Raw genomic sequence first — 40,589 nt, forward strand, 5'->3', positions numbered from 1 at the left:
CTTTGAGGCCGGGCTTGGGCCCGGCTTTTGAAATTCAAGACTGCGCCATTGCGGCTGAAATTGCAGCCGCGGGGCGGTCACATCCTCGGGAGCCGCAGCAGCAGTGTTCAGGATGCTGTCCCGGGACGCAACGTGCCGCCGCCCGGAAAGGTTCCGCCTGGCATTGATCTTGTTTCCGGAGTGTGCGGCAGGCGCGCAGAAGTTGTCCAGCCTTGAGAGCGGCGGGCGCCTGTGGCCCACTAATGTCTTGCCTTGGCGTGTTTTTGCAGCCTATCGACGGGAATGCGCCTGATCCCGTTCCTGATATCCCTCGTGGTGACGATTGCCGTCGCGGTCGGCGTGTTCAGGGTTTCGAGCGTTTACTTCCAGTCGGAAGAGGTTTCGCAGGCGGAAGGGCCGCTGTCGCTTTATCAAAGCTCCGTTGTCGCTGAGCTGGAGCGGTTTTCCCATCTGACGCATGTGCTGGCGCGGGATGCCTCTGTCATAGGTGCCGCCGGCGGTGATGACACCGGCACGCTGAACCTGCGGCTGGAAGACTTCGCTGCCAAGGCGGGGCTGGATGCGATTTACCTGATGGACACAAACGGAGTTGCCATCGCGGCCTCCAATTTCCGCCAGACCGGCAGTTTTGTCGGGCAGAACTACGCGTTCCGCCCCTATTTCCAGCAGGCGCTGCAAGGCGGGCAGGGGCGGTTTTATGCCATTGGCACCACAACCGGCCTGCCGGGGTATTTCATCGCCGATGCAGTGCGGGGTCCGGATGGAACGCTGGCGGGCGTGATTGCGATCAAGATCGGCTTTCAGCCGCTGGAGCAGAGCTGGAGCGGATCTGGCGAGCAGGTATTGATGGCCAATGAGGACGGGGTTGTGCTGCTGGCCTCAGACCCGGGCTGGCGGTACCGGGTACTGGCGCCGCTGTCGGAAGGGCAGCGGCAGCGTATCAAGGCGGCGCGGCAGTTTCCGGGCCAGGCGCTGGAACCGCTGGACTGGCAGGCGGGCGAGGGGCCGCGCGCGGTGATTTCCGGGCGGGAGCAGATACATCTGACGGCACCGGTCCCGCCGCACGGCTGGACCCTGCATTACTTTGCCAGCGGCGACCGGGCGGTGGCGCGCAGCTGGCTGGTCACCTCGCTGGTTGGATTTGCCGCGGGCCTTGCACTGATCCTGTTCCAGGTGCAGCGGGCGCGTCGGATCAGCGCCGCGCTGGCGCGGTCCGAACAGGAAGAGGCGCAGCTGCGCCGGGCCAACGAACTGCTGGCGGGCGAGATCGAGGACCGCCGCACCGCGGAACGGCGGCTGAAGCGCACCCAGGATGAACTGGAGCGCGCCAGCCGCCTGGCAGCTCTGGGCAGGCTGGCCGCATCGGTGACGCATGAGCTGGGCCAGCCGATTGCCGCCATGCGGAACCATCTGGTTGCCGCGGAGATCGCTCCGGGCAATTCCGCGGCGCTGCCAGCCAGGATCGGAGCGCTGGTAGACCGGATGGAGGGGATCACCCGGCAGCTAAAGTTCTTTGCGACTCCGGATGCCGAGAGCCAAACCGCGGTTGACCTGAACGCTGCGATGCGTGCCTCTGCCGCCCTGGTTGCCCCCAATCTTGAGGAGGCGGGGGCAGAGCTGCGGCTGGATCTGTGCCCCGGCCCGGTCAGCGTGCAGGGCAGCCGCCTGCGGATTGAGCAGGTGATGACCAACCTGCTGCGCAATGCCATTGATGCCAGCGATGACAGCGCGGCGCCGCTGATCGTGGCCCGCACCGGCGCCGAGGGGGGCGAGGCCTGGTTTGACATCAAGGACAATGGCCATGGCCTGGGCGAAGCCACGCTGGCTGATCTGCAGGAACCCTTTGTCACCACCCGCGAAAGCGGCCGGGGCATGGGCTTGGGCTTGGCGATCTCTGCCGGTATCGTGCAGGATCACGGCGGCACAATGACGGCCCGCAACAGGGACGCAGGCGGTGCGGTGTTCCGGGTCGCGTTTCCGGTCCGGCAAGCAGAGGAAGATCAGCCATGAGCAGTGCCCGGCCCTTCAGCATTCTGGTCATTGATGATGACAAGGCGATGCGCCAGTCGGTGGCGGAACTGCTGGAGGCTGCGGGCTGGCAGGTCACTGCGGCGGCACGGGCGGCGGCGGGGCAGGAGCGGCTGGCGGAGTTTCAGCCCGATGTCATCCTGTCCGATGTGCGGATGCCCGGCATGTCTGGGCTGGACCTGCTGGCCGCGCTGGATCCCGCCGCGCCGCCGCTGGTGCTGATTTCCGCCCATGGCGACATTCCGATGGCCGTGAAGGCGATGCAGGACGGCGCCTACAGCTTTGTCGAGAAGCCCTATGAGCCGCGCCGTCTGCTGGCGATCCTGCGCCACGCGGCCGAACAGCACCGGATGCAGCAAAGCAACGCGCGGCTGAAGGCGCGGCTGTTTGCACTGTCCGGGCTGGACCGGGTGCTGCTGGGGCAGTCGGCGCCGGTGGTGCAGCTGCGGCAGGATATCCTGGATCTTGCGGAGACCGGCACCACGGTTTTGATCGAGGGCGAGACCGGCACCGGCAAGGAGCTGGTTGCCCGCGCGCTGCATGATCTGGGGCCAAACGCCGATGCGCCGTTTCTGGCGCTGAACTGCGCCGCCCTGTCGCCCGCCACCTTTGAAGCGGAAATGTTCGGCACCGGGGATGGTTCCGGCGGGCGGCTGCTGGCGGCCTCGGGCGGCACGCTGTTTCTGGATGAGGTCTGTTCCTGTCCGCTGGAAGTGCAGGCCAAGCTGCTGCGGGTGATCGAGGATAAGCAGATCCTGCCCGCAGGCGGCCAGCTGCCGGTGCCGGTCAGCTTCCGCGTGGTATCTGCCACCAATGAGGACGTTGAATTGGCCGTGCAGGAGAACCGCCTGCGCAAGGATCTGCTGTTCCGCCTGAATACCATGGTGCTGACCCTGCCGCCGCTGCGCCAGCGCCGCGATGACCTGATGCTGCTGGCGGCGCATTTTCTGGCGCAGTTTGCGCAGCTTTACGAAACCGCCGTACCGGACATTTCCCAGGACGACTTGACGGCGCTGCTGGCACATGGCTGGCCGGGGAATGTGCGCGAGCTGCGCAGCGTGTGCGAGCGCCGGGTGCTGGCGGCGCGCCGCGGCGGCGGCACCATGGCTGAAGCCATCCGCATGGACCAGCCCCCGGACGATGTGCCGGACACCCTGCGCGAGGCGGTAGCCGCGTTTGAGCGCGAACTGATCGGCAAGGCGGTGAAAGCCCACGAGGGCCGCATGGATGCAGCGGCTGAGGCGCTGGGGATCGGCCGCCGCACGCTGAACGAAAAGATTGTCAAACTGGGCCTCGACAAGGACGCCCTTCTGTAGCCCGTGCACCTTGCGGAAATCCGCAGGGCGGCCCGCAAATGCCGCGCGGTTTCCTTCATAGGCAGGCGGCCCGCCGTCCCGGATACTCCCCCAATCATATCCGCATGTTTCTGGGAGGAGCACTGATGCGCACTTATCTCAAGGGGGCCGCACTGGCCGCCCTCACCGCCGCCTTTGGCACCGAAGCCCTGGCCACCGAATGGAACGTCTCCTTGTGGGGCAAGCGCCGGGCCTTTACCGAGCACGTCGAGAAACTGGCCGATCTGGTCAGCGAAAAGACCGGGGGCGAGTTCACCCTGAACATCAGCTATGGCGGGCTTTCGAAGAACAAGGAAAACCTCGATGGCATCTCCATCGGCGCCTTTGAAATGGCCCAGTTCTGCGCCGGCTACCACCGCGATAAGAACCCGACCATCACCGTGCTGGAGCTGCCGTTCCTGGGGGTGACATCGCTGGAGCAGGAAATCGCCGTCTCGCAAGCGGTCTACCAGCACCCCGCAGTGCAAAAGGATCTGGCCCGCTGGAACGCAACCCTGCTGATGCCTTCGCCGCTGCCGCAATACAATCTGGTCGGCACAGGCGATGTGCCCGGCACGCTGAAGGACTTTGAAGGGCTGACCGTGCGCGCAACCGGCGGTATCGGCAAGGCGATGGAAGCGGTCGGCGCGGTGCCCACCTCGATGTCGGCCACCGAGGTGCGCCAGGCAATGGACAGCGGCATCGTCAAGGCGGTGGCCTTTGCACCGCACGCGCATATGTCCTTTGGCACCATCGAAAACGGCACCTGGTGGACCACCAACCTGAACCCCGGCACGGTGAACTGCCCGGTGGTGGTGAATACCGATGCACTGGACAGCCTGTCCGATGAACATCGCGCGGCGCTGCTGGACTCAGTAGATGAGGCGCTGGCCCATTACGTTGATTTCTACAAGTTCAACTCTCTGGACACCTGGGAGCCCGCGCTAGATGCCGCCCGGATTGAGCTGGTGACCTTCCCGGATGCGGAAATCGCTGCATTCAAGGAGGCCGCCGCGGCACCGGCGGCCAAGGCGTGGATTGAGGAAAACGCCGCCCGCGGCCTGCCTGCGCAGGAACTTTACGATCTGGTGACAGGCCTGATCGCCGAAGGCAGCTGACCCTGCCGCGCCCCGCAGCCGCGTGCTGCGGGGCCACTGCCTTTTTTCCTGAAAAACTGATGGAGTCCCGCCATGGCCGGCTCATCCCTCGTGCTGACAGACGGCAGCCGTCTCAGCGCGCTTGACCAGAAACTCTACCGTTTGGAAAAGCCCCTTGCCCTGCTCAGCGGCCTGGCGGTGTTTTCCCTGATGCTGCTTGCCGTTGGCTCCGTCGGCGGGCGCAATTTGTTCAACAGCCCGCTGCCGGGTTACGTGGACTGGATCGAGCAGGCGATGCCGCTGATTGCCTTCATGGGCATTTCGTTCACCCAGCGCGACGGCGGCCATATCCGCATGGACATGCTGGTGGGCGCCCTCAAAGGCCGGGCGCTGTATCTGGCCGAGTTGCTGACCACCGCCGCCGTGCTGGTCCTGATGCTTCTGATGGTCTGGGGCAGCTGGGCGCATTTTCAGCGCAGTTTCGACTTTGCCGCGCCGTGGTGGAGCGCTGATAGCTCGATGGATATCTCGCTGCCGCTCTGGCCTGCGAAACTGCTGGCGCCGGTAGCGTTCAGCGTGCTGTGCCTGCGCCTTTCACTGCAGCTCTGGGCCTATGGCCGTGCTTTGCGCAGCGGCACGGACAGGCCCGTTGCCGTCCCGATGATTGCCGATGCCGCCACCCAGGCGGCGATGGAGGCGGATCACGTCTCCGGCCACGACAGCTGAGGAATTTCTGACATGGAACCGATTGAAATTGGGCTGATCGTTTCAGCCGGGCTGCTGGTGATGGTGATCCTGGGCATGCGGGTGGCCTTTGCCGCGGCTGCTGCCGGGATGATTGGCCTGATCTGGATTTTCTGGGCCAAGTTCGGCTATGATCCGGCGCGGTTCACCAAGGCGCTGACCATCGCGGTCAAGACCGCAGGCCAGGTGCCGCATTCCAAGGTGTCCAGCCAGGCGCTGAGCCTGATCCCGACCTTCATCCTGATTGGCTACCTCGCCTACTATGCGGGCCTGACCAAGGCATTGTTCGAGGCTGCCAAGCGCTGGATGGCCTGGGTGCCGGGCGGGCTGGCGGTCTCCACCGTCTTTGCCACCGCGGGGTTTGCCGCCGTGTCCGGCGCAAGCGTGGCGACCTCCGCCGTCTTTGCCCGCATCGCCATCCCGGAGATGCTCAAGATCGGTTATGACAAGCGCTTTGCCGCCGGTGTGGTGGCAGCGGGCGGCACCCTGGCATCGCTGATCCCGCCCTCGGCCATTCTGGTGATCTATGCGATCATCGTTGAACAGGATGTGGGCAAGCTGTTGCTGGCAGGCTTCATTCCCGGTGCGTTTTCGGCAGTGATCTATGGTCTCTTGATCGTTGGCATGGCGATGGTGATCAAGGACTTCGGGCCGCGCGTCACCGGTTTTACCTGGCGCCAGAGGTTTGCGGCTCTGCCGCCTGCGCTGCCGATCGTGTTTGTCGTCGTGACCATAATCTTCTTTGTCTACAACCCCTTTGGCGGCGACGCCTGGGGCACCCCGACAGAGGGCGGGGCAATCGGGGCGTTTGTGGTTTTCCTGATGGCCCTGCGCCACGGCATGCGCTGGCGGGAACTGAAGGATGCGCTCTTGGAGACCGCCAAGCTGAGCGTGATGATCTTCACCATCATCTGGGGGGTGCTGATCTATGTGCGGTTCCTGGGGTTCGCAGACCTGCCCGGTGCCTTTGCCGATTGGATCACCTCGCTGACCATGAGCCCGATGCTGATCCTGATCTGCATCCTCTTGGCCTATGCGGTGCTGGGGATGTTCATGGATGCAATCGGCATGCTCTTGCTGACGCTGCCGGTGGTCTACCCGGCGGTGATGGCGCTGAACGGCGGCGAGGCGGTTTCCGCCGCGGACAGCACCTTTGGCATGTCCGGCCCGATGTGCGCTATCTGGTTCGGCATCCTGGTGGTTAAAATGGCCGAGTTCTGCCTGATCACCCCGCCCATCGGCCTCAACTGCTTTGTGGTGGCGGGTGTGCGCGATGATCTGAGCGTGCAGGACGTGTTCAAGGGGGTGACGCCGTTCTTCATCGCCGATGCGGTGACCATCGCGCTGCTGGTGGCGTTCCCGGCGATTGTACTGTGGCTGCCGGGGCAGGTCTGACACGTCTTTGATGCGCTGAACCGGGCCGCCTGCTGCTGGGCGGCCCGGCTGATTTCAGCGGAAGGTCAGCCGGAAACAGGCGCCGCTGCTGGACGGGACAACACTCAGCGTGCCGCCGAGGGCCTCTGCCGTTGCCTTGACGATGTTGAGCCCCATGCCGGTGCCGCCGCTGTCCCGCCGGGTGGTGAAGAAGGGCTGCAGGATCTTGTCCGCGTTGCCTGCGCTGATGCCGGGGCCGTCGTCTGCGATCTGAAGACAGGTGGCGGTGCCGTCCTGACAGGCGGTCAGCACGGCCTGTTTGGCGCCGTTTTGCTGTGCGTTTTCCAGAAGATGGGTCAGGATGATCTGCAGGGTGCGCGCCGCGACCGGAAGCGGCAGGGTGCCGTTCTGCACCTTGACCGCAAGGGCCGGGAAGGCCTGCGAGATCTGCGCATGGATTTCGTTCAGGCAGCAGCTTCCTGCCATCGCGCTCTGATCCGCCAGGCTGAAGGCGCGCATGTTGGCCAGCAGGTCCTCCATCCGCTTGCCGCCCTTGTCCACGGTGTCGAGCAGCCGGTGTTTCTGGGCCGGTGGCAGATCGTCGTCGCGCAGCAGTTCTGCAGCGCCTTTCAAGGCGGTGAGCGGCGATTTCAACTCATGCGTCACATGGGCTGTATAGGTCTTCAGCGCGTCCTGCTTGCTTTGCAGGCGGCCGGTCAGAGACTGGAAGCTGCGGCTCAGGTCCTCGATCTCGCGGGTGCCAAGCTGGTCCGGCGGCTCCCACATCTGGCTGCCGTGGCCCGCCAGCTGGCTGCGCTGGATCAGCAGCTGGATCGGACGGGTGATGAAGCGCCAGAACACATAGCCGATGAGCATAGTGGACAGGGCAACAAATCCCGCGGCCTTGGCAAGGTTGAAGCGCTCGCCATAGAGAAAGCGGAAGATGTGGTTCGGGGTGCGGCTGAGGTAGACCACGCCGATCAGGGTCTGGTCCGCATAGACCGGCATCGCCACGAACACGCGCACGCGGGCGCCGCGGCTGAGAGTGTAAAGCGCGGGCGGCGCGTCCTCGCGCAGGCGGGTGCGCGCAACAGAGACGGTTTCGCCTGCCAGCGCGCCCTGCACCTCCTCCACATGGCCCAGAAAGGTGCCGGTTTCGGCGGTGCCTGCAAAGACGTTGCCGCGGGCGTCGAGAAACCGGTAGCCGGCCAGCGTCTGCGCCTGTGCGGCATTGGCAATGCGGGTCAGCGGGGTTGCGATCTTCCGGTAAGGGGCGCCCGCAGGACCAGAGAGCGGTTTTGCGTCGGGGCGGGGCGGCAGGACGGTTTCGCTGTTGACGGACAGCGACGGAAACACCGCGTGCTCGCCGGAGACGGCGCGCCCGCGGGGCGGTTCGGTGCCCGCCGCGCCTGCATAAAGCTCGGCATAGGCCGCCGACATCACCGCGGCCTGGGTCAGCAGGCTTTCCTCGGTCTGCTGCACCAGCTGGCTGTCGTAGAAGCGGAACAGGATCAGCCCGGCAAAGGGCAGGCAAAGGACCAGCGCCAACACCAGAAGCACCACCGCCCAGAGCCGTGGCCGCCATTTGCGGGTCAGCCCGTTTCGGGCCAGTGTGTTGCGATTCAGCCTGGCGTGCATGCGCCCATCCTGAGGCCGACGCCGTGCACGGTTACGATCCCCTCGGCGCAGCCCGCCTGCGCCAGCTTGGCGCGGATGTTGCGGATGTGGCTGTCGATGGTGCGGTCGGAGACATGGATGTTGTAGCCATACAGCGCATCCACCAGCTGCGCCCGCGACAGCACCCGGTCCGGGCGGGCCATCAGGGTTGCCAGCAGCCGGAACTCCGACCCGGTCAGGGACACTGGCACAGCGGCAAAACGGCAGAGGTGGCGCTCCGCATTCAACTCCAGGCTGCCCTGCGCCAGCACCGCTTCGGGCTGTGCCGGGGCGGCGGGGGCGCTGCGTTTCAGGATCGCCTTGATCCGGGCCACCAGTTCACGCGGTGAGAAGGGTTTGGTCAGATAGTCGTCGGCGCCCAACTCAAGCCCGACGATGCGGTCGATCTCGTCATCGCGGGCGGTGAGGAACAGGATCGGCACGTCGGAGGATTTGCGGATCTCGCGGCAGACTTCCAGCCCGTCCATTTCCGGCAGGCCGATGTCCAGCACGATCAGGTCGGGAGTCTCCTCCCGGCTGGCATTCAGCGCGGCGAGGCCGTCACTGGCAAAGAGCGTCTCAAAGCCTGCCTTTTCCACCGCGAAGCCGGTCACCTCAAGGATATCGGGATCGTCATCGACAACAAGAATGCGGGCTGGCATCAAATGGGGTCCTTCAATTCTGCCGCTGATAATAGGCTTGGATCCGCCACCTCCGAAAGCCCCATTCGCGCCAGTTGGTGATGGCGGTCTTGTAGAGGTCATAGTGCATTGCGCTGCCGCAGACCTGCTGTCCGGTTTCGGTTTCAAAGGCATGGACAGCGGGGTAGGCACCGGCACCGAGGCTGCAGATGTAGTATGTGTCCTGTTTCACCAGCGTACTGCCGTGGGTCAGGTTGTAGCGGGCGATGACCTCGGCGAAGTTCACGAAACCGCAGATGTAGAGGGTTCCTGCAAGGGCGGCAAAGCAGCGGCGCAGCAGCCAGGCATTGCCGTGGCCGCGGCGGATTTGCATCACGGTCAGAACCAGCCCTGCCAGCACCAGCGCCATCCAGATGAAGGCAGCAATCCGCAGGTAAGTCAGCGCATAGGCCCCGACATAATGATGCAGCCGGATGGCGGCGGTCAGCACCAGGAACATGTTCTGCGCCAGCCAGAGGTAGACCAGAGCGCGCAGGGTTCTGTCGGCGCCAGTCATGCTGCGCGTCACCAGCGTGAACACACCGGCCAGCAGTGCCGTCACCACCAGCGGATAGGATCCACGGTGGGCGTAAGAGGCATAGCTCATCCCCTCCGGCAGGGAGACGCCGCCGGTCAGAATGCCAAGATCCATCACCGTTTGGACCAGAAACAGCAGGTTGAACAGCACCAGCGAATTGCGCACCGAAACCGGGTTGATCAGAAAGGCGGCCCGGCTGGGGCCTGCCTTTTGCACGGAAACGGGCGGTGCTGCACTGCCCAGCCATGTCCCGCTGAGGTTGAGGCAGGGCCACAGCAGCGCTGCCATCACGGTCCAGAACAGGAGCCGCAGCCAGAATTCCAGCTCGAACAGGCGGCCCGGGTCCAGCTCTGCCAGAACCTCCTCCAGCACCGGGTTGGCGGCGGCCAGAAGCATCAGAAAAACCGCGCCCATGAGCAGCGGCAGCGCCATCGCTGCCGCCTGGCGGCGGGCGCCTGAGCTGAGGTCCGTGGCGGGCATGGCGCGGAATGCATCGCGCAGCAGCAGCGTGGCGCCGATGGTCGGCAGGCGCAGGGCGGTGCGCAGCGCCAGACGTTCGCTGGCGGCCTGGCCGTAGACCGCCCAGACCACAAGGCAGACCAGACCGCCGAGGCTGAACAGAACCGACAGGAACTGCAGCTCAATGGCGGCGGGCAGATTGCTGAGCACAGCAAAACCTGCCGCACCGGCCCATTCCCGGGCTGTTGGCCGCCGCGGTTTCATCGCCATGACGGCAGCAGAGAGGATCAGCGCAAAAACCGCAACCGAGATGCCTGCGGGCTGTTCCCAGAACAGCCAGTCGGCAACTGCAACCAGGGCCGCCAGAAGCGGTATCGCATGGCGGATCCGTAAAGCGGCGATGAGCGGCCCGCCGTCCCGCGGGCGGCGGTGCGGAGCCTGCGGCGGCCCGTCCGCCGTTTCCAGCCACCACCCATCCAGCCTGATGCTGTCGGGCACCCCGTGAATAACCAGTTCCTGCCTCATGTCCTGTCTCCTGCTCTCAAATCTCTTTGCCAGGCAGGATGAGGCCCGCGCTTGCAGCTTTGGCGTGCTGTCTCCGCAGGTTTCAGGGGGCTTTTGTGCAGATTTCGTGCAGGGATGAAGTGTCCGCTGCTTGCCTTTGAAGGGAGAGATTCCGCGGGCTTCCCCAGGGTATGCCTCTGCAGTTTTCGGCTGCGGGTGCAGCGGGCCGCCTTCTCGGCGCCGTCGCGGCAGGCCGAGACGTGCTGCAGTCAGCGGTCCATCTTTTGTTCCGCAAAGGCCCGGGCCGCGGCCACCGCCTGCTGGTCCGGGTCAACCCCGGTGAAACCCAGCAGGTAGCCTTCCAGCCGGGCGGTGCGGGCCTGCATCGGTTCGCGCACTTCCAGTGCATGATAGCCGCATTGCATGAAGTAAAGGATTCGGGCGCGGGCCTCAGCTTCATAGGCGGAGTAGTCGTGGCGTTCGAACATCGCCGTCACCGCAGCCAGCCGCTGCGCATCCGCCGCGTCGATCCGGTTGCGCACCTTGCCGTCGCGGCGCGACCATTCGCGGACCGCGAAGTCCAGGCTGGCGTCGAACAGGTCCGGGTCGACAAAACAGCGGAAGAAATTGCAGACCGCCCAGGAGATATTGGCGGCGGGCAGGTCGCAATGGTCGAGGATGGGCGCGGTGTTGCGCGCCTCCCAGTCGTCCAGCAGCGCCTCCAGAAGGTGTTTGCGGCTTTTGAAGTACCAGTAGAAGCTGGAGCGCGATACGCCGAGCCGTTCGCCGATCGCCAGCACCTTGACCCCGGCCACCCCTTCGCTGACCAGCAGGTCGCGGGCGACGTTCAGCCAGTCCTCCGGCGTGACCTTCACATGGCCGCTGAGGGGTTCCTTCTCGGGGTTGTCCCGGTGCAGCACAGGGGCGGCGCGTCTGGCCATGTCAGCTCTCCGGCGGGGCGCCGCCTTCTGCGGTGCGCTTGGCGATGAAGGCTTGCAGCGCTTCAGCGCGGGTTTCGTCCGTCACAGGCCGGGTATCATGGGCGAGGATCTCCTTCCAGACCCGGGTGGCACGCTGGCTGGCGTCCAGACTGCCGCGTTCGGTCCAGGTGCCGAAATTGGCATAATCATGCACCACGGGTTCGTAGAATTCCGTACTGTAGCGGTCCATGGTCTGGGGGGCGGCAAAGAAATGTCCCTGCGGCTCCACTTGTGTCAGCGCGCTGGCGTAGCCGATTTCCTCTGGTCCGGCCTGGGCGCCTGCGCAAAGTTCGGCAATCATGTTCAGGACTTCGGCGTCGGTGACCAGTTTTTCGTAGGAGACGGACAGCCCGCCCTCCAGCCAGCCGGCCGAGTGGATGATCACGGTGGCGCCGGCCATCAGGCAACCCCAGAGCCCCATCTGGTTTTCATTGGCCGCCTGCACGTCGTTGCAGTTTGACGCGGACCCGGCGGCAGAGCGCCAGGGCAGACCAAGGTGCCGCGCCAGCTGGCCTGCGGCCAGGGAGGCCTGGAAATGCGCGGGCGTGCCGAATGCAGGCGCGCCGGATTTCATGTCCACGTTGGAGGTGAAAGTGCCATAACAGACCGGCGCGCCGGGATTAGCCAGTTGGGTGAGAGTGAGCGCGGCCAGCACCTCCGCATGGCTGAGGGTGATGGCGCCTGCAACAGTGATCGGCGCCATTGCCCCCATCAGGGTGAAGGGCGTGATGATCGAGACCTGGCCGTGCCGTGCAAAGTCGATGAGGCCCTGCGCCATCGGAATGTCCAGCGTGCGCGGGCTGTTGGTGTTGATGATGGTGTAGCATCGCGGCTCGGCCTGGAACTCCGTGTCCGACAGCCCGCGGAAGTCGCGGATCATCTCGAAGCAGTCCATCACCTGCGGCGTCCCGCGCGAGAAGATGAAGGGGAACTTGTCGGTCCGGGTCATCTGCGCCTCAGTGGTGAAGTAATGGCGCAGATGGATGGGGACGTCCTGCGGTTCCACCTGGGGGGAGATCATGTGGAAGACGTCAAAATGGTGGGTGAGCTGCAGGTACTCAAGATAAGCTTGGGCGGAACCGGGGCGTCGGCCGCGTTCCAAGTCGGTGGCGTTTGGCGCACCGGCACCGGCCTGGAACACCAGGCTTCCCAGTTCCAGCGTGATGTCGCGGTCCCGTGCCCCGGCGCGGCAAGTGATCGAGCGGGGGGCGGTGGCCAGCGCCGCCTCCACCATGTCGCGGCCGATATAGACCATTTCGCTATCTTCATCGACGCGGGCACCGCCCTGGGCGTAGATCCGGCGCGCTTCGGGCAGCAGCACCTTCATGCCCAGCTCTTCCAGCATCTTCAGCGCGGTATCATGCATGTCCGCGATCTGATGCGCCGGGAAGACCTCCATTTGCGGGAAGGGGTTTTTCAGCTGGCGGTAGTTTGTGGTGCGCTGCGGGGCAGGGGCGGCGTCGCCCCCGCGTCCCCGCCGCCGGCGTCCGCGGGCGGCGCTGTCGTTTTCGATGGTCATGGCCTTAACCTCTCATCGCTGTGCCGGAGGGGTCGTAGGGGGAAGGTGCAATCACACGGGCGGCGCGTTCCTGACCCACGATGTGGACGGTCAGGTCTGTGCCTTCCGCAGCTGCCGCCCGGTCCACCATGGCCAGCGCCAGCGATTTACACGTGGTGTGGCCATAACCGCCGGAAGTGACAAAGCCGACGCGGGTTTCACCCTGCCAGACCGGCTCATAGCCGCTGGCGTCGGCGTCCGTGGCGTCCACTTCAAGGGTCACAACAACCTGACCCGGGCCGCCCGCGTCGCGTTCCTTCAGCGCGGCGCCGCGTCCGATGAAATCCTTGTCCCAGTCGATCCAGCGGTCCATGCCGGTCTGCGCCGCGGTGTAGCCTTGGGTGAATTCAGCGCTCCAGATGCCAAAGCTTTTTTCCAGCCGCAGGCTCAGGAGCGCGTTGAAGCCGACTTCGCGGAGGCCAAGGTCTGCACCGGCTTCCAGCAGGGTCTCGCGCAGGGTGATGTGCTCGGCAGCGGAGCAGTGGAGTTCGTAGCCCAGTTCCCCCGCGACCGACAGGCGGCCCACCTTGAGGTGCAGCATGCCGATGTCGAAGGTGCCGCAGCCCATGAAGGGCAGGTCTGCGATGGGGCCATCCGTCAGCTTTTCCAGCACCTTGCGGCTGTTCGGGCCGGAGAGGCTGAAGCCGGTGACGGCATCACTCACGTCGCGCACCTCTACACTTTCGCCCATGTGGTCCTGGAACCAGCGCATGTGCCATTCGCGCAGGTAGTAGCTGCCCATGATCCACCAGCTGCCGTCCCCCCAGTTGAACACGGTGAGGTCGCCCTTGAGGCGGCCCTCAGGCGACAGCATCGGCGCCAGTTTGGCGCGGCCCGGTTTTGGCAGTTTCGAGGCCATGAGGCGGTCGAGCCATGCCTCGGTGCCTGCGCCTGAGACCTCAAACCGGGAGAAGGCGGAGATGTCCAGAAGCCCCACGGCCTCGCGCACTGCCTTGCATTCCTCTGCGACGATGCCAAAGGCGTTGGAGCGTTTCAGGGTCGGGGTTTCGGTGAAGTCTAGCGACGGGGCGAAGTAAAGCGGGATCTCCAGCCCGTAACTGGCGCGCCAGCGGCAGCCAGCGGCGGTCATACCGTCATAGGCGGGTGCCTTTTTCAGCGGACGGCCTGCGGGCAGCTGCTCGTTCGGGTAGGTCATCACGAAGCGGCGGGTGTAGAACTGGCCGGTGGTTTCCTTGATGAAGCGCTTGTTCTGGGCGTAGTCGCCGAAACGCGCCACATCCATGCCGAACACATCCGCCTCCGGCTCGCCGTGGATCATCCACTCGGCCAGCGACTTGCCGACGCCGCCGCCCTGCAGGAAACCGGCCATCACGCCGCAGGCGCACCAGTAGCCGGGCTTGCCGCGCACCGGGCCCACCAGCGGGTTGCCGTCGGGGGCAAAGGTGAAGGCGCCGTTGACCCAGGTTTTGACCCCGGTGGTTTGCAGCGCCGGGTAGCGTTCGAAACCGAGGGTCAGCTCCCTTTCGATCCGATCGGGGTCTTCCTGCTGCAGCTCGAACCCGTATTCCCAGGGCGCGCCGTCCATCATCCAGTGCTGGTGGTCGATCTCGTAGATGCCCAGCAGAATACCCTTCTGATCCTGCCGCATATAGGTGAAGCCTTCGAGGTCCACGGTCATCGGCACCTCGAAGTCGAGCTGTTCCAGCGCGGGGATGGTGTCGGAGATCAGGTAGTGGTGGTTGAGCGGCGAGACTGGCAGTTCCACCCCCGCCATCCGGCCCACCTGCTTGGCCCAAAGACCTGCGGCATTGACCACATGCTCGGCATGGATGGTGCCCTTTTCGGTCACCACCTGCCAGCCGCCCTCCACCTGGTGCAGTTCCAGCACCCGGTTGTGCTCGATCACCTCGGCGCCGCGTTTCTTGGCAGCCCCTGCGTAGGCGTGCACGGTGCCGGTGGTGTCGACATAGCCCTCGCGGTCGGCCCACATGCCGCCGAGGATGCCCTCGGTGGACATGATCGGGCATAGCTCGCCAGCCTCCTGGGGGGTGATCAGGCGGCAGTCGTCGATGCCGATCGACTGGAAAGTGCGGTAGGCCGATTGCAGCCATTCCCAGCGGTCCGGGGTGCCTGCCAGCGTCATGCCGCCGGTCATATGCATGCCGACGGACTGGCCGGATTCCTGTTCGATCTCGGACAGGAGGTCGATGGTATAGGCCTGCAGCGAGGCGATGTTGGGATCTGCGTTCAGCGCGTGGAAGCCGCCCGCCGCGTGCCAGCTGGACCCTGCTGTCAGCACCGAGCGCTCGATCAGGCAGACATCACTCCAGCCGAATTTCGCCAGGTGGTAGAGGACAGAGGTGCCGACAACACCGCCCCCAATGACAACGGCACGATAGTGCGACTTCATGGCTTTGCTCCCTGTCTGCCGTCACCGGGCAGGCGGGGATCTCCCCCGAATCCGCCCTTTGGACATTTCTGTCCAATTCATCGGCGATCCTGGACAGTCTTGTCCAGAGAAAATTTCAGGGTCTCACGCGAGGATGCTATTTGGCGGGTGTGCCGCTACTGACCTGGTTTTCCGCCCAGGTGCCGGTGCGCAGGGTTTGAGCGGCAAACCTTCCCGGGCCGGTGCGCCAGGGCAGGGCGGATTCCAGCCACAGGGCCTTGCGCAGGCTGACCTGCCAGCCGCGCTGCGCGCCGTCAAAGCCTGCCAGCTCCGGGTGGTTCTCCTCCAGCAGCTCCACCGTGCCGGTCAGCAGCAGAAGGCTGCCGGTCTCGAAATCCGGGAAGGCCAGGCCTGCGCGCGGGTTCAGCAGGAAATTTCCCAGCGTGTTGAAGTGGTTGTTGCCGCGAAAATCCGGGATGGTGAGGGTCTTGCCCGCCACCCGGACAAAGCCGGGCCGCCCGCCGCGGTGGGAGACATCGACGCCTTCGCGTTCCGGGTCCGCGGCGGCGGGGATGTGGCTGGCGACAAAGAATGTGTCGGCCTTGTCGATCAGCGCGCTGTGCTCCGGCGGAAGGTCAGTAAAGGCCTGCGGGGTGGCGGGCACGTCATCAGCGGGGATCAGATCGCGCTCCTGGATATACTGCGGGCAATTGCCAAAGGACTGATCCACCCGCAGGGTGAAGCTTGCCGGGCTTGCCGAAACCACGCGCCCGTTGAGCCGGTTGCGGCGGCGGCTGTGCAGCTCAATCCCCAATAGCCCCAGCGGTGCGCCCTCGCGGATGGCGGCCTGGACCGGGTCCCCCGCAGTTCCATTCAGCGTTACTTGCAGGTGCTCCGGGTCGGGCGAGACGGCAAATCCGGGGGCACCGCTGAGCAGGCTGGCCCAGGGCCAGCCGTCCGCGTCCACTGCACCGGCGGCGAGGAACGGCAACTGGGCGAAGAACTCCCGGTGCTCCTCAGGCATGAAGGGGCGGATCATCCGGCGGCCCAGGGTTTCTGCCATGTCGCGCTTGCCCGCGCGGCGCTGCATTTCCTGTTCGCCTGCGTGGAAGGGCGAGGGGCTGTCTGCGTCATGGGGCATTGGAGCCTCCTTTAGCTGGAGCGGTGCGGCGGCGGCCCGGTGGACCGCCGCCGGCGGGATCAGGCAGCCAGCCCAACCTTGGTTGCGGGCATCGGCTTGAAGCCTTTCAAAGCTTCGATGTTTGCCAGCAGGGCGCGGACGTTGGGGTAAGGCTCCAGCGAGATGCCGCCCTCCGGCGCGTGGGCGATGTAGGAGTATGCTGCCACGTCAGCGATGGTGGGGGTGTCGCCGACCAGGAAGCTGCGGCCCTCCATATGGGCGTCGATCTTGCCCAGCACACGGGCCGCAACGGTTGCGCAGAAGTCTGCATCCAGCGGAGCATTGAAGACGTTGATCAGCCGCGCCGCCGCCGGGCCAAAGGCAATCTCGCCTGCCGCAAGGGTCAGAAACTTCTGCACCTCGGCCTCTTGGACCGGATCGGAGGGCAGCCAGGACGGCGCGTATTTGCGGGCGAGGTAGACCAGGATCGCGTTGGAATCGCTGATGACGGTCTCACCGTCCTCGATCACCGGCACCTGGCCTGCGGGGTTCAGCGCCAGGAAGGGCGGCTGTTTGTGCTCGCCGCCTGCGAGGTCGACGTTCACCACCTCATGGGCGAGGCCGGTGAGGCTGGCAAACAGCTCCACCCGGTGGGCGTGGCCGGAGAGGGGAAAGCTGTGGATGCGGATCTGATGTGCCATGTCTGGGGTCCTTTGCTGCGGCAGGGGCCGCTGGTTTCTGAAGACACCCGGTAGATACACCGTGCCTAGCACGGCGATAATATTCCAATTCATGGAATGATTATGTATATATCGTTCATAACTGATGCCGGAGGCCCTGGGATGGACAAGCTGGACTGCATGCGCGCCTTTGCCGCCGTGGCGGCGCAAAGCTCCTTTACTTCCGGCGCACGGCAGCTGGGGATCAGCACCAAGCTGGCCAGCAAGTATGTCGCCCGGCTGGAGGTGCAGCTGGGCGCGCAGCTGCTCAATCGCACCACCCGCAAGGTGACGCTGACAGATACGGGCCGCGCCTATCTGGAGCGCTGCCTGCCGCTGCTCGCGCAGTTCGACGAGCTGGAGGACGTGGTGCAGCTGCGCCAGCAGGAGCTGGCAGGCCCCATCCGCATCACCGCGCCTACTGGTTTCGGCAGCCGGGAACTGGTGGAGGCACTGCAGCCGTTCCAGCAGGCGCACCCCAAGGTGTTGGTGGAGCTGGTGCTGTCCGACCGGCATCTGCCGATGCTGGAGGAGGGGGTGGATCTGGCTGTGCGTTTTGGCGCCCTGAAGGATTCGACGCTGGTCGCCCGCAAGCTGTGCGGCATGCGGCTGGTGGTGGTGGCCTCGCCCGGCTATCTGGCCACGCATGGCGAACCGGCCGAGCCGGAGGCGCTGGCCACCCACAATTGCCTGCTGCAGATGACCTCGCCGCAGCCCGATGCCTGGGTCTTTGGCCAGGGTGCTGCGCAACGGACCGTCACCGTCAGCGGCAGCTTCCGCGCCAACTCCCCCCGGGCGGTGGCGCATATGGCCGCCAGCGGGCTCGGCATTGCCCGCTGCCCGCATTACACCGCGCTGCCGTTCCTGCGCGACGGCAGGCTGCAAGTGCTTTTCGAACAACAGGAAACTGACCCGGCAACGCTTTACGCCGTTTATCCCTCCAGCCGCCACCTGACGGTGCGGATCCGGGCACTGATTGATCATCTGGCAGGTTGCTTCGGACAAGGCTTTTCAGCCTGAGAACCTGCTGCTTCTTTCTGGTGACCAATACCCCGGGGAGCGCGAGGGGCCGGCCCCTCGCATCTGCAGCAAGGCCATTATCATGCATCTGCAGCAATTCGGGCAACAATATTGCCCTATATATTTTATGCTTGAAATATATATTCAAGCCTGCGTAGGCTGATCCCGAGGGCTGGCGCAAGATCAGCCGCGACGATGCCGGCTGTGGCGGGTCTTGGCTTCTGCCGGGGCGGCGTTAAAGTCGCAAGCATTTGATCAAGAACCCAGGCCCCCAAGGGCCGGTCATATTCTGGGAGGAAAGACGTAATGAAGACCATTCGGATGCTTGCAATGGCGGCTGCGATTCCGGCGCTGGCTGTTGCAGCCCAGGCGGATACCAAGATCGGTATGATCACCACATTGTCCGGCGGCGGCGCCGGGCTGGGCGTGGATGTGCGCGACGGTTTCATGCTGGCGATCGAACAGGATGGCCGCGAGGGTGTCGAGGTGGTGATTGAGGACGATCAGCGCAAGCCCGACGTGGCGGTGCAGATCGCCGACCGGATGATACAGTCCGAGAAGGTGGACATCCTGACCGGCATCATCTGGTCGAACCTTGCGATGGCGGTGGTGCCTGCGGCAACCGCGCAGAACGTGTTCTACCTGTCGCCGAACGCCGGCCCCTCGGCGCTGGCGGGCAAGCGCTGCCATCCGAATTACTTCAACGTCGCCTGGCAGAACGACAACCTGCACGAGGCCGCGGGCGCCTATGCCAACGAGGCAGGGCTGAAGAACAGCTTCATCCTGGCGCCGAACTACCCGGCGGGGCAGGACGCTCTGACCGGCTACAAGCGGATGTATGGCGGCGAACTGGCGGGTGAGATCTACACCAAGCTGGGCCAGACCGATTATGCCGCCGAAATCGCGCAGATCCGGGCGTCCGGAGCCGACTCGGTCTATTTCTTCCTGCCCGGCGGCATGGGGATTTCCTTCCTCAAGCAATATGCGGGCAGCGGCGTGGACCTGCCGGTGGTGGGACCGGCGTTCTCCTTTGACCAGGGCATCCTGCAGGCGGTCGGCGACGCGGCGCTGGGGGTGAAGAACACCTCGCAGTGGAACAAGGACATCGACAATGAGGCCAACGCTGAATTTGTTGTGTCCTTCCAGGAGAAATACGGCCGCCTGCCGTCGCTTTATGCCAGCCAGGGCTTTGATACCGCCAACCTGATCCTGAGCGCGCTGGACAAGGCGGAGGTGTCTGATCAGGACAGCTTCCGAGCGGCGCTGAAAGCGGCGGAGTTCGCATCGGTTCGCGGTGATTTCAAATTCGGCGACAACCACCACCCGATCCAGGACATCTATGTGCGTGAGGTGATCAAGGAAGGCGACGTCTTCACCAACAAGATCATCGCCACCGGCCTGAGCGATCACGCCGACGCCTACGCGGCCGAGTGCAAGATGTAAGACCTGACCCGGACGGGGGCGCCTGAGGTGCCCCCGCACACGGCAAGACTTCCCCTTCGGAAAATCAAATGACGTATATTCTAGTTCTGGAGCAGATCCTGAATGGGCTCCAGCTCGGGATGATGCTGTTTCTAATGGCAGCCGGGCTGACGCTGGTGTTCGGGGTGATGGGGCTGATCAACCTGGCCCATGGCTCGCTCTATATGGTTGGCGCCTTTGCCGCCGCGGCAGTGGCGGGCTGGACCGGATCGTTCCTGCTGGCGCTGATTGCAAGCCTGGCCGCCGCCGCGGCGGCCGGCGCGCTGATGGAGCTGGTGGTGATCCGGCGCCTCTACCGGCGCGACCATCTGGACCAGGTGCTGGCGACCTTTGCGCTGATCCTGATCTTTTCCGAAGGCACCCGCTGGCTGTTCGGTTCTTTCCCGCTGTTCCTGGACGTGCCGTCCTACCTGTCGGGGCCGGTGAGCCTGCCGGGGGGCATTCAATATCCGCTGTACCGGCTGACGATCATCTTGATCGGCTTGGCCATTGCCGCCGGGCTGTTCCTGCTGATTGCGCGCACGCGCATCGGCATCCAGATCCGGGCGGGCGAGGCCGACCGGGAGATGATTGCCGCGCTTGGCGTTGATATTTCCAAGCTCTACACGCTGGTATTTGCGCTCGGCGCGGCGCTGGCCGGGCTGGCAGGCGCGCTGGTGGGAGCGATCCAGTCGGTGCAGGTCGGCATGGGCGAGCCGGTGCTGATCCTGGCCTTTGTGGTGATCGTGATCGGCGGCATCGGCTCCATCAAAGGCGCGTTGGCCGGGGCGCTTCTGGTGGGGATGACCGATACGCTGGGCGGTGTGTTCCTGCCGCAGCTGTTTGCAGTCTTCATGGACCCGGCCAGTGCGGCCTCTGCCGGGGCGTCGCTGGCCTCGATGCTGATCTATATCCTGATGGCGGCGATCCTCTTGGTGCGCCCCTCTGGCCTTTATGGAGGGAGCGCATGATGCTGACGCGCGAGAGCCTGCTCAATTGGGCGATGATTGCGGCGCTGCTGGTCGTGCCGCTGGCCGCCTGGAGCCTGGATGAGCCGTTCATCATTACGCTGGCGACCAAGGCCGCGATCCTGGCGCTGGCCGGGGTTGGGCTGAACATTGCCCTAGGGCTTGGCGGGCTGATCAGCCTGGGCCATGCGGCGTTTTTCGGAATCGGCGGCTATGCCATGGGCATTCTGGCCGCCCATGCCCAGAACTATGAGCCGCTGTTTGAGTGGCCGTTCCTGTTTGAGGGCAGCAACCAGATGCCGCTGATCTGGCTGGTGGCGGTAGTGTTCAGCGCGCTTGCGGCGCTGGTGATCGGCGCGCTGTCTTTGCGCACTTCGGGCGTATATTTCATCATGATCACCCTCGCCTTCGGGCAGATGCTCTATTACTTCGCAATCAGCTGGAGTGCCTATGGCGGCGAGGACGGGCTGTCGATCTGGGTGCGGAATGAATTCCCAGGACTCAACACCCTGGATCCGATCCAGTTCTTTGCCATTGCCTATGTCATCCTCTGCCTGGCGCTGGTTTTCGCGGCGCGGCTGGCGCGCTCACCCTTCGGGCTGGCTCTGGCGGCGGCGCGGCAGAATGAGGACCGGGTGCAGGCGGTGGGCCTCACACCGTTCGTCTTACGGCTGACGGCCTTTGTGATTTCCGGCGCCATCACCGGGCTGGCGGGGGCGCTGTTTGCCGATTTGAACCGGTTCGTCAGCCCGACCATGCTCAGCTGGCACACCAGCGGCGAGATCATGATCTTTGTGATCCTCGGCGGGGTCGGGCGGCTTTACGGTCCGGTTGCCGGTGCCGCGCTTTACATTCTGCTGGAGCATCTTCTGGGCGGGATCAGCGATTACTGGCAGATTTTCCTAGGTGTGCTTCTGCTGCTCATCGTGCTCTTTGCCCGCGGCGGGTTGATTGGAGCGCTGGCTGGACGGGAGAAGGCACATGGCTGATGTGGTTCTGAAAACCGATAGGCTCAACAAGTGCTTTGGCGCGCTGAAAGCAAGCAGCGATGTTTCGCTGGACCTGCGGTCCGGAGAAATCCATGCGCTGATCGGGCCGAACGGGGCGGGCAAGTCCACTCTGATCAAGCAGATCGCGGGCAACCTAGTGCCGGACAGCGGCACGGTCGAGCTGCTGGGGCAGGATGTGACCGCGCTGGATACGGTGGCGCGGACGCGGATGGGGCTGGGGCGGACGTTCCAGATCTCCGCACTGGCGATGGAATACACGGTGCTGCAAAACGCGGTGCTGGGCGCGCTTGGCGGGCGGGGCCGGGTCTTCCATTTCTTCCGCAATGTGATGAAGGACCCGGAACTGCTGGAGACCGCCCGCACCGCATTGGAGCGGGTCGGGCTGACACAGGACGCAAACCGCCGTACCGCGGATCTGTCGCACGGCCAGCGCCGCCAGTTGGAGGTGGCGGTGGCGCTGACGCTGAAACCCAAGTTGTTTCTGATGGATGAGCCGATGGCGGGTCTGGGCACTGCCGGGTCCAAGGCGCTGACCGGGTTCCTCGATGGCTTGCGGCAGGAGGCTCCGATTCTGCTGGTGGAGCACGACATGGATGCGGTCTTTGCCCTGGCGGACCGGATCAGCGTGCTGGTCTACGGCCAGATCATCGCCACCGGCACCGCGGACGAGATCCGCGCCAATGCCGAGGTGCGCCGCGCCTATCTGGGAGAGGAGGATGCCGCATGAGCCTGCTGTTATTGCAAGGGGTTGAGGCCTCCTACGGACCGGCGCAGGCGCTGTTCGGCGTCAGCCTGGAGATCGGCGAGGGCGAGGTGGTGGCGCTGATGGGCCGCAACGGCATGGGCAAATCCACCACCATCAAGACGATTTGCGGGATGCTGGCGGCCTCCAAGGGGGAGCTGACGTTCGACGGCCACGACCTGCGCCAGCTGCCGTCGCACAAGATCGCCCGGCTGGGAGTTGGTCTGGTGCCGGAAGGCCGGCGCTGTTTCGCGCCGCTGACGGTGGAGGAGAACCTGATTGCCGCGGCCTGTCCCGGCCCTTGGGATATGGCCAGGGTGGCAGAGCTGTTTCCGCGGCTGGAGGAGCGCCGGACGCAGGCCGCCGGATCGCTTTCGGGCGGGGAGCAGCAGATGCTGACCATTGGCCGCGCCCTGATGACCAATCCTCGGCTGCTCATTCTGGACGAGGCAACCGAAGGCTTGGCGCCGGTGGTGCGGCAGGAAATCTGGGCCGCCATTGCCCGGCTGAAGCGCGAGGCGGGCCTGTCGATCCTGGTGGTGGACAAGTCGCTGAAGGAGCTGTCCGCCGTCGCCGACCGCGCGGTGATACTGAACAAGGGCAGCAACGCCTGGGAGGGCCGGATAGGTGAGCTGCCTGCGGATATTGCGGACCGGTTCCTGGGGGTCTAGGTAAGCGGTCTGTAATGAGACTTATGTTAAGTTAGATCCGTTCCCCCGCATTGTGAATTTCCCCCGGCTGATGCCGGGGGAACTATGTTCAAGCGCTCATTCGGTGCGGTTCTCTGGCGAACTCTTGGGCCGGGGCTGAACCGCTGCCGCCCAGGTCAAAGCGGCCAACAACGTCCGTCAGGCTTTGTGATTCATTCTGCAAGAGCTGGCTGGCTGCCGCGGCTTCTTCGGACATGGCTGCGTTCTGCTGGGTCATATTGTCCAGCTGATGCATGGCGCCGTCGATTTTCTCCAACCCTTCGGACTGGATGCGGACGCCGTCAGCGATTTCAGTCACCAGCCCGGAAACGGCTGAGACCTGCTCGATGATGCTGGTCAGCGCATCGCCTGCGCGGCCCACCATGGCAACGCCATTGGCAACGTGTTCTTCACTGGCGGAGGTCAGCCCCTTGATCTGCCCTGCGGCATTGGAGGCGCGTTGCGCCAGTGCGCGCACTTCAGAGGCGACCACGGCAAAGCCTGCCCCGGCGGGACCCGCTCGGGCGGCTTCGACGCCCGCGTTCAGCGCCAGAAGGTTGGTCTGGAAGGCAATGTCGTCGATCATGTTGATGATTTTGGAAATCTCCGCCGAGGCTTCCTGAATCTGATCCATTGCCGCCACCGCCGAGGTTACTACATCGGTGCTTTGCTCTGCCTCGCTGCGGGCGCCGCGCATAGTCTCGTCCATCCGGCCTGCCCGGTCGGCGGTATTGCGGATGCCACCGGTCAGCTCGCGGATGGCGCCTGCGGTTTCTTCCAGTGTCGCTGCCTGGCTCTCGGTGCGATGCGCCATCTCAGTTGCTGCGCCGCGCTGTTCCTCTGAGAAACGGCCGACGTTTTCTGCAGCATCGACAACCTCGCCCATAGAGCCGCGCAGGCGTTCCAGGCTGCGGTTGAAGTTTTCCCGCAGGGTTTCGTAGTGCCCGTCGAATGGCGCCTGGATGTCGCAGGCCAGGTTGCCGCGCTGCAGTTCTGACAGGGCCGCGCTCATGCTTTCGACTACGGCGGCGGTATGGCGGGCAGCCTCTACTTCGCGGGCTGCGGCCTCATCGGCGTCCTTCAGCTTGCCGCGGAAGGTGTCGAGGCTGCGGGCCAGATCGCCAAGCTCATCACCGCGGGCGAGGCCCTGGATTTCAGAATTGTAATCTGCATCGGCCAGCGCATTGGTGGCTTCGCGCAGAGCGTGGATCGGACGGGTGACGCTGCGCGCCGCCAGCCAGGAAACACCGATCGCGGCCAATAGCGCCGCGCCGATCATGGCAGCCGCAATCAGGCGGATACGCTCGACAACGGCAAAGGCGGTATGTTCGTCGGTTTCCAGCACCAGCGACCAGTCGAATCCGGGCAGGCCCAGCGGCACCACCTGGGCAATGGCGCGTTCACCAAGCGAGGAAGGAACTCCTTCAAATTGGCCTGCCTCATGCGATTTTGCGGCCTTGATCTGCGGTGTTTCCGGCAGTTTCAGCAGTGCCGGGAACAGGCCCCCAACCGAGGACGGGCTGCGCGCCACGCCATCGCTGCTAACCACATAGATGTTCTGATGGGTGCCGCCGGACAGGTTGCTGGTCAGCGCCTTGACGACGCCATCGGTGCCGAGCTGGATGGCAATCACCCCGGCGATTTTACCGTTCTTGGCAAACACTGGTGCGGCCATGAAGGCTGCGGCGTCCGGACTGTGGCTGTAAGCGGAAAAATCTGCCACCGCGATTGTGCCTGCTTCTGCCTCCAGCGCTGCCTGGAACACCTGCGACAGGCCGCTGTCAGGCGTTTCCTGAACACCGGTCATGAAATCGTCCTGCTTTTTCACCGAATAGACTACCTGCCCGGCGGGGGTGATCAGATACAGGTCCTGATAGCCGTTGAGGCGCAGGCTTTGCAGGAAGGTGGGGTGATAGGTGACATGCGACTGGTTGTAGTAGGAACCGTCGCCCGCATCTGTCAGCTCCTCCCGCCGGTCCTCAGCGTTGGGGTTTCCGGCGGCGTAGGTCTGCTTGAGATACGCAACCGGGTCGTCTTCCTCGACCATGCCGATCACCCGCTCGAAATTGCTGATGGCGCGGAACACCGCAGGCTGCCCTGCCAGGCTGGAGAGGTCGGAACGCGCGGCCTTGATCAGGAAGCCAAGCGCCTGGGCGCCGGATTTGGCCTCGATCTTCTGGGCGGCAAAGGCGTTTTCTCGGATGCTGCGCTCTGCCATGGAATAGACCAGAACGGACACGGTGACGAGAAACACACCCGTCAGCGCAACCATGATCAGCGGCAGTTTCAGTTTCAGCGGCAGTTTCGTTAGTCGGGGCATTGGCCAGGGTCTCCTGCAGTCTGCGGCGCCCGGTCGCACCGGGGCCTGAAGGAGTCATAGTCTGGAAAGTCCTGATAAAGTGTGTACCGCAAATAGGCCGCAAATGAAGTTTTCCGGAATCTTTGCGTATTTGATGCCGCAAATTTGAATCGTGTGCCAATCCGGCCGGAAAGATGCCTGAAGCACTTATTTTTAAGGCCCTACTAGTGCGTTGAGTCAGGAAATGCGCTGCGGGAATGACGCAAACTGTCAGGTCTGAACATATTCACATTCCGTAGTTTTGCATCCGCAAGACGTTCGCTTTAGCCGGTCGTCGGAAAGGCCCGTGGCGGGTTTTCAAGTTGTCATTCATGTTAAACCAAACCAAAAATCACTCATGGACAAAAAAGACCGTGAAATTCTGAGGCTGATACAGGCCAATGCCCAGCTGACCGCTGAAGCGATCAGCCAGGAGGTCGGCCTGTCAGCGCCCGCGGTGCAGAAACGGCTGAAGAAGCTGCGTGACACCGGGGTGATCGAAAGGGAAATCGCGATCCTGTCGCCGTCCAAGATGGGCCGGGAGATGACGGTGATCGTGCAGGTTGTGCTGGAGCGTGAAAGCCGGATGCATCTGGACGCCTTTAAGCGCAAGATGCGCAAGGCGCCGCAGGTGCAGCAGTGTTACTACACCACTGGAGAGGCGGACTTTATTCTGATGGTGATTGTGAAAGACATCAAGGAATACGAAGCCTTCACCCAGGAGTACTTCTTTGATGAATCCAACGTCAGCCGGTTCACATCTTCTGTGGTGATGGATCGGGTCAAGGTGTCGCTGGACATCATTTGAACAGTTTCGGCTCAGGTCCGGGCAAGTAGCGCATCGGCCGCCGGGAGGGTGTGCGCGGCGGTCAGCGTGTCCAGAAACAGCTTGGTGATGCGGTTCACCGCAGGGCGTCTGCGGGTGACAGCCGCAAATTGGCTGCGGTAGCGGATCTCCTCGGGCAGCACTGCTTTCATCAGTCCTTTTCGGATATAACCCTCGGCCATATGGTCCGGGAGGAACCCCAGATAGCTGCCGGACATGATGAGGATCGCCAGTGCCTGTTCATTCTGCACTTTCGCGGCGCGGCGGAAACCCAACGTCTGACCAACATGCAAGTTAGGGGAGTTCACCCGGATTCCCGCATAGTTCATTGCCTGCACATCCGACAGGCTCAGAGCGGATAGGTCGCGGTCCATGAACGGGTGCCCCTTGCCGCAGTAAAGGAACATGTTTTCACCATAAAGCGGCATGTAATCAAGGCTGGGGGACGGCCGGTGCAACGCAAGAATGCCAATGTCGAGCTGGCCGCTGATCACCTTGGTTTCGATCACGTTGGGCGGCTCCAACGATAAATCGATTTCCACCGCGGGGGCGGCTTTGTTGAAGGCCCGGATGCCGCCCGGGACGAAGGCTTCCGGATTTGAGGCGCATTGATCGAACAGCGCAATCCGGATGGTTCCGGCCAATTGCTGCTTGATTTCATTCACCTCGGCGCGGAAATCCGCCACAGAGATCAGCAGCCCTTCGGCGGAGCGCAGCACCTTGGCGCCATCGTCTGTCAGGGAGAAACCTGCGGGCCCCCGGTTGCAAAGCTTCAGGTCCAGCCGCAGTTCAAGGTCAGCAATGTATTTGGAAATCGTCGATTTGCCGATGTTCAGTTCGCTTTCGGCGGCAGCCAGACCACCGCTTTCGGCCACTGCCTTGAACACGCGAAGTAATTTCAGATCGGCGTCTGCGACATGTTTGAGATGGGTTTTGCGGGCCATTTTAAAGTTCGATAAATGTGAAACCTTGAGCTCAATAGTTTACATTCTAGAAACATAGAACGCAATGTAGCCTCCCGCAGACCAAGGCTGGAACCGGCTGGCAGATGTGCTGTGGAGGGCGCGCCGCCCCGGACCTTGGGACCCAAGATGACAATACGGGAGGAAGTTATGTCATTTCTCAAGAAGGTCTGCACGCTGACTGCGGCCGTTTCTGCTGCCGCAATGCTGACCACCGGCGCTGTTTCCGCCAAGAACTTCAAGATCGCCGTGGGTGACGGCGCTGGCAGCTCGCAAGAAGGCACCGGCAAGTTCTTTATCGAGGCGCTGGAAGAAAAATCCGGCGGCAAGCACACCGGCACCATGTTCCTGAACGGCCAGTTGGGCTCTGAGCAGGACACCGTGAACGAGGCCGCAATCGGCACCTTGGACATGTCGCTGCTGGCAATCAACAACGTCACGCCGTTCTCGCCGACCGTCGGCGTGTTCACCCTGCCTTATGTGATCCTGTCGCTGGAAGATGCGGAGAAGCTGACCCAGGGCCCGATCGGCCAGGAGCTGACCGAAAACACCATCCGGGACGCCGGCGTGCGTATCCTGGCCTGGACCTACACCGGCTTCCGCCGTCTGACCAACTCCAAGAAGCCGGTCACCACCGTGGCTGACCTGCAGGATCTGGTCATCCGCGTTCCCAAGAACGAAATCATGATCGAGACCTACAAGTCCTGGGGCATCAACCCGACTCCGATGGCCTGGTCCGAGACTTTCACCGGCCTGCAGACCAAGGTTGTTGACGGCCAGGACAACCCCTACACCACCATCAACGCGATGAAGTTCTACGAAGTGCAGGAATATGTGACCAACCTGCGCTACATCTTCTCGATCGAGCCGCTGATCGTGTCTGAGGCAGTGTTCCAGGACCTGTCCGAAGAAGACCAGCAGATCCTGATCGAGGCGGGCAAGGAAGCGACCGTGAAGTCGGCTCAGTTCCTGCGCGACATCGAGGCCCAGATCAAAGAAGAACTGCTGGCCAAAGGCATGCAGATCGATGATCCGGCAAACGACGAAGCCGAGTTTATCAAGCTGGCGACCGAGGCAGTCTGGCCGCAGTTCTATGACTCCATCGGCGGTGTCGAGAAGCTGAACACCGTGCTGACCACCATTGGCCGTGATCCGGTTCAATAAGACTCTGACAGACCTATAAAAATAACGAAGCAGCGCCGCGGCGCTGCTTCGCACAGGGGAGGAGTGCATCATGTTCTGGAAATTCCTGGAAAATATAGAAAGCTATATCTGCCGAATATTGCTGTCCGGCTTTGTCATTCTGCTGTTTGTGCAGATCGTTTCGCGCGAGGTGTTCGGCCATTCGTTTTCATGGATCGAAGAGCTGTCGGTCTACATGTTCGTCTGGTTCGTCTACTTTGGTGCCAGCTATGCCGCGCTGAAAGGCGCGCATAACCGGGTCACCTTCCAGTTCAAGTTCCTGCCTGCGGGCTGGATCAAGTACATTGAGGCCTTTGCCGACCTCTTCTGGCTGTTCTTCAACTGCTATTTCCTGTGGCTGGCCACCGATTTCGTCTTCAACAAGATGAACAAGTTCTGGAAGTCGCAGACCTTGGGCATTGAGATGAAATACATCTACATGGTGCTGCCCATTGCCTTTGCGCTGATGACGATCCGCATTTTGCAGGTGAATTACCGCAAGCTGATCCGCGGCGAAGATATCCATGATCCAGACCAGATCGACCTTGATGAAATCAAGGCCGCCGCTGGCGTGGACAAGCGCACGTAACCGGGAAGGGACAGGACTATGGAAACCGAAATCGTCACGATCCTGTTTGGATCCTTTCTGCTGCTGCTGCTTTTGGGTGCGCCTATCACCGTCGCGCTGGGGGTATCGTCGCTGCTGTCGTTCCTCTATCTGGATGAAAACCCGATCAAATTCGTGCAGATCGCCTTTACATCTGTCGGCTCCTTCCCACTGATGGCGCTGCCTGCATTCATTCTGGCAGGCGCGTTGATGGAGGCTGCGGGGATATCCAAACGGCTCATTAACGTGGCCGAAAGCCTGGCCGGGCCATTCACCGGCGGCATTTCAGCGGCCACCGTGATGGCGTGCCTGTTCTTCGGCGCAATCTCCGGCTCCGGCCCCGCCACCACGGCAGCTGTGGGCATGCTGATGATACCGGCAATGATCAACCGCGGCTATGAGAAGGGTTATGCTTCTGCGGTCACGGCGTCCTCCGGCGGTCTGGGCATCATCATCCCGCCGTCGATCCCGATGGTGATCTTTGGTATCGCAGCCCTGGGCATGGCGCCGCCGCCGGAGGCGGTGGAGAAATTCGGCACCTTCCAGTCGGTCTCGATCTCCAAGCTGTTCATCGCAGGGTTCGTGCCAGCCTTCCTGATCGCCACCAGCCTTTTGATCCTGAACTTCTTCATGTCAAAGAAGCGCGGCTACAAGGGTTCTGCCGACGGCTGGTCGATCCGCAATGTCGGCTGTGAGATGTACCGCGGGTTCTGGTCGCTGATGGCGCCGCTGGTAATCCTGGGCGGTATCTACACTGGCTTCTTCACCCCGACCGAAGCGGCCATCGTGGCGATCTTCTATACCCTTGTGATTGGTGTCTTCATTTACCGCGAATTGACCTGGTCGTCGCTGTTCCAGTCGCTGGAGGCCACGACCTGGCTGACAGGGCGGGTGCTGCTGATCCTGTTCACGGCGACCGTGTTCGGCCGCCTGCTGGTGGAAAATCAGATCCCGGCGATGATTGCAGACAGCATGCTGAGCTTTACCCAGAACCTCTATGTGATCTGGGCGCTGATCATCTTCTTCCTGCTGTTTGTCGGCATGTTCATGGAGACCCTGGCGACGATCCTGATCCTGGTGCCGGTGATGCTGCCGGTCGCCTATTCTGTGGGCATCGACCCGATCCACTTTGGCGTGGTGATGGTCTGCACCTTGGGCATCGGCTTCCAGACGCCGCCTTTGGGGGAGAACCTGTTCATTGCCTCTGGCATCTCGAACATCTCGATTGAGACGATTTCGCTGCGGGCCCTGCCCTTTGCGGCTGTGAACACGATTGCGATCTTCATCATCGCCTTCTTCCCGGAAATCTCGCTTTGGCTGCCGCGGCTGTTCGGCTACTGATCTGAAAGGAGACTGGCATGAAACCGATGATCACAAACATCCTGTTTGCCACCGACCTGTCGCACAACTCCACCTTGGCGCTGCGCCATGCCGCCAGCCTGGCGCATGCGACAGGAGCGGAGATCCACGTGCTGCATGTGAATGAACCAATTTCCGAGGATGCGCGCATCACGTTTGAGATGTTCGTGCTGAACGATGAAACCCGCAAATCCGCGGCCAAACGGCGGCATGAGATGGTCAAGCAGATGCTGGCCGAGCGGCAGGCGCGGTTCTGGGCATCTTTTGAAGGCGACGAGGCCAAGATCCGCGATCAGGTCACCTCTGTCGAGGTGACCGACGGCCACCCGGCAGAGGTGATCCTGCGCCGTTCGGTCGAGTTAGGGTGCGACCTGATCGTGCTGGGGGCCCATGACCACGGGTTCTCCCATACGTTTCTGGGCACTGTGGCCAAACGGGTGCTGCGCCGCTCGCAGATCCCGACGCTGGTGGTGCCCTACCAGAACGGCGAGGACGACGACTGATCCTCCCCGCAGGCGGTTTCCCCTGGCCGCCTGCAAAGACCATCCCTGCAACAGGTGTCAGCCCTTTGCAGGGATGGTTCTGACGTCCGGGTGCAGGTTCTTGTACGGGAACCCGCCCAGATCACAGGGAAACACGCCCGGGGCCGCTACCGGAAAAACGGCGCTGGCAATGGGCTCAAAGTCAGCGCGGAAATGGGCAGTGCTTTTCACGCAGACCGTGCTGAAGGCCGCCGGGGCCAGCCCGATATGGGTGAAATGCGCCAAGTCGAGGCATTGGTTGCGGATGCTGGTAACAACCAGGGTGATGTCTGCGCTTGTCCCATGCAGCCGCAGCGCCGCTGCGGGACCCAGCTCCGCTACTCCGCCGCCATACATCTCACCGCTATAGCGGCAGCGGCCATCGCCAAGTGCCAGAACCTCGAACTTTGCTTCAAACGGCTGGTCGCCTTCTGCGCCTGAGCGTCCGCCAAGTGCTGTGCGGAAGATGCCGCCCTGCCCGGCTTCATGCGCCGCGGCGGCGGTTGCGGGGTCATGGAACAGTCCCATCAGAACGCCCTGCGCATCTGCCTGCGCCAGTGCCGCCAGCAGTCCGGTGGTGTCAGAGGTGCCGCCTGCGCCCGGATTGTCCTGCACATCCGCCAGCACAATCGGCATGCCTGCGCGCGGCTGGCAGGCAATCTCCGCCGCTTGCTGTGGCGTCAGCATCGGGTGGCTGAAGTGCGGTTCCAGCTCGGTAAACAGCCTGGCGATATGGTCCGCGGCTTGTGCCGCGGGGCCAGAAGTCCGGGCATAGGCCACGCAAGAGGGCCGCGTATCCGGGAAATCCGCTGCGGTGAACCCCAGCGCGATGTCCGCCAGCACGCCCGCCTGCTCCAGAGGCGGCAGCGCGGCATAAAGCTCCCGCGCAGGTGTGGCGGTGGTGTATTGCGCATGCAGCGGGATCAGGCAGTCCATCTGCCGGAAAGCCTTGTGCAGCCTGTCGCCCGCCAGAAGGTGCTGCAGCACCGGTACACAGCGGGTGCCGGTTTCCGCCATGTCGAGATGTGGATAGGTGCGGTAGATGGCGATGTAATCGGCCCGTTCCACCGACGCCGCAGAGATATTGGCGTGCAGGTCGAGGCTGACCACGATGGGCAGATCCGGCCCGGCCCACGCGCGCACCCGGTCTAGCAGCTCCCCTTCGCCGTCGGGGTGGCTTTCGGTCACCATGGCGCCGTGCAGTTCCAGGAAAATGCCATCAAGCGGGCCTGCGGCGCGCAGGCCGTCCAGAATTTTGGCACAGACGGTTTCAAAGGCCTCATCGGTGACATGCGCTGACGGCTCCGCTGCGCACCACAGGATGGGGACGAGGTCCATCCCAGCCCCCGCTGCGGCCTCGGCAAAGCCTGCGATGGGCAGGTTCATGCCGCGGGTTTCGCGGATCACTTGCTCACCTTGCAGCATGGCTGGCCAGGAATCCGCCATCTCGAATTCTGCCAGCCCGGCCTTGGTGGTGCCGAAGCAATTGGTTTCATGCTGAAAGCCTGCAATGGCGATCCGCGGCTTGGCCTGCATTATCACTGCTCCTGCACCCAAACGGTCTGCCCGCGGCGGATGGTGCGGGTGACTGTGGTGGTCTCGATCTGGTCCGGGTCGTCCAGCGGATTGCGGTTCAGCACCGCGAAATCCGCCAGTTTGCCCGGTTCGATGGAGCCACGGGTGTTTTCCTGGAAGACTTGCCAAGCGGCGTCGATGGTCTGGGCGCGCAGGGCCGACAGGGCGCTGATCCGCTGTGCCTCACCAAGCCGCCGCCCGCTGGCGGTCAGCCGGTTCACCGCGCAATGGGCCAGGTGGATGGGTCGCGTCGGCGTTACGGAGGCGTCGTTGTGGATGGTGTAGCGCACGCCAAACCGTTCAGCGGAGGCGCAGGGGGAAATCCGCTCTGCCCGCTCCGGCCCCAGGAAGGTGTCGTAATGGCGGTCGCCCCAGAAATGCACATGCGCCGGGAAGAAGCTGACGGTGATGCCAAGTTTTGCCATCTGCTGCAGCTGGTCATCGCGCAAGGCTTGCCCGTGGATGATGGTGTGGCGGTGATCCGCGCGCGGGTTGGCCTCCAGCGCGGCGGCCACTGCATCAATGAACATCTGCGCGCCTGCGTCGCCGTTGCAGTGGCAGTGGATCTGGAAGCCCAGATCGTGCAGTTTTTGCACCTCGCGGCGGTGCTCGGCGGCATCCGCGTAAGACATCCCGCAGGGGTGCGCCGGGTCCACCGGCTTGTGATAAGGCGCGCTGAGCAATGCGGTCTGCAACTGGAACGCCCCATCGGTGAACAGCTTGCGCGGGCCAAGTGTGAAATGCGGATTTCCGGGCCAGTCCAGCGCATCGGGGCCGCGGCTCAGCTCCGGCTCTAGTTCTCCGATCGGCAGCAGCATCAGGTCGTAGCCGGGATCCTGATCAGCAGGCAGCGAGGCGAAATGCTCCAGCATCTGCCGTGTGGCCCAGGCGTTCTGGGCGTAGGTGACGCCATACGCCAAGTACTCGTCGCGGCAGCTATTGAACCCGGCCCAAAACCGTTCGCGGTTGATCAGGAAATCGGTATCGCCCATTTCCCCCATAGCCGAGAGACCTTCGATCAGCCCGGTCAGCGCGAGGGTCTCCGGGTCGCGGCCGAAGCGGCCGCCAAGGGGATCGGGCGTGTCGCGGTTCACACCGTGGCGTTCCAGTGCCAGTGAGTTTGCCGCGCCGTTGTGGCCGGAGGCGTGGATCACCCAGACGGGGTGCTCAGTTGAGACACTGTCCAGCTCGGCGCGGGTCGGCATCCGGCCCTCGGCAATGGCGGTATTGTCGAACAGCACCCCCATCACCCATTCCCCGGCAGGGGTTTCGGCCGCCTTGGCCCGCAGCCGGTCCAGCGCAGTGGGGATGTCCGGACAGTCGCCGCTGGGGGCAGAAGCCAGGTTCACACGGAACAATCGGATGAACCCCGGGTCGGGGAAATGACCATGCGGGTCGATGAAGGCGGGAATCAGGGTCTGGCCCTGCAAATCCACCTCGACGGTGTCCGCAGGCATCTGCGCGCGCAGGTCTGCTTCGGCGCCTGCTGCCCGGATTTTCTCGCCTTCTGTCAGCACCGCCTGGGCGCAGGAATTGGCCGCGTCCATCGTCAGGACAACGCCGTTGAAATACAATGTGCTGGTCATGGTCTTTCAGGTGTTGAGGGGTTTCGGGCAGAGGGCCGTCAGCTCAAGGGGGCAAGGCAGCGCAGGCCGTGGCCGTTTGCGACCTCCCATTGCGGGGTTTGAATGCAGATCTCCTGGGCAAACGGGCAGCGTTCGCGGAATTCGCAGCCTTTGGGGCGGCGCAGCAGGCTGGGCGGCTCGCCTTTCAGCGCGATGCGCTCCAGCCGGGCGTCGGGGTCGGGTTCCGGGTTCGCGGACAAGAGGCAGCGGGTATAGGGATGGCGCGGCTCCTTGAAGATGGCCTCGGTGGTGCCTTCCTCGACCAGCCGGCCAAGGTACATGATGCCCATCCGGTCGGCCACATGGCGCACGACGTTCAGATTGTGGGTGATGATCACCATCGCCAGCCCCAGCCGTTCGCGCAGGTCGTTCATCAGGTTCAGAAGCTCTCCCTGCACCGACACATCGAGGCCCGCGGTGGGTTCATCCGCCAGGATCAGCTTCGGCTCCAGCGCCAGCGCGCGGGCCACGCCCACCCGCCGCGCCTGCCCGCCGGACAGCTGATAGGGATAGCGGTCGGCAAAATGCGCAGGCAGGTTCACCATCTCCAACAGGCGCCTGGCCTCGGCGTCCAGATCGCGGTCTTTCATGCCCTGGATGCGGTAGGGTTCGGTGATCAGGCTGCGGATCGTCAGGCGCGGCGACAGCGAGCCGACCGGGTCCTGGAACATCATTGCGATGTCCTTGCGCAGGGGGCGCATATCCCGTTCCGAGGCGCCGCGGATCTCCCGCCCTTCGAATTTGACCGAGCCTTCCTGCGCCGGGGCCAGACCAGCAATCGCGCGGATTACCGTGGTCTTGCCGGACCCGCTCTCGCCCACCAGCGCATAGGTCTCGCCCGGCTCCACGGTGAAGCTGACACCGGCGAGCACATTGACCGGGCCATAGCTGGTTTTCAGGTTTTTGACATCCAGCAGGCTCATTCTGCGGCCTCCTTGTGATTCAGCCAGCAGGCGGCGTGGTGGCCGTCTTTCAGCTGTTCGAGCGGCGGGACTTCTGCTGTGCAGCGCGGCATCGCCTGGTCGCAGCGGTCGCGGAAGATGCAGCCGCCGGGCAGGTTGGCGAGGTCCGGCACCTCTCCGGGGATCGTCGGCAGCACGCGGGCGCGTTCCTTGATGTGGCCGGGGTCGCAGTCGATCAGGCGGCGGGTGTAGGGGTGCTTGGGGTCGTGGAAGATCTCGCGCACCTCGCCGCTTTCGACCACGGCGCCCGCATACATCACAACCACCCGGTCGCAGAGTTCGGCAATGACGCCCAGATGGTGCGAGATGAACAGGATGGCGCAGTTGAACTGTTGCTGCAGTTCCTGCAGCCGCTCGATAATCTGCACCTCCAGCGTGGCATCCAGCGCCGTGGTGGGCTCATCCGCGATCAAGAGGTCCGGTTCCGACATCAGCGCCATGGCGATGGCGATGCGCTGGCGCATACCGCCGGAGAATTCGTGCGGAAACTGCGCCAGCCGCGCCTCAGGGTCAGGGATGCCCACCGCGCCGAGCATCTGCGCTGCGCGGGCGCGTTTTTCAGCCTTGGAGGCTTTGGAGCGGTGCTGGATATCCAGCATTTGCTGACCGATCGATAAGACCGGGTTGTGGGTTTGCATCGGGTCCTGGAACACGATGGAGATATCGGCACCGCGCAAATCGCGCATCTTGCGTTCGTGCAATTGCAGGAGGTCTTCGCCTTTGAACCGCACCTCGCCCTGGCGGAAACGGGTGTTCGGCGCGGTCAATCGCAGAATCGAGGAGATCAGGGTGGACTTGCCGCAGCCCGATTCCCCGACGATGCCGACAATCTCGCCCTTGCGCACATCAAAGGAGATATCGCGCAGGGCCTTCAGATCACCGCGGGCGGTCTCATAGTCGACGCTGAGGCGGTCGATTTCCAACAAGCTTTCAGTCATCGCTGTTTCCTCAATTTGGGGTCAACCACGTCGCGCAGGGACTCGCCCAGGAAGGTGAAGCCAAGGGTTGCCAGGATGATCGGCAGCCCGCCGCCCACCACCAGCCAAGGGGTTTGGCGGATCAGCGAATAGCCGTCCTTCAGCAGTGCGCCCCAGCTGGGTGTCGGCGGTTTCACCCCGAGGCCGAGGAAGGACAGCCCCGCCTCCAGCGCGATCACGGTGGGAATGTCCATCGCCGCCAGCACCGCCAGAACGCCGACGATATTGGGCAGCATGTGCACGCCCAGAATACGCTTCATGCTGGCACCCATGGAGCGTTCGGCCAGGATGAACTCGGAATTGCGCAAGGTCAGCGTCTGGGTCCGCGCCACCCGGCCATAGGTCGGGATTGAGGTTGCCATCACCACAAACACCACAGTTTGCAGGCTTGGCCCCACCAACGCGACCACCGCCAGGGCAAACATCACGGTGGGAAAGGAGCGGATGGTGTCAAAGAACAGCATCAAGAGGTTGTCGAGCCATTTCGGCCCGTAGCCAGCGATCATGCCCAGCGTCAGGCCGATGGCCATAGCGCCGAAGACAGCCGGCAGGGCAACCTGCAGCGCCACCTGGCCGCCCGCAATCACGCGGGAAAACGTGTCGCGGCCCAGCTGGTCGGTGCCCAGAAGATGGGTCCATGACGGTCCCTGAAGCCGGTCCTTGATGTTCATGCCAACCGGATCGAAGGGCACGATCCAATAGGCAAAGATGGCGCAGAACACGATGGTGCCGACGATGATCAGCCCCATCAGCCCCAGCGGGTCGCGGGCGACGCCGTGGATGATCTGGCCCAGTTCAGAACGGGATTTTGCCATATCTCACGCCCTCCTTATGCTGCCGTGCGGGCGCGGGGATCGAGCCAGGCGTTGATCAGGTCGGCCAGCGCGGTGGAGACCACAAACAAGCCGGTGGAGATCAGCACCGATCCCATCACGATCGGGTAGTTGCGGGTGGTGATGCTGTCGATCACCAGCTTGCCAAGGCCGGGGCGGGCAAAGACGATTTCGGCAAAGACGGCAGAGGACAAAAGGAAACCCATGCCGACGCCGATCACCGTGACCACCGGCAGGATGGCGATGCGCAGCGCATAGACCATCACCACCCGGCGTTCATGAATGCCAAAGGCGCGGGCGGTGCGGATGTGGCTCTCGCCCATTACCTCCAGCATCGAGGCGCGCACCAGCCGGGCGATATAGCCGACCCAGCTGAGGCCGATGGCAAAGGCGGGCAGCACCAGGTGGTCAAGGCGGCCCCAGAAACCCTCGCCTGCGCCGATGGCCGGGAACCATTGCAGGTTCACCGCAAAGATCAGCAGCGATAGCAGCGCGACCACAAAGGCGGGCGCGGCAACGAAGCTCACCGAAATGGCCGCGGTCGTCCTGTCGATCAGCGTATTGGGGTGCGCGGCAGCATAGGCGCCAAGCGCGATGCCCAGAGTGGCGGACCAGGCGATTGACCCCAGGATCAGCCACAGGGTGTGCGGCAGCTGTTCAAAGACAATGGCCGTCACCGAGCGGCCCGAGAACACGTCGATCCCCAGGTCGCCCTGCATCAGGTTGCCGTAGAAGATCAGCAGCTGTTTCCAGATAGGCTGGTCCAACGCCAGTTCCGCCGTCAGCCGCGCCTGCAGCTCTGGCGTGGCGCGCGGGCCCAGCATGATCTGGACCGGATCGCCGGGCACGGCGCGGATCATCAGGAACATGACGGTGACCGCCACGATCAGGATCAGCAGTGCCAGCCCGAACCGCCGGATTGCATAAAGTAACATGGCCGCATGGCTCCCTTGTCTTCGCTGTGCGGATGAAAACGGCACGGCTGCGCCGCATATTGCAGCCGTGCCAGGTCAGGCCCGGGGGGAGGACCGGGCCTGCGGGGAGTGTCAGGCCTTGCCGAAGTAGCGCAGCAGTGCCAGCCCGTCGGGCCGCAGCGCCGGCACCACGCCAGCCGAGTGGATCACCGGCGTCGCCTCATGGGTCAGGAAGCGGTAGGCGCCGCTTTCCTCCATCAGATCCTGTGCCCGCCGGTACATCTCGTCTCGTTTCGCCTGGTCGGTCAGCTGCGAGGCCTCGGCATGGATCTTGTCGAACTCGTCGTTGCTGAACTGCTCCCAGTTCCAGTGGCCGACCTGTTCGGTGGTGAACCAGGAGGTCGCATAATACGGGTCCGGGGTCATCGAGTAGCGGTTCAGCACCAGCTGCAGATCCTCGTTGTCGGCGCTGGCCCAGAAGGCACCGGATTCCAGCACGTTGACCTCAACCGTGATGCCGATCTGCGCCAGCGTCGCCTGGATCACCTGCGCTGCGGTGGTGAAGGTGGTCTTGTTCAGTGTGTCGAGCTTCAGCGTGACGTTGGTTTCACCGGATTCCGCCAGCAGCTCCGCCGCCTTGGCAAAATCGGCCTGCGGTGGAACCAGCGATTGCGGACGGTGGCCCGCCAGGCCCGGCGCGATGATGCCGGTCGAGGGCTCGACGGCACCGAAATAGGCAGCTTCCAGGACCGAGGGCACATCAATCGCGTGCTGGATCGCCTGGCGCAGTTTCTTGTTCTGCAGCTTGGGGTGGTCCAGGTTCATGCCGAGCCATGCATAGTACAGCGACGGGTACTCCAGCAGCGTGCCGCCATTGGGCACACCAGCGCGGTAACGTTCGACAGAGCCCAGCGAGACACGGGTGAAATCCAGTTCCCCGGCTTCAAACGCGATTTCGGCGGTGTTCTCGTCGTCGATCGGCAGGATCTCAATGGTGTCCCATGCCGGGGCTTCGCCCTTCCAGTTCGGGTTGCGCTTCAGCACGGTCTTTTCCTTGGGCGACCAGCTGTCGCGCAGATAGGGGCCGGATTCCGCCAGCGGATCGGTGGTTGCCTTGCCGCCCGCGGCCTCCCAGGCCTTCTTCGACACGATGTTGCCGGTGATATAGGGCAGCGCAATGGACCACAGCGGCGCAAAGGGTTCCTTCAGCACGATGGTGCCTTCCCGCTCGCCGGTCACTTCGACGTGACTCAACGGGCCCATGTCGGGTTTGTTGGGGCTGTCGGTCGCCTCGTCCACGATTCGCTCAAAGCTGAATTTCACGTCCTCGGCGGTCATCGCGCCAAAACCGTTGGTGAATCCGATGTCGTCACGCAGCGCGAACTTGATGTGGGTCTCGTCGCCCTGCTCGATCATCGCGGCGGCATCCATTTGCCAGTCCCATTCGCGGCCCGGCTTGTACTGGATCAGCTTGTTGTAGATCGAGGCATGGATTTCCTCGTCGATCACGCCTTTGGAAAACGCCGGGTCGATGCTTTGCATGTCGCCGTAGGAGCGCACCCGCAGGGTGCCATCCTCTGCCGCCATGGCGCGGCCGCCCAGCCCCATCGGCAGCGCCGCCGCCGCCCCCAGCGCCGTGGCGCCCTTCAGAAATCCGCGGCGTCCCAGCGCCGTCTTGGTCCATTCGATCTTCATTGTGTCCTCCCTTGGATCAGATCAGCTCCGCCTGAGCTCCTCCGCCTGCAAGCACCTCTCGGGGGGCAGCCCCCGGCGGGCCTTTTTGCTGGTATTCTGGTTCCCCTGGCTCAGACGGCTTGGCACCAGAAGACGCCTGTTTCGCGGAACGTGGAATTGTGCAAACATGCGCGAAGCAGCGCGGTTTGCATCACAGCCGCGTCACTTTGCGAAGGGAAATGGGCGGTGTCCGAAAATTTTTCAGAAAACCTGCGTTCGCTCTGCGCCGAACACGGCAGCATTGCCCAGATCTGCCGCGAGGTTGGAATCAACCGTCAGCAGTTCAACCGCTACCTAAACGGCTCCAGCCTACCCGCGGCTCACAACTTGCGCCGGATTGCCCGTTATTTCGACATCCCGGAGGCGCGGCTGTTTGCTCCGCAAGCGGAGTTCGAGGCACAGCTCAGCGATGCAGCGCGCTCGTCGCCGCCGGGTCCAAGCGACAGTTTCCTGGAGCCGTTCCGCGGCCAGCAGCGCAATCTGAAGCGCTATCTGGGCTTTTACCATGCCTATTTCCGGACGCCCTCCTGGGGTGAGGGGATCTTCTGCTCCCTGACCCGTTTCTACGAAAAGGACGGATTTATCCTGTCGCGCAACCTGGAAATCGCTCACGATCCGGAGCAAAGCATCCGGCAAATCTCGCGCTACGAAGGCATGGTGACCCAGCGTGGAAACCGGCTGTTCATCACCGAGCATGAGCGCGCCCATGAAGGCAGCGTGGCACAGACCATCCTGTTTTCCGCCCACCGGCAGCAGCTGAAATACTTGCGCGGCATGACAATGGGGTTGGCTTGGCGCCCCTTCCCGCGGCCCTATGCGGCCAAGGCAATCTGGAAACGGCTGGATGAACGGGTCTCGGCACGCGAGGCGATTGCCGCCTGCGGCGTCTATCCGGTGCGGAGCACCCGGATAGACCCGACAGTGCGGAACTATCTGGCGACACCGGACAAGGAGGATTACCCGGAGATGTCCGGCAGTGTGCTGCTCTGAACAGTTCCGCCCCGCAAACGCCCCTGCGGGCCGGGCAAAACTTTTCCGAAAAAGTTTTGGCAAATTCCTTGGCCAGGGAATTTGGCCCGGGTCATCTCAGCGGTTTGTCTCTTCCAGGGCGTCCTCATCCTGCTCAGGCATTTCCTCGATCAG

34 protein-coding genes are annotated in these 40,589 nt (G+C 63.5%); 17 read left to right on the top strand and 17 right to left on the bottom strand.

The window, feature by feature from the left end:
• Positions 1 to 282: 282 nt before the first annotated feature.
• The 5 genes from RA25_RS17430 (at position 283) to RA25_RS17450 (ending at position 6,598) form a co-directional block, all read left to right on the top strand.
• Positions 283 to 2,010 carry a sensor histidine kinase gene (locus tag RA25_RS17430; RefSeq protein ID WP_039174098.1) on the top strand — a complete coding sequence of 576 codons (1,728 nt, stop codon included), beginning with the start codon at positions 283 to 285 and terminating at the stop codon, positions 2,008 to 2,010.
• Complete coding sequence (locus RA25_RS17435; RefSeq protein ID WP_039174100.1) at positions 2,007 to 3,344, top strand: sigma-54-dependent transcriptional regulator; 1,338 nt, start codon at positions 2,007 to 2,009, stop codon at positions 3,342 to 3,344. Before RA25_RS17430 ends, RA25_RS17435 begins: the two co-directional genes overlap by 4 nt.
• 125 nt (positions 3,345 to 3,469) lie before the next feature.
• Positions 3,470 to 4,480, top strand: a complete 1,011-nt coding sequence (locus RA25_RS17440) for a C4-dicarboxylate TRAP transporter substrate-binding protein (RefSeq protein WP_039174102.1) — start codon at positions 3,470 to 3,472, stop codon at positions 4,478 to 4,480.
• 72 nt (positions 4,481 to 4,552) lie between these two features.
• The gene (locus RA25_RS17445) at positions 4,553 to 5,185 is read left to right on the top strand and encodes a TRAP transporter small permease subunit (protein WP_039174103.1); all 633 of its coding nucleotides are present in this window, start codon (positions 4,553 to 4,555) and stop codon (positions 5,183 to 5,185) included.
• A 12-nt stretch (positions 5,186 to 5,197) separates the two neighbouring features.
• A complete protein-coding gene (locus RA25_RS17450) occupies positions 5,198 to 6,598 on the top strand; it encodes a TRAP transporter large permease (protein WP_039148405.1) in 1,401 nt (466 codons plus the stop codon).
• Between the two features lie 54 nt (positions 6,599 to 6,652).
• Here the strand turns inward: RA25_RS17450 and RA25_RS17455 are convergent, their stop codons facing one another.
• The 8 genes from RA25_RS17455 to RA25_RS17490 form a co-directional block, all read right to left on the bottom strand.
• Complete coding sequence (locus RA25_RS17455; RefSeq protein ID WP_039174105.1) at positions 6,653 to 8,215, bottom strand: sensor histidine kinase; 1,563 nt, start codon at positions 8,213 to 8,215, stop codon at positions 6,653 to 6,655.
• Entirely contained in the window at positions 8,200 to 8,895 is a 696-nt protein-coding gene (locus RA25_RS17460; RefSeq protein WP_039174107.1) for a response regulator transcription factor, read from the bottom strand. Before RA25_RS17460 ends, RA25_RS17455 begins: the two co-directional genes overlap by 16 nt.
• Positions 8,896 to 8,908: 13 nt before the next feature.
• Positions 8,909 to 10,435 carry a DUF4153 domain-containing protein gene (locus RA25_RS17465; protein ID WP_019294614.1) on the bottom strand — a complete coding sequence of 509 codons (1,527 nt, stop codon included), beginning with the start codon at positions 10,433 to 10,435 and terminating at the stop codon, positions 8,909 to 8,911.
• Between the two features lie 248 nt (positions 10,436 to 10,683).
• The gene (locus RA25_RS17470) at positions 10,684 to 11,355 is read right to left on the bottom strand and encodes a TetR/AcrR family transcriptional regulator (protein WP_039174109.1); all 672 of its coding nucleotides are present in this window, start codon (positions 11,353 to 11,355) and stop codon (positions 10,684 to 10,686) included.
• Between the two features lies 1 nt (position 11,356).
• Entirely contained in the window at positions 11,357 to 12,913 is a 1,557-nt protein-coding gene (locus RA25_RS17475; protein WP_039174111.1) for a trimethylamine methyltransferase family protein, read from the bottom strand.
• A gap of 4 nt (positions 12,914 to 12,917) precedes the next feature.
• Positions 12,918 to 15,323: a GcvT family protein gene (locus RA25_RS17480; protein ID WP_039174113.1), complete on the bottom strand. Its 2,406-nt coding sequence runs from the start codon at positions 15,321 to 15,323 to the stop codon at positions 12,918 to 12,920.
• 136 nt (positions 15,324 to 15,459) lie between these two features.
• Entirely contained in the window at positions 15,460 to 16,443 is a 984-nt protein-coding gene (locus tag RA25_RS17485; protein WP_082023098.1) for a pyridoxamine 5'-phosphate oxidase family protein, read from the bottom strand.
• Between the two features lie 59 nt (positions 16,444 to 16,502).
• Positions 16,503 to 17,123, bottom strand: a complete 621-nt coding sequence (locus RA25_RS17490; RefSeq protein WP_039174115.1) for a glutathione S-transferase family protein — start codon at positions 17,121 to 17,123, stop codon at positions 16,503 to 16,505.
• A gap of 141 nt (positions 17,124 to 17,264) precedes the next feature.
• Between RA25_RS17490 and RA25_RS17495 the strand changes: the two genes are divergently transcribed.
• The 6 genes from RA25_RS17495 to RA25_RS17520 all read left to right on the top strand — a co-directional run bounded on the left by RA25_RS17495 (position 17,265) and on the right by RA25_RS17520 (position 23,013).
• Complete coding sequence (locus tag RA25_RS17495) at positions 17,265 to 18,161, top strand: LysR family transcriptional regulator (protein WP_039174117.1); 897 nt, start codon at positions 17,265 to 17,267, stop codon at positions 18,159 to 18,161.
• Between the two features lie 306 nt (positions 18,162 to 18,467).
• A complete protein-coding gene (locus tag RA25_RS17500) occupies positions 18,468 to 19,604 on the top strand; it encodes an ABC transporter substrate-binding protein (protein WP_039174118.1) in 1,137 nt (378 codons plus the stop codon).
• A 68-nt stretch (positions 19,605 to 19,672) separates the two neighbouring features.
• Positions 19,673 to 20,593, top strand: a complete 921-nt coding sequence (locus RA25_RS17505; protein WP_019294606.1) for a branched-chain amino acid ABC transporter permease — start codon at positions 19,673 to 19,675, stop codon at positions 20,591 to 20,593.
• The gene (locus tag RA25_RS17510) at positions 20,590 to 21,579 is read left to right on the top strand and encodes a branched-chain amino acid ABC transporter permease (protein ID WP_019294605.1); all 990 of its coding nucleotides are present in this window, start codon (positions 20,590 to 20,592) and stop codon (positions 21,577 to 21,579) included. Before RA25_RS17505 ends, RA25_RS17510 begins: the two co-directional genes overlap by 4 nt.
• Positions 21,572 to 22,327, top strand: a complete 756-nt coding sequence (locus RA25_RS17515; RefSeq protein WP_039174120.1) for an ABC transporter ATP-binding protein — start codon at positions 21,572 to 21,574, stop codon at positions 22,325 to 22,327. Before RA25_RS17510 ends, RA25_RS17515 begins: the two co-directional genes overlap by 8 nt.
• Positions 22,324 to 23,013 (top strand): ABC transporter ATP-binding protein, encoded by a 690-nt coding sequence (locus tag RA25_RS17520; RefSeq protein ID WP_039174122.1) that lies wholly within the window; start codon positions 22,324 to 22,326, stop codon positions 23,011 to 23,013. The genes RA25_RS17515 and RA25_RS17520 overlap by 4 nt, the downstream gene beginning before the upstream one ends.
• Positions 23,014 to 23,101: 88 nt before the next feature.
• Here RA25_RS17520 and RA25_RS17525 read toward each other — a convergent pair whose 3' ends face one another.
• A complete protein-coding gene (locus RA25_RS17525) occupies positions 23,102 to 25,351 on the bottom strand; it encodes a methyl-accepting chemotaxis protein (protein WP_039174123.1) in 2,250 nt (749 codons plus the stop codon).
• A gap of 376 nt (positions 25,352 to 25,727) precedes the next feature.
• Here RA25_RS17525 and RA25_RS17530 point away from each other — a divergent pair, with 376 nt between their 5' ends.
• Positions 25,728 to 26,177 (top strand): Lrp/AsnC family transcriptional regulator, encoded by a 450-nt coding sequence (locus tag RA25_RS17530; RefSeq protein ID WP_019294601.1) that lies wholly within the window; start codon positions 25,728 to 25,730, stop codon positions 26,175 to 26,177.
• 11 nt (positions 26,178 to 26,188) lie between these two features.
• On the opposite strand, the gene RA25_RS17535 is transcribed toward RA25_RS17530, so the two are convergent.
• The gene (locus tag RA25_RS17535; RefSeq protein WP_039174125.1) at positions 26,189 to 27,139 is read right to left on the bottom strand and encodes a LysR family transcriptional regulator; all 951 of its coding nucleotides are present in this window, start codon (positions 27,137 to 27,139) and stop codon (positions 26,189 to 26,191) included.
• 168 nt (positions 27,140 to 27,307) lie between these two features.
• Between RA25_RS17535 and RA25_RS17540 the strand changes: the two genes are divergently transcribed.
• From RA25_RS17540 to RA25_RS17555, 4 genes are all read left to right on the top strand, one after another.
• Positions 27,308 to 28,321 carry a TRAP transporter substrate-binding protein gene (locus RA25_RS17540; protein ID WP_019294599.1) on the top strand — a complete coding sequence of 338 codons (1,014 nt, stop codon included), beginning with the start codon at positions 27,308 to 27,310 and terminating at the stop codon, positions 28,319 to 28,321.
• A gap of 70 nt (positions 28,322 to 28,391) precedes the next feature.
• The gene (locus RA25_RS17545) at positions 28,392 to 28,928 is read left to right on the top strand and encodes a TRAP transporter small permease (RefSeq protein ID WP_019294598.1); all 537 of its coding nucleotides are present in this window, start codon (positions 28,392 to 28,394) and stop codon (positions 28,926 to 28,928) included.
• An 18-nt stretch (positions 28,929 to 28,946) separates the two neighbouring features.
• On the top strand, positions 28,947 to 30,287 hold the full coding sequence (locus RA25_RS17550) for a TRAP transporter large permease (protein WP_019294597.1): 1,341 nt from the start codon (positions 28,947 to 28,949) through the stop codon (positions 30,285 to 30,287).
• A gap of 17 nt (positions 30,288 to 30,304) precedes the next feature.
• On the top strand, positions 30,305 to 30,808 hold the full coding sequence (locus tag RA25_RS17555) for a universal stress protein (RefSeq protein ID WP_039174127.1): 504 nt from the start codon (positions 30,305 to 30,307) through the stop codon (positions 30,806 to 30,808).
• Positions 30,809 to 30,865: 57 nt separating this feature from the next.
• On the opposite strand, the gene RA25_RS17560 is transcribed toward RA25_RS17555, so the two are convergent.
• The 7 genes from RA25_RS17560 to RA25_RS17590 all read right to left on the bottom strand — a co-directional run bounded on the left by RA25_RS17560 (position 30,866) and on the right by RA25_RS17590 (position 39,407).
• The gene (locus tag RA25_RS17560; RefSeq protein WP_039174129.1) at positions 30,866 to 32,362 is read right to left on the bottom strand and encodes a M81 family metallopeptidase; all 1,497 of its coding nucleotides are present in this window, start codon (positions 32,360 to 32,362) and stop codon (positions 30,866 to 30,868) included.
• 2 nt (positions 32,363 to 32,364) lie between these two features.
• Positions 32,365 to 33,987, bottom strand: a complete 1,623-nt coding sequence (locus RA25_RS17565) for an amidohydrolase (protein WP_039174130.1) — start codon at positions 33,985 to 33,987, stop codon at positions 32,365 to 32,367.
• A 38-nt stretch (positions 33,988 to 34,025) separates the two neighbouring features.
• On the bottom strand, positions 34,026 to 34,949 hold the full coding sequence (locus tag RA25_RS17570) for an oligopeptide/dipeptide ABC transporter ATP-binding protein (protein ID WP_039174132.1): 924 nt from the start codon (positions 34,947 to 34,949) through the stop codon (positions 34,026 to 34,028).
• Positions 34,946 to 35,926 carry an ABC transporter ATP-binding protein gene (locus tag RA25_RS17575; RefSeq protein ID WP_039174134.1) on the bottom strand — a complete coding sequence of 327 codons (981 nt, stop codon included), beginning with the start codon at positions 35,924 to 35,926 and terminating at the stop codon, positions 34,946 to 34,948. The genes RA25_RS17570 and RA25_RS17575 overlap by 4 nt, the downstream gene beginning before the upstream one ends.
• Positions 35,923 to 36,780 (bottom strand): ABC transporter permease, encoded by an 858-nt coding sequence (locus RA25_RS17580; protein WP_019294591.1) that lies wholly within the window; start codon positions 36,778 to 36,780, stop codon positions 35,923 to 35,925. Before RA25_RS17580 ends, RA25_RS17575 begins: the two co-directional genes overlap by 4 nt.
• A 14-nt stretch (positions 36,781 to 36,794) precedes the next feature.
• Positions 36,795 to 37,733 (bottom strand): ABC transporter permease, encoded by a 939-nt coding sequence (locus RA25_RS17585; protein WP_039174136.1) that lies wholly within the window; start codon positions 37,731 to 37,733, stop codon positions 36,795 to 36,797.
• A 111-nt stretch (positions 37,734 to 37,844) separates the two neighbouring features.
• On the bottom strand, positions 37,845 to 39,407 hold the full coding sequence (locus tag RA25_RS17590) for an ABC transporter substrate-binding protein (protein ID WP_019294589.1): 1,563 nt from the start codon (positions 39,405 to 39,407) through the stop codon (positions 37,845 to 37,847).
• 225 nt (positions 39,408 to 39,632) lie between these two features.
• Between RA25_RS17590 and RA25_RS17595 the strand changes: the two genes are divergently transcribed.
• The gene (locus RA25_RS17595) at positions 39,633 to 40,436 is read left to right on the top strand and encodes a helix-turn-helix transcriptional regulator (RefSeq protein WP_019294588.1); all 804 of its coding nucleotides are present in this window, start codon (positions 39,633 to 39,635) and stop codon (positions 40,434 to 40,436) included.
• Positions 40,437 to 40,589 lie beyond the last annotated feature (153 nt).

This window comes from Leisingera sp. ANG-S5, from assembly GCF_000813925.1.
Classification (GTDB): Bacteria; Pseudomonadota; Alphaproteobacteria; order Rhodobacterales; family Rhodobacteraceae; genus Leisingera.

What these genes read in the sequence shown, in the direction of transcription:
- RA25_RS17430 (WP_039174098.1), top strand. Translation starts at nt 283, where the DNA reads ATGCGCCTGATCCCGTTCCTGATATCCCTCGTGGTGACGATTGCCGTC.
- RA25_RS17435 (WP_039174100.1), top strand. Translation starts at nt 2,007, where the DNA reads ATGAGCAGTGCCCGGCCCTTCAGCATTCTGGTCATTGATGATGACAAG.
- RA25_RS17440 (WP_039174102.1), top strand. Translation starts at nt 3,470, where the DNA reads ATGCGCACTTATCTCAAGGGGGCCGCACTGGCCGCCCTCACCGCCGCC.
- RA25_RS17445 (WP_039174103.1), top strand. Translation starts at nt 4,553, where the DNA reads ATGGCCGGCTCATCCCTCGTGCTGACAGACGGCAGCCGTCTCAGCGCG.
- RA25_RS17450 (WP_039148405.1), top strand. Translation starts at nt 5,198, where the DNA reads ATGGAACCGATTGAAATTGGGCTGATCGTTTCAGCCGGGCTGCTGGTG.
- RA25_RS17455 (WP_039174105.1), bottom strand. Translation starts at nt 8,215, where the DNA reads ATGCACGCCAGGCTGAATCGCAACACACTGGCCCGAAACGGGCTGACC.
- RA25_RS17460 (WP_039174107.1), bottom strand. Translation starts at nt 8,895, where the DNA reads ATGCCAGCCCGCATTCTTGTTGTCGATGACGATCCCGATATCCTTGAG.
- RA25_RS17465 (WP_019294614.1), bottom strand. Translation starts at nt 10,435, where the DNA reads ATGAGGCAGGAACTGGTTATTCACGGGGTGCCCGACAGCATCAGGCTG.
- RA25_RS17470 (WP_039174109.1), bottom strand. Translation starts at nt 11,355, where the DNA reads ATGGCCAGACGCGCCGCCCCTGTGCTGCACCGGGACAACCCCGAGAAG.
- RA25_RS17475 (WP_039174111.1), bottom strand. Translation starts at nt 12,913, where the DNA reads ATGACCATCGAAAACGACAGCGCCGCCCGCGGACGCCGGCGGCGGGGA.
- RA25_RS17480 (WP_039174113.1), bottom strand. Translation starts at nt 15,323, where the DNA reads ATGAAGTCGCACTATCGTGCCGTTGTCATTGGGGGCGGTGTTGTCGGC.
- RA25_RS17485 (WP_082023098.1), bottom strand. Translation starts at nt 16,443, where the DNA reads ATGCCCCATGACGCAGACAGCCCCTCGCCCTTCCACGCAGGCGAACAG.
- RA25_RS17490 (WP_039174115.1), bottom strand. Translation starts at nt 17,123, where the DNA reads ATGGCACATCAGATCCGCATCCACAGCTTTCCCCTCTCCGGCCACGCC.
- RA25_RS17495 (WP_039174117.1), top strand. Translation starts at nt 17,265, where the DNA reads ATGGACAAGCTGGACTGCATGCGCGCCTTTGCCGCCGTGGCGGCGCAA.
- RA25_RS17500 (WP_039174118.1), top strand. Translation starts at nt 18,468, where the DNA reads ATGAAGACCATTCGGATGCTTGCAATGGCGGCTGCGATTCCGGCGCTG.
- RA25_RS17505 (WP_019294606.1), top strand. Translation starts at nt 19,673, where the DNA reads ATGACGTATATTCTAGTTCTGGAGCAGATCCTGAATGGGCTCCAGCTC.
- RA25_RS17510 (WP_019294605.1), top strand. Translation starts at nt 20,590, where the DNA reads ATGATGCTGACGCGCGAGAGCCTGCTCAATTGGGCGATGATTGCGGCG.
- RA25_RS17515 (WP_039174120.1), top strand. Translation starts at nt 21,572, where the DNA reads ATGGCTGATGTGGTTCTGAAAACCGATAGGCTCAACAAGTGCTTTGGC.
- RA25_RS17520 (WP_039174122.1), top strand. Translation starts at nt 22,324, where the DNA reads ATGAGCCTGCTGTTATTGCAAGGGGTTGAGGCCTCCTACGGACCGGCG.
- RA25_RS17525 (WP_039174123.1), bottom strand. Translation starts at nt 25,351, where the DNA reads ATGCCCCGACTAACGAAACTGCCGCTGAAACTGAAACTGCCGCTGATC.
- RA25_RS17530 (WP_019294601.1), top strand. Translation starts at nt 25,728, where the DNA reads ATGGACAAAAAAGACCGTGAAATTCTGAGGCTGATACAGGCCAATGCC.
- RA25_RS17535 (WP_039174125.1), bottom strand. Translation starts at nt 27,139, where the DNA reads ATGGCCCGCAAAACCCATCTCAAACATGTCGCAGACGCCGATCTGAAA.
- RA25_RS17540 (WP_019294599.1), top strand. Translation starts at nt 27,308, where the DNA reads ATGTCATTTCTCAAGAAGGTCTGCACGCTGACTGCGGCCGTTTCTGCT.
- RA25_RS17545 (WP_019294598.1), top strand. Translation starts at nt 28,392, where the DNA reads ATGTTCTGGAAATTCCTGGAAAATATAGAAAGCTATATCTGCCGAATA.
- RA25_RS17550 (WP_019294597.1), top strand. Translation starts at nt 28,947, where the DNA reads ATGGAAACCGAAATCGTCACGATCCTGTTTGGATCCTTTCTGCTGCTG.
- RA25_RS17555 (WP_039174127.1), top strand. Translation starts at nt 30,305, where the DNA reads ATGAAACCGATGATCACAAACATCCTGTTTGCCACCGACCTGTCGCAC.
- RA25_RS17560 (WP_039174129.1), bottom strand. Translation starts at nt 32,362, where the DNA reads ATGCAGGCCAAGCCGCGGATCGCCATTGCAGGCTTTCAGCATGAAACC.
- RA25_RS17565 (WP_039174130.1), bottom strand. Translation starts at nt 33,987, where the DNA reads ATGACCAGCACATTGTATTTCAACGGCGTTGTCCTGACGATGGACGCG.
- RA25_RS17570 (WP_039174132.1), bottom strand. Translation starts at nt 34,949, where the DNA reads ATGAGCCTGCTGGATGTCAAAAACCTGAAAACCAGCTATGGCCCGGTC.
- RA25_RS17575 (WP_039174134.1), bottom strand. Translation starts at nt 35,926, where the DNA reads ATGACTGAAAGCTTGTTGGAAATCGACCGCCTCAGCGTCGACTATGAG.
- RA25_RS17580 (WP_019294591.1), bottom strand. Translation starts at nt 36,780, where the DNA reads ATGGCAAAATCCCGTTCTGAACTGGGCCAGATCATCCACGGCGTCGCC.
- RA25_RS17585 (WP_039174136.1), bottom strand. Translation starts at nt 37,733, where the DNA reads ATGTTACTTTATGCAATCCGGCGGTTCGGGCTGGCACTGCTGATCCTG.
- RA25_RS17590 (WP_019294589.1), bottom strand. Translation starts at nt 39,407, where the DNA reads ATGAAGATCGAATGGACCAAGACGGCGCTGGGACGCCGCGGATTTCTG.